Raw genomic sequence first — 57,222 nt, 5'->3', positions numbered from 1 at the left:
TGTCTCCGGTCTGGCGGCCGCGCACCGGCTGCTCGAGGGCGGCGCCCGGGTGACGGTGCTCGAGGGGTCCCCGCGGGTCGGCGGAAAGCTGCTCGCCGGTGAACTCGCGGGCGTCCCCGTGGACTTCGGCGCGGAGTCGATGCTCGCCCGGCGCCCGGAAGCCGTCGACCTGGCCCGCGCCGCGGGCCTGTCCGGCCGGCTCCAGCCGCCCGCCACGGCCTCGGCCACGCTCTGGACGAGGGGCGCGCTGCGCCCCATGCCCAAGGGGCACGTCATGGGCGTGCCGGGTGACGCGGAGGCGCTGGCGGCCTCCGGGGTGATCTCGGAGGAGGGCCTGGCCCGGATCGCGCGCGAGCCGGAACTGCCGCCCGCCGTCATCGGCGAGGGCGAGGACGTGGCCGTCGGCGAGTACCTCGCGGACCGGCTCGGCCGCGAGGTGGTCGACCGGCTGGTCGAACCCCTGCTCGGCGGCGTCTACGCCGGCGACGCCTACCGCATCTCGCTGCGCGCGGCGGTACCGCAGCTGTACCGGCTGGCGCGCGACGGCAGGTCGCTGACCGAGGGGGTGCGGGAGCTCCAGCGGCGCGCTACCGGGCAGCCGGACCCGGGACCGGTCTTCATGGGCATCGACGGCGGCGTCGGCACGCTGCCCCCGGCCGTCGCCGAGGCCTGCCGTGCGGCGGGCGCGGAGGTTGCGACCGGGGCGTCCGTGACGGAGCTGCGGCGCACGGGCGCCGCCTGGCGGCTGGTCGTCGAAGGGCCGGGCGCGGAGAAGGCGGCGGCCGCGGCGGGCCGGTCCGGCGCGAGCGGCGCGTCCGGCGAGCCGCAGCCGTCCACCGGGGGCGGCGGGTCCGGCCCCGGGCGGGCGGTGATCGAGGCCGACGCCGTGGTGCTGGCCGTGCCCGCCCCCGTCGCCGGGCGGCTGCTCGCCGCCGAGGCCCCGGCCGCGGCCGCCGAGCTGGCGACGGTCGAGTACGCGTCCATGGCCCTGGTGAGCATGGTGTTCCGCCGCGCCGACCTGACGCCGGTCCCCGAGGGCAGTGGTTTCCTGGTGCCGCCCGTGGACGGGCGCACCATCAAGGCGGCCACGTTCGCCAGCCGGAAGTGGGGCTGGATCGACGCGGCCGCCCCCGGCCTCTTCGTGATCCGCACCTCCGTCGGCCGCTTCGGCGAGGAGGCGGAGCTGAAACGGGACGACGAGGGCCTGGTCGAGGTGTCGCTCCGGGACCTGGGCGAGGCCGTCGGGCTCCGCGCCCGCCCCGTCGCGACCCGCGTCACCCGCTGGACGGCCGGCCTGCCGCAGTACCCGGTGGGCCATCCGGACCGGGTCGCCCGCGTCCGCGAGGGGCTGGCGGGGATGCCGTCGCTGCGGCTCTGCGGGGCGGCCTACGACGGTGTGGGCATCCCGGCCTGCGTCGCGAGCGCGCACGGCGCGGCCGGCGCCGTACTGGACACCCTGGCGCGGAGCGCCGGGAAAGACGGAGGACAATAAGGGCCATGACTGCTCCTGACAAGACCCCGAACGCCGGCAAGAAGGCCAAGGACCTCAACGAGGTCATCCGCTACACCCTCTGGTCGGTCTTCCGGCTGCGGGACGTGCTCCCGGAGGACCGCGGCGGCTACGCGGAGGAGGTGGACGAGCTCTTCGCCCAACTCGCCGCCAAGGACGTCGTCGTGCGCGGCACCTACGACGTGTCCGGCCTGCGGGCCGACGCCGATCTCATGATCTGGTGGCACTCGGAGACGGCCGACGCCCTCCAGGAGGCGTACAACCTCTTCCGCCGGACGAAGCTCGGCCGCGCGCTGGAGCCCGTGTGGTCGAACATGGCGCTGCACCGCCCCGCCGAGTTCAACAAGTCGCACATCCCGGCGTTCCTGGCCGACGAGGAGCCGCGCCAGTACGTCAGCGTGTACCCCTTCGTGCGCAGCTACGACTGGTACCTGCTGCCGGACGAGGACCGCCGCAGGATGCTCGCCGACCACGGCAAGATGGCGCGCGGCTTCCCGGACGTCCGGGCCAACACCGTGCCCTCGTTCTCGCTCGGCGACTACGAGTGGCTTCTCGCCTTCGAGGCCGACGAGCTGTACCGGATCGTCGACCTCATGCGGCATCTGCGCGGCTCCGAGGCGCGGATGCACGTCCGGGAGGAGGTCCCCTTCTACACCGGGCGGCGGAAGGCGGTCTCCGAACTGGTGGCCGGGCTGGCCTGAGCCCGCCGGGCTCCCGTGAGCCCGGACAGACGGCGGACTCCGGCACGGAGCAGGACGGCGACCCGGTGGCGCAGTGGCGGGGCCGGGCGGGAGCGTTCGCGCCACCAGCGGCCGAGCCGCCGCCGCACCGCCGGTTCCAGGCGGGGCCCGGCCGGGCTCAGGACGTGCGCCGCGAAGTTCAGCGCGTCCTGGCGGTGGCCGCCGGTCATCGGCCGGTTCCGGGCGTAGCCCTCGAACTCGGCGCGGAACCGGGGGCCCAGGATCTCCGGCAGCTCGGGCGCCACCTTGGCGATCACACCGGTCCGCTTCCGGACCAGCGCCCGGCTCTGCACGCCCAGCCGGCCCCGGTCGAAGCCGTCGGGCGCCGGGGTGCCGGCGACCAGGGAGGACAGCAGCGCCGTCTGTGCCACCGCCAGCCGCAGCCGCGCGGCCTCCGTCGCCGGCGGGGCGCTGCTCCGGTCCGGTGAAGCGGCGGTGGCGCCGCCCCTTCCGGTGGTGGTGCTCGTCCCGATGACGCCCGTTCCGGTGGCGGCGGGCTGTCCGGGCGCGGTCGGCGGGGCTCCGCAGGCCGGCCGTTCGCGTGCGTCGGCGGCCGCCGCGCCCGCCGCCACGGACGCGGCCAGGCCCGCCGCCTCCGCCGCCGCCGTGACGGTCTCGGCGGGCACCGCCGGGGCACCCCCGGCCGCGTCCCCGTCCGTGCCCGCGCCCCTGGCCGGGCCCGCCTCCGGCGGGGAGAGCGCACCCCGTCCCGCCGGGGCGGTGCGGGCCGCGCGTGCGGCCGTCACCACGGCCCGGATGGCGCTCAGTTCGGCCGCCAGTCGGTCAGGGCCGGGAAAGTCGTCGTCCCGTTCCAGCAGGACGCCCGGCGGGTCCGCCCGGGCGCACAGCTCGGCCAGGACGTCCAGCACGGGGCCGGTGACGGGGTGGGCGTGGCTGTCGTGCCAGACGCCGTCCCGTTCGACACCGCCCGCCACATGGACGTAGGCCAGCGCGTGGCACGGCAGGGCGTCGAGGACCGCGGACGGGTCCTCACCCCGGTTGACGGCGTTGGTGTGCAGATTGGCGACGTCGATCAGCAGCCCCACCCCCGTGCGCCGGACCAGTTCGGCGAGGAACTGTCCCTCCGTCAGCTCCTCGCCGGGCCAGGAGATCAGCGCGGCAATGTTCTCCAGCGCCAGCGGCACCGGCAGCGCCTCCTGCGCGATCCGGACGTTCGCGCAGAGGACGTCCAGGGCGTCCCGGGTGCGCGGCACCGGCAGCAGGTGGCCGGCCTCCAGCCGGGGCGAGGCGGTGAGCGGGCCGCCCGCGCGGACGAAGGCGATGTGCTCCGTGACGAGCGGGGCGCCCAGAGCCCCGGCGCGCTCGGCGAGTGCGGCGAGCCGGGCCGGGTCGGGCGGTTCGGGACCGCCGAGGCCCAGCGAGACGCCGTGCGGGACGATCGTCGTACCGCGCTCACGCAGCCGGAGCAGCGAGTCGGGGAGATGACCGGGGCAGATGTTCTCCGCCACCACCTCGACCCAGTCCAGGCCCGGCAACTCCTCGACGTGGCGGGCGATTTCGGGCCGCCAGCCGATGCCCGTCCCCAGTCGTGCCATGGTCCGGCGGTCCCCCCTCGTCCGTGTACCGGTTTCTCCGTGTACCGGTCCTCTCCGGGAGACATGGCCTCCGCGAGGGCCGCCGAACCGCGCGAGGGCCGGTTCCAGAGGTTGATTTGAGCTACCGCCGCGGGGTGGGGTGCGGGAGGCGGGGAGTGGGCGGAGGAGTGGTCTGGTGGGGGTGGGACCACCCTCCGCCCCGGCACCGCGGTCGGCCGCCCCGGCGGACCGCGGTGCCCGTCGTGGCCCGTCGGCCCGTTACGGGCGGAGCCGCCGGTGCGCCGGCGCCGGGGGCGGGCTGGTCGGCCGTGGGCGTCGCGGTGGGCCGGCCCGGGTCGTCCGCAGGCGCGGTGGTCTCCGGCACGGCGGACGGCAGGGACGTGGCGCCGGGAGGCGTGACGACCGGCACCGGCGAGCCGATGACCGACGAGGTCGACGGGGGCGGCGGCGGGGGAGCCGGCTTCTCCGTGGCGGCCGCGGCCTCCTCGGCGGCGATGGTGTCGAAGTCGACCATGCCGGTGTTCTCCAGCATGGTGATGTGGTCGAGCACGGTGATGTTGGCGGCGTCCGCCAGGTCGCGGATCAGCTCGTTGCGGGTGGTGTGCCGCACCTGGCCGATGAGCCCGAAGACCTTGCCGTGGGCCGTCCGCAGGATGTTTGCGAACTTCCGCTGGTAGTCCTCGCCCTGGGCGTCGGTCATCTCCCGGAGCCAGCCCTTTTGCTGGTCGGTCGGCTCGTTCGGCAGCTCCACGCCGAGCTTGGCGGCGATGTCCCGGGCCCGCCGGTCCAGGTCCGCGTGGCCGACGACGAGATGGTCGCCGGCGTCGCGGACGGCCTGGTTGGGCGCCCGCTCCATGGCCTGCCGGCCGGCGGGCAGCTCCCACAGACCGGCGAGCCTCACCTTCACCAGGAAGTCCCGGTCGACGGCCGACAGCGGCCCCCACTTGGTGGACACGGTCTGTGACTGAAGGTTCGCGAGGCCGGTGCCGGACCGGTCCTCGTAACTCCAGATCGGATAGATCAGCGCACCGATGGTCGCGGCGATCGCCACGAGGATGGCGGCGGTTCCGTTGATGCGTCGCAAAGTATCTCCTGCCATGGCGGCGCACTCGCAGGGAGCGAGGAGCGGGGCCGGCCCGCCGCGCCGTCATGAGGAGCGGCGTGGCGTGCCGGACCAGCGTGGACTGAGCGGTTGGTCAAGCCGGTTGGTCTGCCGCCGGCCGGGCGGGCCCGGTCCGGTGGCGTCGGGGATCGATACGTACGGGAGGCGGGAGGTGTTCAAAGCGGTGATCGATCCGCTCCGGATGTTCACGACCGGGGCCCTGCCGCTCCGGTTGTCCCGGCCCGGGTGCGCCCGCCCGGAGGTGCTCCCGGACGCGGGGGACGGTCCGGCGTGCCCCCGCCCCGGCCCTCGCTCCGGCCTCCGTACGGGCCCGCGTGCGCTCGGGCGCGCGGGCTCCGCTCAGCGCCCCGTGAGCGCCGGGTGTTCCGCGACGACCGTGCAGGAGCCCGGGGCGATCTCCGTGAAGCCCGCGTCCCGCACCACCGGCAGCCCGCTCCGCGTGAGGTCCGCCCAGCGCGCGGGCTCCGCGGTCCGTACGGCGAGCGGGAAACCGGCCGCGCGCCACGCCGACCGCTCGGCGGGCGGCAGGCGCAGCCAGGCCAGCTGGGCGCCGTGTCCCGCCTGCGCCATCGCCTTGCCCGCCGACATCTCCAGCTCCGGACTGAGCCACAGCACGGGCCGCCCGGGCGGCGGGGCGGCCGGTGGTACCGGGTCGTCCAGCTCCGTGCCGGACACCTGGAGCTTCGCCAGCTCCTTCGGCCAGCCGTCGACCGGGACCGGCGGGTACACCCGCACCTCGGCCGAGCCGCCGGTGACGGTGATGCCCGGCAGGGCCGCCGCGCGCCGCCACTCCGCGCCGCGCGCCCTGCGCACCACCTTGCGGATCCGGGCGTCCTGCCAGTCGCGCACGGCCCGGTACCACGCGCCGTCCGGATCCGCCGCCCGCTCGTCCGACAGCAGCACGAGAACCGCTCGGGCCGCGGTCTCCAGCGCGTCCGTGCGGGACGGCGGGGCGGCCTTCTCGATGCGGGCCACCAGGGGCAGCACGAACTGGGGTGCGGCGTCGCGGTCCGCGGCCCCGGGCCGGAACGCGGCGGTGTCCGGCCGGCTGTGGCCGGCCTCGCTCTCGGTGCGGGTGTCGGCGTCGGCGGAGGTCATCCGGCCAGTCTGCCAGCCCGCGCGGCGCGTGCCCGCGGGCGCCTCCTTGGCGGAATGATGCATTCCGGGACAGCATTGCCCCATGCGCAGCGATCTCTTCGCCTCCGAGAACATGGTTCAGCCACCCACCGCGCCGGGCATGGTGCTCCAGAACCCCAAGGCGGTCAAATATGTGGTGAACGGCGAGTGCTACGCCCGCCAGGGCTCGATGATCGCCTTCCGCGGCAATCTCCGGTTCGAGAAGCAGGGCCAGGGCGTGGGGAACTTCCTCAAACGCGCCGTCACGGGGGAGGGGCTGGCCCTGATGGCCGTCCGCGGCCAGGGCGAGGCGTGGTTCGCCCACGAGGCGGCCAACTGCTTCATCATCGACTTCGTCCCCGGCGACACCCTCACGGTCAACGGCCGCAACGTCCTCTGCTTCGACGCCGGACTGGGCTACGAGATCAAGGTCGTCAAGGGCGCGGGGATGGCCGGGGGCGGGCTGTTCAACAGCGTCTTCAGCGGCCAGGGCCGGCTCGCGGTGGTCTGCGAGGGCGATCCGATCGTCATCCCCGTCTCACCGCAGGCCCCGGTCTTCGTGGACACCGACGCGGTCGTCGGCTGGAGCGCGCACCTCGCGTCCTCCCTGCACCGCTCGCAGAGCGTCGGCTCGATGATCCGGGGCGGCTCGGGCGAGGCGGTGCAACTCCGGCTGGAGGGCGACGGGTTCGTCATCGTCCGGCCGAGCGAGACGAAGCCGGTGCCGGCGTCGAACTGACGCGCGCCGGCCGGGAGGGAGCGGGCCGCGTACGGCCGGATGCCCGTGCGGGCCGCGGCCCGGAGCGGGCAGGCGTCAGGGTCTCCCGGGCGGCGGGGCGGCCGCGGCGGTTCCGGGGCCGGGTCCGTGCCGTCGCCGGCTGCCGTCGGAAGGGGGCTACGCCTCCGCCAGCGGTTCGGCGTCCCGGGCGAGCGCCGTGAGCCGGGAGATCGCCCGGAAGTACTTCTTGCGGTAGCCGCCCTTGAGCATGTCCTCGCCGAACAGCTGGTCGAAGGGCACGCCCGAGGCCAGCACCGGTATCTCGCGGTCGTACAGCCGGTCCGCCAGAACGACCAGGCGCAGGGCCGTGGACTGGTCCGGCACCGGCCGCACCCCGGTCAGGCAGACGGCGCGGAGCCCGTCGGTGAGCGCGCCGTAACGGCTGGGGTGGATCCGGGAGAGGTGTTCCAGGAGAGCGGGGAAGGCGTCGAGCGAGGCGCCCGGGGTGCGGTGGGCGGCCCGCTCGACCACCTCGCCCGCGAAGGGCGGCGGCGCCTCGGGCAGGCCGCGGTGACGGTAGTCCTCGCCGTCGATCCGCAGCGGCCGGAAGTGCGCCGAGAGGCCCTGGATCTCGCGGAGGAAGTCCTGGGCGGCGAACCGGCCCTCGCCGAGCTTGCCCGGCAGGGTGTTCGAGGTGGCGGCGAGCCCGACGCCGGCGTCCACCAGCTTGCCGAGCAGCGTGGACACGAGCACGGTGTCGCCCGGGTCGTCCAGCTCGAACTCGTCGATGCACAGCAGCCGGTGGTCGCCGAGCGTCCGCACGGTCTGCTGGAAGCCCAGCGCGCCGACCAGATGGGTCAGCTCCACGAAGGTGCCGAACGCCTTCAGCTCCGGCGCGGCGGGCGTGGCGTGCCACAGCGCGGCGAGCAGGTGGGTCTTGCCGACGCCGTAGCCGCCGTCGAGATACACCCCGCGCGGGCCCGCCGGCGCGGCCGGCTTCCGGGCGAACCAGCGGCGCTTCCCGCCGCCCGCGGCGGTGCCGGCGCCGAGTCCGGCGGCGAAGCCGCTCAGCACCTCGACGGCCTCCGCCTGGCTGGGCTGCGCCGGGTCCGGGATGTAGGTCTCGAAGCGGGCGTCCCGGAAACGGGGCGGCGGCACCATCTCCGCGACCAGGCGCTCGGCGGGCACCTGCGGCTCACGGGCGCAGAGCGACAGCGGAGTCTCCGTGACGTCGGTCATCGGGCTCGGGGCGGCGGAGGAAGAGTGCACAGCACCCCAGCCTATCCGGACATCCGTCCGGTCGCGGACCGTGATCCCGCGCACACCGGCCGCCGGGGCAGCCGTCCGGCGGGCCGGTCCGGCGCGGCCCCGGGGCGGGGCTTCCGGCGGTGGCGGGCGCGCTTCGCGCGCCCCGGAATGCTCCGCCGGGGCGCGTGACAGACTGCTGACCATGCGACGTCTGTTCCCCCTGACCGCCGAGTCCGCGGCCCCGGACCTGCTCGTCGAGCGCGAGTGGGACCTCGGCGAACTGGCCGACGCCTACGCCTATCCGGAGGACGGCGCGCGGCCCTGGCTGCGGGGCAACATGGTCGCCTCCCTCGACGGCGCCGCGTACCACGACGGACGGTCCCAGCCGCTCTCCTGCCCGGCCGACATGCGCCTCTTCGGAGTGCTGCGCGGCCTGGCGGACGTCGTGATCGCCGGAGCGGAGACCGTGCGCAAGGAGGGGTACCGCCCGGCCCGCGCCCGCCAGGCGTTCGCGGCCCGCCGGGCCGCCCTGGGCCAGCCGCCCGCCCCGGTGATCGCCGTGGTGAGCGCGAGCCTGGACCTGGACTACTCCCTGCCGCTGTTCACGGAGCCGGCCGTCCCCACGCTCGTCCTCACCGGCGAGGCGGCCGTCGCGGAGCGCCCCGAACGGGTCCGGCGCGCCCGTGACGCGGGTGCGGAGGTGCTCACCGCGGGGCCCGGTGAGGGCGTCGAGCCGGCGGCGGTCGTGCGGCTGCTCGCGGAGCGGGGGCTGACCCGCCAGCTCACGGAGGGCGGCCCGCGGCTGCTCGGCCAGTTCGCCGTGACCGGCGTGCTGGACGAGCTGTGCTTCACTCTGGCCCCGGTGGTCACCGCCGGAGCGGCGCCCCGCATCATGGAGGGCCCGGCGATCACCGTGCCGGAACGATTCGCTCTCGCCTCGGTCCTGGAGGAGGACGGGTTCCTCTTCACCCGTTACCGCAGGGACCCGGGGTGAACGCCCGGACGGGGAAGCCGGGAGCCGGTCAACTCCCGGAAGATATCGTTCCGCTTGACCCGTCGGGCGGCAGGCTTGGCTGGACGGACCCCGTGCGAGCGAGCGCGGGGCAGGATGGTTTTCTGTAGGGCTCCCGGGCCCGAGAGGAAGAAGGGCGCTCGCCGTGTTCACCTCCGTACTCATGATCGAGAAGCCGCTGGTGCCCGCCGACGTGGAGCTCGTCACCACGCTCCACGGGGACGAACCCGTCGCGTTCGTCGTGCTGATGCAGCCCCACGGCGATCAGGACCGGCTGCTCAGAGCCCTCGACGACGTGGCCCTCGGCGAACTGGGGGAGGCGATCCGCGAGGCGGACGAGCCCGAGGGCGAGGAGGCGGCCGGCCCGGCGGAGCGCGCCCTCGCCCACTCCCTGGAGTCGCTGCGGGCGGCCGGCGCCGAGGCGGTCGGGCAGATCGTCGAGGAACACCCGCTCGACCTGCTGAAGAGCGTCGTCGAACAGACACACGCCGACGAGGTCATCGTGCTGACGGCACCGCACCTCGTCGAGGAGTTCTTCCACCGCGACTGGACCTCCCGCGCCCGGCACAAGGTCGGCGTCCCGGTGCTCAAGCTCTACGCCCACACCGAATAGGCTGAGGCCGCTCAGCCCTCCGGGCCCGCCGGCCCGCAGCGACCCCAGGAGATACCCGCATGGCACCCGCCGTCCCGTCCGCGATGGACCGCCCGCACCTCATCGGCATCGGCGGTGCGGGCATGTCGGGAATCGCCAAGATCCTCGCCATGCGCGGGGCGCGCGTGGCGGGCAGCGACTCCCGGGACTCGGCGACCGCCGAGGCGCTGCGCGGGCTCGGCGCCACCGTGCACATCGGCCACGCGGCGGAGCATCTGGCCGCCGACGCGAGCTGCGTCATCGTCTCCAGTGCCATCCGCGCCGACAACCCGGAGCTTGCGGCGGCCGCCGAACGCGGCATCCCCGTGATCCACCGCTCCGACGCACTCGCCGCGCTGATGGAGGGGCTGCGGCCGATCGCCGTCGCCGGCACCCACGGCAAGACCACCACCACCTCCATGCTGGCCGTCGCCCTGACCACTCTCGGCCGCGAGCCCTCGTACGCCATCGGCGGCGACCTGGACGCGCCCGGCTCCAACGCGCTGCACGGCAACGGTGAGATCTTCGTGGCCGAGGCGGACGAGAGCGACCGCAGCTTCCACAAGTACGCGCCCGAGGTGGCCGTCGTGCTCAACGTGGAGCTGGACCACCACGCCAACTACGCCTCCATGGAAGAGATCTACGAGTCCTTCCAGACCTTCGCCGACCGCGTCCGCCCCGGCGGCACCCTCGTGATCTCCGCCGACCAGCCGGGCGCCCGGGAGCTCACCGCGCGGGTCACCGCGGGCGGGACCCCGGGCCGGGACCTCCGGATCGTCACCTACGGCGAGGCCGAGGACGCCGACGTCCGCATCGTCACCATCAAACCGCGCGGGCTGACCAGCGAGGTCACCGTGGTCTTCGACGGCCGCGTGATCACCTTCACCGTCTCCGTCCCCGGCCGCCACTACGCGGGCAACGCCGTCGCCGCCCTGGTCGCCGGCACCGCGCTCGGCCTGCCCGTGCACAACCTCGCCTCGGCCCTCGGCTCGTACACCGGCGTCAAGCGCCGCCTCCAGCTCCAGGGCACCGTGAACGGCGTGCAGGTCATCGACTCCTACGCGCACCACCCCACCGAGATCGCCGCCGACCTGGAGGCCATCCGCGGCAGCGCCGGTGACGGCCGGGTCCTCGTCGTCTTCCAGCCGCATCTCTTCAGCCGCACCCAGGAGCTGGGCATCGAGATGGGCGAGGCGCTGACCCTCGCCGACTCCTCCGTCGTCCTGGACATCTACCCCGCCCGCGAGGACCCGGTCCCCGGCGTCACCAGCGCCCTGATCATCGACGCGGCCACCGCGAAGGGCGCCGACGTCCGGGCCGAGCACACCATGGAGGCGGTGCCGGAACTGATCGCGGGAATGGCCCGGCCCGGCGACCTGGTTCTCACCATGGGCGCGGGCGACGTCACCGAGCTGGGCCCGCGGATCCTGGCCCGGCTGGGGAGCTGAGCCGCCGCCCGGCCCGGAGCCGCACACACGCACGGACGCAGGTACGCACGAGGAGAGGACCGCAGATGCCGTACGAGATCGACAAGACGGACGAGCAGTGGCGCGCGGAGCTGTCCCCGGACGAGTACGCCGTGCTCCGCAAGGCGGGCACCGAACCCGCGTACACCGGTGAGTACACCGACACCAAGACCGCCGGTGTCTACTCCTGCCGGGCCTGCGGCGCCGAACTCTTCCGGTCCGACACCAAGTTCGAGTCGCACTGCGGCTGGCCGTCCTTCTACGACCCCAAGGAATCCGACGCCGTCGAACTGGTCGAGGACCGCTCGCACGGCATGGTCCGCACCGAGGTCCGCTGCGCCCGCTGCGGCTCCCACCTCGGCCACGTCTTCGAGGGCGAGGGCTACCCGACGCCCACGGACCAGCGGTACTGCATCAACTCCGTCTCGCTCCGCCTGGCCCCGGACGAGGGCTGACACCGGCCATCGCGGCAGGCTGTGCCGTGGCTGTGCCACCGGCCCCGGGCCCTCGCCCGGCGACCTCACCGGCACGGCCTGCGTCTCCCGCGTCCACACGGACCACGGGATCCTCGCCCCCGGCCCCGACGGGGCCGACAGCCGGCTGAGCCTTTTGCCGGAGTGAGGCCCGCGCGCCCGCGGGGAGCGGCCACGGCTCCCCGGCACTCCGCGCGCCTCACGCGGGAACGGAGACGGGATCGACGGCCCCGTACTGGTACGCCGGGTAGGTGAGGTAGCCCGCGTCGCCGCCCGTGTAGTACGTGGACTCGTCCACGGGGGCCAGAGGCAGGTCCGCGCGGAGGCGTTCGACCAGGTCGGGGTTGGCGATGAAGCCGCGGCCGAAGCTGATGAGGTCGGCACCCGGACCCAGCCAGTGACGGGCCTCGGCGGGGCCGGTCTGCCGGGGGCCCATCGGCAGGGTCGGGTTCATGATCAGGGTGCCGGGCCATGTCTTGCGCAGCTCCCTGAGCACCTCCTCCCCGGCGGTGGCCTCCAGGTGCACGTAGGCCAGGCCGAGGCGGGCCAGTTCGGTCAGCAGTGCGGTGTTGAGCTCGGCGGCGTCGGTCTCCTCGACACCCCAGAAGCCACCGCCCGGTGAGAGGCGGATGCCCGTCCTGGCCGGTCCCACGGCGTCGGCGGTGGCGGCGGCCGCCTCGACGGCGAACCGGATCCGGCCGGCGATGCCGCCGCCGTAGCGGTCGGTGCGCAGATTGGCGTTGGAGGAGAGGAACTGGGAGATCAAGTAGCCGTTGGCGCCGTGCAGTTCGACCCCGTCGAACCCCGCGTCCACGGCGCGGCGGGCCGCGTCGGCGTAGGACCGGGCGTGTTCGGGCACCTCGTCCGCCGTCAGCGCCCGGGGCACCGGAGCGGGCTGCGGTCCGGACGGCGTGAAGACGTTGCCGGTGGCCGGTACGGCCGAGGGACCGACGGGCTGGAGACCGGTGGTCGCCGGGTGCGACACCCGGCCGCCGTGCATGAGCTGGGCGAAGATGCGGCCGCCGCTGACGTGCACGGCGTCGGTCACCTGCCGCCAGGACGCCACCTGTTCATCGGTGTGCAGTCCGGGCGTGCCCGGGTTGGACTGCCCGACGACACTGGGCTGCACGCCCTCCGACACGATCAGCCCGGCCGTGGCCCGCTGCGCGTAGTACGCCGCCATCGAGGGGGTGGCCAGCCCGCCGGCGGCGGCCCGCACCCGGGTCATCGGGGCCATCACGACCCGGTTGGGCAGCGTCAGGCCGCCGAGCCGGTAACTGCTGAACAGGGTGGTCATGGTGCTCTCCTCCGCCATGCGCGTCGCCCGGTACCCGGGCACGGGGCTACGCTAAAACCTGACACCGACGTCAGAGGCAAGTGCTGTGTCGTGGATCACGCCGTGGTCCCGGCCGCGGATCACATCGGGAGGCCGCCGTGCGGATCGGGGAGCTCGCGGCGCGGGCCGGCGTCAGCGTCCGGTCGCTGCGCTACTACGAGGAACAGGGGCTGCTGACGAGCAGCCGCAGCGCCGGCGGGCAGCGGACCTACACGGACGACGACGTCGAACGGGTGCGCTTCCTCCAGCGGCTCTACACGGCGGGTCTGTCCAGCCGCACCATCGCCGAACTGCTGCCGTGCGTCGACGCACCCAGCGAGCGCAACTCCGACGCCGCGCTGGAACGGATGGCACAGGAACGCGCCCGGCTCTCCCGGCACATCGACGATCTCCTGCGGACCCGGGACGCACTCGACGAGCTGATGGCCGTGGCGCGGGACTACCGGGATCGGATGCAGACCGCGGCCGTGAGCTGAGCGCCGGCGCCGGAGCGGACCGCCGCCGGACCGACCGGCTTCCGGTCGCCGGCCGGGCGGCCGTCCGGCAGTGGCGGGCGGACGGCCGCAGCGGCGCGTGCCGGCGTCCCGTCCCGGGGCCGTGGGACCGTGCCGGGCCGCCGCGCGCCGTCACGGCACGGCCAGCACCGCCGCCGACTCCGGGGGGAGCCGGACCACCCCGTCGGCGCCCGGGGCCCCGCAGTCGCCCCACGCCGCCAGCACCCGGGCGTGCGGGGCCTCCGCGGGCACGCGGGCCTCGCGGCCGGCGGACAGGTTCACCACGGTGCGCAGCGCGCCCCGGGCGACGCACAGCCAGCGTTCCCCGCGGTCGTAGGAGACCCGCGTCCCGTCCAGGCCGGGGCCGGCGGCCGGCTCCGGCAGGGCGCGGCGCAGGGCGATCAGCTCGCGGTGCCAGGCGAGCAGCCGGGCGTGCGGGTCGCGATCCGGCTCGCTCCAGTCCAGGCAACTGCGCGCCCGGGTGGCCGGGTCCTGCGGGTCGGGGATGTCCTCCTCCGCCCAGCCGTGCGAGGCGAACTCCCGCCGCCGGCCGCGCCGTACGGCCTCCGCCAGCTCCGGGTCCGGGTGGTCGGTGAAGTACTGCCAGGGTGTGCGGGCGCCCCACTCCTCGCCCATGAACAGCATCGGCGTGTACGGCGAGGTGAGGACGAGCGCGGCCGCGCAGGCCAGCAGACCGGGGGAGAGGCCGGCGGCGAGCCGGTCGCCGAGGGCGCGGTTGCCGATCTGGTCGTGTGTCTGAGCGTAGGCCAGCAGCCGGTGCGCCGGGGTGGTGCGCGGGTCGAGCGCGGCGCCGTGCGAACGCTCCCGGAAGCTGGACCAGCCGCCGTCGTGGAAGAAGCCGCCGGTGAGCGTCTTGGCGACGGCGTGCAGCGGGTCCTCGGCGAAGTCGGCGTAGTAGCCCTGGTGTTCGCCGGTGAGCGCGGTGTGCAGGGCATGGTGGAAGTCGTCGTTCCACTGGGCGTGGACGCCGTGGCCGCCCGCCGCGCGGGGTGTGGTGGTGCGCGGGTCGTTGACGTCGGACTCGGCGATCAGGAAGAGCGGCCGCCCGGTCCGCGCGGCCAGCGCGTCCACGGCCGCGGAGAGCTCGGTGAGGAAGTGGCGGGCCCGGTCGTCGCGCAGGGCGTGCACGGCGTCGAGCCGCAGGCCGTCGGCGCGGTAGTCGCGCAGCCAGGCCAGGGCGCTGCCGGTGAGGTACGCCCGGACCTCGTCGGAGCCGGGGGCGTCCAGATTGACGGCCGCGCCCCAGGGGGTGTGGTGGCGCTCCGTGAAGTACGGGCCGAATTCCGGGAGATGGTTGCCGGAGGGGCCGAGGTGGTTGTGGACCACGTCCAGGACGACGCCGAGCCCGTGCCCGTGCGCCGCGTCGATGAACCGCTTGAGCCCGTCGGGCCCGCCGTACGGTTCGTGCACCGCCCAGGGCGCCACACCGTCGTAGCCCCAGCCGTGCGTACCGGGGAACGGGCAGACGGGCATCAGTTCGACGTGGGTGATGCCCAGATCGGCCAGATGGCCCAGCCGCCGGGCGGCCGCGCCGAAGGTTCCCTCGGGCGTGAACGTGCCGATGTGCAGCTCGTACAGCACGGCTCCGGGCAGCGGCCGCCCGTACCAGGGATGCCGCCAGTCGAACAGCTCGTGGTCCACGACGGCGCCCGTGCCGCCGGGGCCGTCGGGGAGGCGCGGGGCGCGCGGGTCGGGCGGATGGGGCCGCCGTCCAGGGCGAAGCCGTAGCGCGTGCCGTCCGCGGCCGGTGCCTCCGCCCGCCACCAGCCGGGGCGGACGGGATCGTGCTCCATGGCGGTGACCGCACCGTCGCCGTCCTCCACGTGCAGCGCGACGGTACCGGCCCGCGGTGCCCACACCTCGAAGTCCACGGATGTTCCTCCTGCCGGTGCTCGCGTCGGGGCCGCGCGCCGGCGCGCCCCCCGGCCGGGAACGGCCGGGCCTCCATGCTCCGCGATCGGGGGCGGGGGCGCAGCAGGACGCCGCCCCCGGCCTTGCGGGCCGGGGACGGCGTCCGGGGTGACAGCCCCCGGGTCGCGGGGCCGTCCGCCCCGTCAGCCGTCCGCGGGCGGCGGCACGAGGCAGATCCGCTCCTGCGTGATGGGATAGCCCGCCCTGGCGAAGGCCGCGGCCATGGGGAAGTTGCCCTGGTCGGTGGCGGCGGCGATCCAATCCGCGCCCTCGGCGGCCAGCTTGTGCGTGCACTCGGCCAGCAGTTCGTACGCGTAGCCGTTCCCCCGGTGCTCCGGCAGCACCCCGATGAAGCCCACGCAGGGACCGCTCGGGTTGTGGGCGGGGATGTGCACCCCGGCCAGGGTGCCGTCCGGGGCGTGGGCCAGCTGCCACCACTCGCGGGGTGACGGGCACCAGTGGAAGAAGTCCAGATCCTCCCGGGCCGCCGCCTCGGCACCGTGCCGGGCCGCGGTGTTCCGGGTGTGGGCGTCGAGGCTGCCCTCCGCGATCCGGCGCAGGGCGTCCAGGAACACGGCGTCGTCCGGCTCGGCGCGGAAGCGCAGCCGGCCCGGCCGCTCCGGCAGACCGCAGCCGGGCGTCCACGTGTAGCGGAAGCGTTCGACGAGGGGCCGCAGCCCGGCGGCGCGCGCCGCGCCGAGCCGCCGTTCGGCGGCGGCGCGCACCCGCGGCAGCTCGCGCCAGCCGGTGGGGAGCATCAGTTCGTACTCGGTCCGCAGCGGTGAGGTGCGCAGGAGTTCGGCGGCCGCCTCGTCCTCGCCCTCGGCGAAGTCGAACCAGTTGAGCAGCACCGGCTCCGTGTCGCCGGGAGCTCCCCACCAGGCGGCGCGCGCCACGACGCGGCCGTCGCGCAGCGCGACCCGGGTCCAGTCGGGGCGGTACTCGCCGTCCTCGTGGACGGGGCGGTGGGCGTGCCCCAGCAGCGCGCGGCCGACGAGGCCGGTGTCGGGGTGGGAGAGGGAGGTGAACAGATGTGCGTCGCTCTCGGTGAGCGCGCGGAAGACCAGCTCGGTCATGGGGTCCTTCCGGAAAGCGGGGTGCACGCTCCCGGACGGCGGTCGGCTCAGCCGTGGGACGCCCGTCGGACGGGGCGGGAGCGTGGCATGGCGGTGATGTGCACGGCTCTCGCCTCCTCTCCGGCTGGTCGTTGGGCGTCAACGGTGAACATAGCGGCGGTGGTCGGGGTTGTCGAACGCCTTTCCGCGGGAGGCGCGCCGTTCCCGGGCCCGGGCCCGGGGTCCGCTCCGGCCTCCGCCGTCCGTCCTCGTCCGGGTCCGCCACCGGGTCCGTCACCGGATCCGCCACCGGGCGCGCGGCCCCGTGCGGGCCGTCAGCCGGTGAGGCGCCCGGGACGGCGCGGGGCGGTGCCCGGAAGCATGCCCGGTCCCACCGCCGACAGGACGGAGGCCGCTGTGCTGCCCGCGCCCGCGATGTACCGGTCGGGTCGGACGAGTATGACGGGTGCCGCCGTTCCCGGCCGGGAGAGCCCCGCCCACTCCTCCTCGGAGAGGAAGACCACCGGTATCCCCGCCCACGCCCGGTCGTCGCCGGCCGGCCACGTCTCGCCGGGACGCGCCCGGACCACCCAGGTGAAGCCGAGGGGGGCCAGCCGCTGGTGGAGCCGTCCGCCGCCGTCGCGCAGCACGGGGTTGGGCAGCCGGCGGCCCGCCGCGGTGCGGACTCCCCGCCCGGTCCGGCCCGCGGCCGGGCCGCCGTCCGGGTAGCCGATGTCCAGCATGCCGACACCGCGGCCGAGGCGGGCCTGCACGGGGCGGCGGCCGAGCAGGGTGGGCGCGACCGTGCCCAGGAGGGCGCGCGTCATGCCCGTTCGGGTGGTGAGCGCTCTGGTCGCGCGGGCGGTGCCGCGCACCATGGCCCGGGCCACCGGCCGCCGTTCGGCCTCGTAGCTGTCGAGCAGGGCCTCGGCCCGGGCCGGTTCGGTGCGCCGGGCGGCGGCCAGCTTCCACAGCAGGTTGTGGGCGTCCTGCACACCGGTGTTGAGTCCCTGGCCGCCGACCGGGCTGTGGATGTGCGCGGCGTCGCCGGCGAGGAAGACCCGGCCCCGGCGGTAGTGGTCCACCAGGCCGTGGCTGAGGGCGAACCGCGATTGCCAGGTCACCCCGTGGCTGCCGAACGCGATTCCGGCACGGCTGCGGATCAGCTCGTCCAGGAAGGGCGCGTCGAGGGTGAGACGTTCTTCCTCGCGGACCTCCGGAACGTGCGCGATGACGCGCCAGCGGCGGGGCTCCGGCATGGGGACGATCAGCAGCAGCCCCTCGGGGCCGAGGAAGACGTGCCCCTCGTCCTCGGTGAGGTCCGCGGTGGTCAGGACGTCGGCCAGGACGAAGACCGCCCCGGCGTCCGAGCGGTCGAGCCGCAGCCCGGCCGCTTCCCGGACCCGGCTGCGGCCGCCGTCGCAGCCGATCACCCACCGGGCGCGGACCGTCTCGCGGCGGCCGTCCCCGTGCTCCAGCATCGCCTCGGCCGAGCCGCCGCCGCCGTCGTCGTCGTCGCGGAGATCTTTGAGCGCGACGCCCCACTCGACCTCACCGCCCCCGGCGGTGAGGTGCGATTCGAGGATGTGCTCGGTGGCGTACTGGGGGACCGACAGCCAGAAGGGGTAGGCGGTGTCGCCCCACGGGAGACCGAGCAGATCGACGCGGACGGGGGCGCGGTGCCGGGTGTTCACGTTGAGGGCCGCGAACCGGGCGCCCGCGGCCCGGACGCGGTCGGCCACCCCCATGGTCTCGAAGACCTCCATGGTCCGGGCGTGGACGACCAGCGCCTTGGAGAAGCCCGAGCGGCCCGTCGCGCGGTCGACGATCCGTGCCGTGAGGCCGTGGCGCCGGGCCTCGCAGGCGGCGGTCAGTCCCGTGGGGCCGGCACCCACGATGAGGACGTCCACATCGGCGTCGTTCCGCCGCCCCGCCGTTCCGGCGCCGGAGGCGGCGGCAGCGGGGGTGGCAGCGGAGGTGGCGCGGTCGTCGTGCTCAGGGCCGTCGTCGAGGGGCATGGGGTGTCCGGTCACGGGGTTGTCCTGCCTTCCGTCGTGGAGTGTGGACCGGTCCTGCGGACCGGCGGGGCCCCCGGTGCCGTGGCACGGCGAGGGGTGGAGCGGACGGGAAGCGGGCCGGGCGGGGGAGCCCCCGGCCCGCTTCCCGTCCGTCATGAGCGTGTCCCGGGCACCCGTCCGTCCTCGGGGTCGCGCTCGTGGGGCCGCCCGGCCGTGGCCCCGCCGTCGCGCCGCGGCCCGTCGCCCCGTGTGCCGTCACCGGCCGGGCCGCTCCCGGGCACGGCGGCCGTCCGGCCGCCCCCGGCCGCCGCCTCGCCGGGCAGCCGCGGCAGCAGCCGGAGCAGCGGGCGCGGCATCCACCAGGCGGCCCGGCCCAGCACCGCCATCACGGACGGGACGAGAACCAGCCGGACGAGGGTGGCGTCGATCGCGATGGCGACGGCCAGGCCGAAGCCGAAGAGATTGACGACCCGCTGGTCGTTGAGCTGGAAGCTGCCGAAGACCACGACCATGACGGACGCGGCGGCCGTGATGACCCGGGCGGTGGCGGCGATGCCGTCCCGGACGGATCCCCCGGTGTCCCCAGTGCGGAGGTACTCCTCGCGGACCCGGCTGAGCAGGAAGACCTCGTAGTCCATCGAGAGCCCGAAGAGCACCGCGAAGAGCATGATCGGGGCGAAGGACTCCACCGGCCCCGGCTCGGCCCCGAGCAGACCGGCGCCCCAGCCCCACTGGAAGACGGCGACCACGACGCCGTAGGCCGCCCCCACGGAGAGCAGGTTCATCACCGCGGCCTTCAACGGCACGACCAGGGAACGGAATTCGACCATCAGCAGCAGGAAGCTCAGTCCCACGACGAAGGTCATGAACCAGGCCATCTCCCGGCCGAGCCGGTCGGCGAGGTCGATGGCGGTGGCGGTGGAGCCGCCGACGTGCGCCTCGCCGCCCTCCGTGTCCGCCACGGCGCCGGGCAGCACGTCGTCCCGCAGCCGGTGCACCAGCTCCTCGGTGGACTCCTCGTCCGGGGAGCCCTCGGGGACGACGGTGTAGAGGGCGGTCGTCCCGCTCCCGTCGAGCCGCGGCGGGCGCACCTCGTCCACCCCTTCCGTGCCCGCCAGTTCGGTGCGGAGATCCGCGGCCCGCTGCTTCACCTCCGCCCGGGACCCGTCCTCGCCGAAGTCCGCGGTGACGACCAGGGGGCCCGTCCAGCCGGGGCCGAAGTCCTCCGCGACCAGTTCGTAGGCGCGGCGCTCGGTGGTGTCCTCGGGGGCCGATCCGCCGTCGGCCGTGCCGAGGCGCAGCGAGAACAGGGGGAGGGCCAGGGCGACGAGCGTGACGGCCGAGGCCAGCAGGTACGGCCAGGGGTGGCGCTGGACGTGGCCGGTCCAGCGGTGCCAGCCGCTCACCCGGCCGCTGCCGTGGTCGAAGCGGAGCCGCCGGACGCGGAACCGGTCCAGCCGGTGCCCGAAGACCGCCAGCAGCGCCGGCAGCAGCGTGACGGCGGCCAGCAGGGTGGCCGCCACCGTGAGGGCGCTGGCCAGGCCGAGCGCCGACACGAAGGGTATGCCGATCAGATAGAGGCTGAGGATGGCCACGATCACCGTGGCCCCCGCCACCAGCACCGACCGCCCGGCGGTGGCCAGTGCGAGCGGGATCGAGTCCGCGGGGGCGTGCCCGGCGTGCAGGGCCTCCCGGTGGCGGGTCACGACCAGCAGGGCGTAGTCGATGCCCACCCCGAGCCCGATCATGGCCGCGACCACGGGGCCGGAGGTGCCGATGGTGGTGAGACCGGCGGCCAGGTGGACGGCCGACAGCCCCAGGGCGAGCGCGAACAGCGCCGTCACCAGCGGCACGACCATGGCGAAGACCGAGCCGAAGGCCACCAGCAGCACCAGCACCGCCGCGGCCAGGCCGATCGCCTCGCTGCCGGACGGGCCGCTCTCGGCCTGGAGCACGGCACCGCCGAAATCGACCTGTGCGCCCGCGTCCCGTACCGGCGCGAACGCCTCCTGCGCGGCCTCCACCGACTCCTCGGGCACGTCCTTGGCGCGCCCCTCGAACTGCACGGTGGCCATCGCGGTGTGCCCGTCCGCCGAGACCATGGCCGGGCCCGGGCCGTACGGTGACCGCGCCGCCGCCACGTCCTCCGAGCCGCGTACCGCCGTGAGGGCGTCCGCGACGGCGGCCTTCACCTCCGGCGAGGACACGTCCCCGCCGCTGTGGATCACCACCTGCATCCCGTCCCCGGACATGTCCGGGTAGCGCTCGCGGAGGGTGTCGTAGGCGGCCTGGGAGTCGGAGTCGCTGAGCGTGAGGTCGTTGGAGAACTCTCCGCCCGCCGCGCGGGCGGAGAGGCCGGCGCCGGCCACCGCCAGCAGCCAGAGGGCGATCACCAGCCATCGGTGCCGCACCGAGAAACGAGCCAGGGCAGAGAGCAAGACGGCCTCCATGGGTCGGGGCGCGCGGGCCGGGCCCACTCCGGGCTCACTCCGCGACACGTGCCTTGACGCAAGGGTAGACACATGTCTACGCAGATGCCAAACATGCGTCTGAGGAGAGAAGCGGGGACCCGGCCGGGGTGGGGCGCGGCACGGGCCCGCAGGACCGGCGTTGCGCAAGGAGTGGGCCGCCGAGGAAGATCGGGGGCGAGCACGGCCGGCACGGGCCCCCGACCGCACCCGCCCCGGCGGCGCGACCGGCGCGACAGGAGGAACGATGACCGTACGGCCACCCGGATTCGGCAGCCCCAGGGCCGAGCGGCGGGAGAAGGCCCGGGATCTGGTGGTGGAGACGGCGCTGCGGCTGTTCTCCGAGCGCGGATACATCGGGGTCAGGGTCGAGGACATCGCCACCGAGGCGGGAATCTCCCGGGCCACCTTCTACAAGTACTTCTCCGAGCGCGAGGAGATCCTCGCCGAACTGTTCGCCCGGCTCCTCGGCCGCGAGCCCGTCCCCGTACCGCCGGGCGGCGCCGAACGCACGCTGGAGCGGGTGGAGGAACTGCTCGTCGCGACGGCGGAACGGATGCTGGGGGACGAGGTGCTGGCCCGCTTCGTCTACACCCTGCCCATCCGCCACGCCGCGCTGCTCGGCGAGGGCGCGCGGCCGCCGGTGCTCGACACGGTGGAGAGCATGCTCACCGAGGCGGCCGGCGCGGGCGTGCTCCGCGCCGACGTGCCCGCCCCGCTCCTCGCCGCCCATGTGGGACGGGCCTACGAGGCCGCCCTGCGCGACTGGGCGGAGCGGCGCTGCGAGGACGCCCCCGCCCAGGTGCGGCTGCTCCTCTCCCTGGCCTTCCACGGCATCGCCGCCCCGGACCGGGAGTGATCCCGCGGACGGCCGGTACGGTCCTGGTACACAGCGCACTGGACATGTCAGGGCCCGTGACCGGAGAATCGGGCCCGTGACGTCGTCCCACGAGCTCCAGCCCCGGCCGGGCCCGGTCCCGCGCGGTCCCGCCCGGGTGTCGGACGCCGACCGGGACCGGGCGATCAGCCGGCTCCGGGAAGGCGCCGCCGAGGGCCGGCTGTCCCAGGACACCTTCCTGCGCCGCATGGAACTCGCCCTCGCGGCCCGCGCCCAGGACGACCTGCGCGCCCTCACGGCGGACCTCCCCGACGAAAGCCGGTGGTCCCGGGCGGTGTTCGACTCGGTGGCGGCCGTCTCCTCCTTCACCGTGCGGCTGCGCCGGGCCTGGCAGACCGAGCGCCTGCCCCGGCTGCTGCTCCCGGAGCCGGGCCCCCGCCCGCTGCGGATCGGCCGGGAACCGACCAACGGACTGCGGCTCGGCGACGAGACCGTCTCCCGCTTCCACGCCGAACTGGTGTCGCACGGCGGGATCTGGATCCTGCGCGACCTGGGCTCCGCCAACGGCACCTGCGTCAACGGCCGCCGGGTGACGGACACGGCCGTCGTGCACCCCGGCGACCAGGTCGGCTTCGGCCGCCTGAGCTTCCGCCTCGCCTCCCGCTGACGGGCCCCGGCCGCCCCTCAGACGCGGACCAGCAGGGCCACCGGCCACCGTTCCAGCAGCTCGGCCAGGGCCGAGGAGCCCTCCGCCTCGGCCCCGGTCAGCCGGTCCCGCCAGCGTCCCGGGGGCAGCCGCAGCGCGGTGTCCCGCCAGCCGCCGGAGTGGTCCAGCAGCCGGGAGAGCCGGGTCACGACCGTGACCGCCCGGCCGGAGCGGCCGAAGGCCGCACAGTGCTCCGCCGCGGGACCTTCCGCCGCCAGCGGCTGGTACGAGCCCGCACGGCCGAACCAGTCCGGGTGCTCGCGGCGCAGCCGGAGGGCGGCGGCCGTGAGCCGCAGCTTCTCCTCCGACAGGCTCTGCGGCGGCCGCCCCTCGTCGAGTCCCGCGAGTTCCTCCGGGCGGGCCCGGAACGGCGGCCGGTTGTCCGGGTCGACCAGGGCCCTGAACTCCCGTTCGGTGCCCTGATAGATGTCGGGAACCCCCGGCATCGTCAGATGGACGAGAGCCGCGCCGAGGACGTTCGCGCGGGCGTGTGCGCCCAGCGCGCGGGCGAAGGCCACGGCCGCTGGATGCGGCGGCCCGCACGGGCCCGCCTCCGTGAACGCCCGTACGGCGTCCTCGTAGGCCGCGTCCGGCTCGGTCCAGGTGGTCCGCAGCCCCGCTTCCCGCGCGGCCTTGAGGACGGCCGGGACGAGCCGCTCCGCCGGCAGCGGCCCGGACAGGCCGTAGCCGAGCCCGAAAGCCGTCTGCCAGGCGGTCCAGGCCAGATGGGCGTCCGGCACCCCGGCGCCGCTCGCACGCGCCGTCTCCTTGGTCAGCCGCTCCACCAGCTCCGCCCACTCCAGGGGCGACTCCGAGAGCAGCGCGATCCGCGCCCGGACGTCCGCACTGCGCTTGGTGTCGTGCGTGGACAGCACGGTTCCCGTCTCCGGCCAGTCGCGCTGGAGCCGCGCGCAGAACGCGTGGAACTCCTCCGGGGAGACGCCCGGCCGGCCCGGCTCGCCGCCCACCTCCGCGGCCGACAGAAGCGGCGTGTACCGGTAGAAGGCGGTGTCCTCGGCCGACTTGGCGCGCAGCGCGGAGGAGGTCTGGGCGAAGCGCGCACAGAACTCCCGGTGGGCGGGGGAGTCACCGGCGGTGCCGAGCACCAGATCGCGCACCAGGTCCACCGCGCCGGCCTCCTCCGGTACGGCGAAGGCGGCACGCGCCCCCTCGGCGGCCTCGCGCAGCATCGCCGCGTCCCGCTCCGGCACGGCCTTCCCCGGGGCGGTGTAGGGGCGGTAGACCGGGACGCGCAGCAGGAGTTCGCGGATCGCGGTGCGCAGAGCCCAGGGGGCGTGGTCGGGCGGTACGGGCGCCGTCCCGCAGATCCGGACGGCCGTGCGGGTCAGCGCCGACACCTCGGCGGCCAGGTCGTGCTCCACCACCTCGTGCGCGGTCCGCGCGGCCGTCGCCTCCCACGCACCGCCCCGGTCGGCGGGGGCGCCGGTGAACTCCCGGTGCAGCGCGTCGAGTTCGCGGGCGCCCGCGGGGTCGGTGAACAGGCCGTCGGCCCGGCGCAGCGCGTCGTAGCCGGTGGTGCCGGCGACGGGCCAGCTCCCCGGCAGCTCCTCCTCGCCGGTCAGGATCTTCTCCACCACGGTCCAGCAGCCGCCGCCGGCGTCCCGGAGCCGCCGCAGATAGCCCTCCGGATCGGCCAGCCCGTCCGGGTGGTCGACGCGCAGGCCCTGGACGACACCGTCGCGCAGCAGCCGCAGCACCGTCGCATGGGTGGCGTCGAACACGGCCGGGTCCTGGACCCGCAACCCGATCAGTCCCGAAATGGTGAAGAACCGCCGGTAGTTCAGCTCCGTGCGGGCCAGCCGCCACCAGGCCGGCCGGTACCACTGGGCGGCCACCAGTTCGGGCAGCGGCAGCCGCTCCGTACCCGGCCGGACGGGGAACACGTGATCGAAGTAGCGCAGCACATACCCGGTGTCCTCCCCGGCAGCCGCCCCACTGCCCGCTCGGCCCTCCTCCCCGCCCTCCGCCTCGTCCTCCCGTTCGAGACGGAAGTGCCGCAGTTCCCGCTCCAGCCGGCCGCCGAGGACCGGCAGGAGTATCCGCCCCCGGTGCGCGCCGGGGGCGTTCGGGGCCCCGGCCTCCCAGTCGATGTCGAACCAGCGCGCGTACGGTGAGCCGGGGCCGTCCCGCAGCACGCTCCACAGCGCCCGGTTCAGCCGCTCCGGCACGGGGACGGCCATGTGGTTCGGCACGATGTCCAGGACGATGCCCAGTCCGTGGGCCCGCGCGGTGGCCGCCAGCCGCCTCAGCCCCGCCTCGCCGCCCAGCTCGGCCCGCACGGCGGAGTGGTCCACCACGTCGTAGCCGTGACCGGAGCCCGGCACGGCCTCCAGCACGGGCGACAGATGCAGATGGGAGACGCCGAGCGCGGCGAGGTGGGGCACGGCGGCCTCGGCCGCGGAGAAGGGGAAGTCCGGCTGGATCTGCAGCCGGTAGGTCGCGGTCGGTACGGCGCCGGGTATGGCGCCCGGTGTGGCGTTCCCGCCGTCCTGCGCTGCGGCGGACGGTTCCGGGGACGGCGCGAGCGGCTCGGAGGTCATGGGAAGGATGTACCCGGACGGACGCCTCCCGTGCCTGCTGAACGGCGCATCCGGGCCACCCCGGACCACCCCGTCCCGTTGCGCCGTCCGGGTGAGGGGAGGCGGCGGCGCGGATCTTCCGCGGCAGCGGGGCGGCGGGGAGACCGGGTCCGGCGGGTCTCCCGAGGGCGTGACCGGAGAGCCGGAGATCCCGAAGCCGGAGGTTCGGGAGCCGGAGGGCTCAGGCCGGGCGCTGGAGCACGGTCAGGCTGCGGTCGATCAGGGTGAGCCGGTCCCCGGCCTTGACCCTGCGCCCGCTGCCCGGCTCCACCCCGCGCGGGAGCGCCGTGTCGACGATGACCTGCCACTGCCGCCCGTGGTTGACGGGGACGGTGAAGTCGAGGGCCGTGTCCCCGGCGTTGAACAGCAGCAGGAAGGAGTCGTCCCGGATCCGCTCGCCGCGCGGGCCCGGCTCGGAGATCGCGCTGCCGTTGAGGAAGACGGTGAGGGACTTCGCGTGCGCCGCCTGCCAGTCCCGCTGGGTCATCTCCTCGCCGTCCGGGGTGAACCAGGCGATGTCGGAGAGCTCGTCGTGGGTGCCCTCGACCGGCCGGCCGTGGAAGAAGCGGCGCCGCCGGAACACGGGGTGGTCGCGTCGCAGCCACACCATCGAACGGGTGAACTCCAGCAGCTCCCGGTCGGTGCCCTCCTCGACGGGGCGCCGGCGCGGCCGCCGCGTTCCCCGCCCCGGCCGCGCCCGCCGCCGCGCCCGCCGCCCGTCCGGCCGCCGGCGGCCTCGTCCCCGGCCCCGCCCCGTCCCCGCCGTCGTGCGTGGGCCAGTGCACCCAGGCCAGCGCGTTGTCCTGGCAGTAGGCGTTGTTGTTGCCGTGCTGGGTGCGCCCGAACTCGTCACCGTGGCTGAGCATCGGGACGCCCTGGGAGAGCATCAGGGTGGCGATGAAGTTCCGCTGCTGCCGGGAGCGCAGGGCCAGCACCCCCGGGTCGTCGGTCGGCCCCTCCGCCCCGCAGTTCCAGGACCGGTTGTGCGACTCGCCGTCCCGGTTGCCCTCGCCATTGGCCTCGTTGTGCTTGCGGTCGTAACTGACCAGGTCGCGCAGGGTGAAACCGTCGTGGCAGGTGACGAAGTTGACCGAGGCGAGCGGCCGCCGGCCGTCGTCCTGGTAGAGGTCGGAGGAGCCGGTGAGGCGGGAGGCGAACTCCGCCAGGGTGCGCGGCTCGCCCCGCCACATATCGCGGACGGTGTCGCGGTACATGCCGTTCCACTCGGTCCACAGCGGCGGGAAGTTGCCGACCTGGTAGCCGCCCTCGCCGACGTCCCAGGGCTCGGCGATCAGTTTCACCTGGCTGACGACCGGGTCCTGCTGGACCAGGTCGAAGAACGAGGACAGCCGGTCCACCTCGTGGAACTGGCGGGCCAGGGTCGCGGCGAGATCGAAGCGGAAGCCGTCCACCCGCATCTCGGTCACCCAGTAGCGCAGCGAGTCCATGATCAGCTGAAGCACGTGCGGGCTGCGCATCAGCAGGGAGTTGCCGGTGCCCGTGGTGTCCATGTAGTAGGTCGGGTCCTCGGTCAGCCGGTAGTAGGAGGCGTTGTCCAGGCCGCGGAAGGACAGCGTCGGGCCCAGATGGTTGCCCTCGGCCGTGTGGTTGTAGACCACGTCGAGGATCACCTCGATCCCGGCCTGGTGGAGCGCCCGCACCGCCGACTTGAACTCCAGCACCTGCTGGCCCCGGTCGCCCCAGGAGGCGTAGGCGTTGTGCGGGGCGAAGAAACCGATGGTGTTGTAGCCCCAGTAGTTGGCGAGCCCGACATCGACCAGCCGGTGGTCGTGGACGAACTGATGTACGGGCATCAGTTCGAGGGCCGTCACCCCGAGCTCGGTCAGATGCTCGATGATCGCGGGGTGCGCCAGCCCGGCGTAGGTGCCGCGCATCTCCTCCGGCAGCGCCGGGTGCGTCATCGTCAGGCCCTTGACGTGGGCCTCGTAGAGCACGGTGCGGTGGTAGTCCGTGCGCGGCGGCCGGTCGTCGCCCCAGTCGAAGTAGGGGTTGATCACGACCGACGCCATCGTGTGCGGTGCCGAGTCGAGATCGTTCCGCTCGTGCGGCTTGCCGAAGTGGTAGCCGTAGACCGCCTCGTTCCAGTCGATGCTGCCGCTCATCGCCTTGGCATACGGATCGAGCAGAAGTTTGGCCGAGTTGCAGCGGTGGCCGCGGCCGGGATCGTACGGGCCGTGGACCCGGAAGCCGTACCGCTGACCCGGCATGATGCCCGGCAGATAGGCGTGCCGCACGAAGGCGTCGGACTCGCGGAGCTCCACCGCCGTCTCCGAACCGTCGTCGTGCAGCAGGCACAACTCGATTCTCCGTGCGGTTTCCGAGAAGACCGCGAAGTTGGTGCCGGCGCCGTCGTACGTCGCGCCGAGAGGATACGCCTGTCCGGGCCAGACCTGCATGATGTCGACTCTTCCACTCCTGATCCGGGCTCCGCGGGACGGGATGGCCCCGGCAGGACAGGAATCCTCGCCCAACCAGCGGCGCGCCGGGGCGCTTTCGTCAGATCTCTCGTGAAAAGGGAGCATCCTCCTACGGTTTCTCCTCATCCTCCGGCCGGGGCCTTCTGCTCCCTATGCTGTTTTACAGGGGAAAACCAGGACAGCTGGGCAAGTGGGGGCAATGACGCGCCGTTGTCCTCCGGGGATGGCGGTCCGTCATCGATCCCTCACGGTTCCCGCCGGGGTTCCGGGTGCACCGGCTCCCGCGCACGCAGTAGGCTCCGGTGATCGAAGACCCGGGGGCGGAAGGCGGTGCACAGGTGAGCTCGGGCGGGTTGGAGCTGCCACCTGGTGACAGTGGTCAGGACGGCGGCGCCACGGACGTCCCTCCCGGCGCGGTGTCCCTGGCCCGGCCGATGGAGATCGGTGCGGAGCTGGACTGGGGCCCCGACGCCTGGAACGAGGTGCGGACACGCGCCCGCCGGGCCGGACGGGCCTACATATGGCTGAATCTCGTCGAGCAGCGGCTGCGCGCGGTCGTCGCCGCGGTCCTCCGGCCGATCTACGAACCGGTGCACGGCGACGAGTGGGTGGTGGCCGCCGCCGGGCCCGCGGGGCACGAATGGGTGCAGCGCGCCGTCGCCGTCCGCGAGGTCAGCCGGCGGAAGGGCTATCTGCTCGACCCGGCCGACGACAACGTCCTCAGCTTTCTGACCCTGCCGCAGCTGCGCGAGCTGATGGTGCAGCACTGGCCGTGCTTCGAGCCCTATCTCGACGACCGCCGCGATCTCGAACTCGCCCTGGACGAGCTGGAGGTGGCGCGCAACGTCGTCTCCCGCAACCGGGCCCTGTCCGAGGCCGTCCTGGCGCAGGCCGAGCGGGCCTCCGCCCGGCTGCTCCGCATCCTCGGCACCGGGGCCGGCGCGCCGTCCTCCGACCGGCTGCCCGTCGACGCCGTGGAGGACCTGGTCGGCGACCGCTACGCGGACGTCGTCGGCGTCCACCCGGACCGGGTCCGGCTCCAGCGGCAGCTGCCCGCCGAGGACCTCTTCGGCGGTGCCCGCCGGCTCGACGGAATCGGCATCGGCCTCAACCTGCTGGTGCAGAACTACTCCGGGCGGCGGCTCGTCCGGCTCGCCGAGGCCGGATGCCGCACCCGGCTGCTCTTCCTCAACCCGGCCAGCAGCGCCGTGCGCCGCCGCGAGCGCGAACTCGGCCTGAAGAAGAACGAGCTGAGCCGCTCCGTCGAGATGAACATCCTCCACATGCGGCGGGTGCGGGCGAGGCTGCGGGACACCGGGGCCTTCCAGATCAACGTCTTCGACGAGACCCCGCGCTTCACCGCCTACCTCGTCAACGGCGACGGCTCGGACGGCCTGGCGGTGGTGCAGCCCTATCTGCGCCGCGCGCGGGGGATGGAGGCGCCCGTGTTCGTGCTGCGGGGCGGGCGGCGGCAGACGCTGCGGGAGGACGGCGGGAAGGAGCGGGAAGCGGGGCTTTTCGACACCTACCGCGAGGAGTTCGAGAGCGCGTGGGCCGACTCCCGGCCGGTGTCCTGAACTCCGGGCCGGCCGGGCCGGCGGCCGCGTCCCCGGCCGGCCCGCGGCCGGCGGTCCGGCACCCGGCGCCAACCAGCGCGCTGTCAGTGGCCGGTGGGAGAGTGGAGCCCATCGGGGGACGCACAACAGAAGGAGAGCCGTCATGGGGTGGCACCGGGAAGCGCTGATCGGGTTCGACCTGGAGACGACGGGCACCGACATCGAGACGGACCGCATCGTGACGGCCGCGCTCGCGGAGCTGACGCCGGACGGCCGGGCCGGTTCCGTACGGACCTGGCTGCTCGACCCGGGCATCCCGGTGCCCGGGGAGGCCGCCGCGATCCACGGCATCACCACCGAGCGCGCCGTGCGGGACGGCCTTCCGGCGGCCGCCGGCGTGGCGGAGATCGTGACAGCCGTCGCCGAAGTGCTGTGCTCCGGGCGGCCGTTGGCGGTCATGAACGCCCGCTACGACCTCTCCCTGCTGGACCGGGAGTGCCGGCGGCACGGCATCGCCCCGCTCGCGGCCCGGCTCGGCCGGGAACCGGGCCCGGTGATCGACCCTCTCGTCCTGGACAAGCACGTGGACCGCTACCGCAAGGGGAAGCGGACCCTGCAGGCCCTCTGCGAGCACTACGACATCCCGCTGACGGGGGCTCACGACGCCGGGGCGGACGCCTTCGCGGCCGCCGGTGTCGCCGCGTGCATCGGCCGGCGGCACGCCTCGGTCGGCTCACTGGAACCGGCGGCGCTCCACGACCTCCAGATACGGGCGGCGGCGGACCAGGCGGCCTCCTTCCAGCGCTATCTGCGCCGGACGTCCGATCCGCGGGCGTATGTGGAGCGGGCCTGGCCGCTGATCCCCGCCCAGCGGGAGCGCGTGGGCGGCCCGGTGCCGGGAGGCGGCGCCGAGGCCGGGGGCGCGGGGGGCTGACGCACCGGTCCGTCCGGCGCGTCGGGCCCGCCCGGCGTGCGGTGAGTACCGGTCCGGGCGGCCGAGCGGCCGGAGCCGTTCGGCTGTCCGGCGCGGTGATCACTGCCTGTCCGCCCGTCCGCCCGGCCGTCGCGGTCAGAACGGGTGCCAGCGGACCTCGGAGTCGCCGTCGCGCAGTGAGGCAACCCGGCGGCGGAACTCCGCCAGTGCCGCCGGGTTGCCCGGGGCGCTCTGGGCGACCCAGGCGCAGCTGGCCGTCTCCCGGGCGCCGCGCAGCAGGGCGCAGCCGTCCCACTCCCGCACATCCCAGCCGTAGCCGCGGGTGAAGGCCGTGTACTCCTCGGCCGGGAGGCCGTACCGGTCCCGGGAGAGGGCCATCACCACCAGGTCGTGCTCGCGCAGATCGTGGGAGAAGGTCTCCAGATCGACGAGCACGGGGCCGTCCGGGCCGATGTGGACATTGCGGGGGAGCGCGTCGCCGTGGATCGGGCCGGGTGTCAGCCGGGGCACCAGCCCGGCCGCGGTCTCCGCGAACCGGTCGCGGCGCTCCCGCAGATAAGCGGCGTCGGCCGGGTCGATCGCGTCACCGGCGAGACGCAGCCAGCGCTCGACGCCGCCCAGCAGTTCCCGGCGGGGCAGGGCGAAGGGGGGATCCGGCAGGGCGTGCACCATTTTCAGCAGTTCCGCGAGGTCGGCGGCGCGGGCCGGCCGGACGGCCGCCGGCAGCCGGTACCAGTACGTCACCGGGTGCCCGTCCACGAGTCGCGCCTCGGGCTCGGCGGGCCGCACGGAGGGCAGGTTCTGCTCGGCGAGCCAGTGGGCGATGCCCAGCTCGCGGCGGGCGCGGCCGAGCAGTTCGGGGCTGCGGCCGATCTTGACGACCGGGCCCTCGTCGCCGAGCGCCAGGACGGCGTTCTCGCCGAACGCGATCAGTGGCGCGTCGGCCGCCGCTCCGGGGTGCCCGGCGGCCGCCAGCACCTCCCGTGCCCGGTGCTCGCTGAACACGGCCGTCCCGGCTCCCGTTCCCGCTGCTGCCTCCGGCACTGTGGCCTCCGCTGATGGTGTCGTTGTGCGTTGTGCATCCGTGCGCTGTGTGCTGCGCGTTCCGCGGTCGTGCGGTCGTTCGACCGTGCGAGGACATTCTCCCAGCCCTGCCGGAGGGACCGGCTCCGCCGGGCACCGGGAGCGGAGGAAAAGAAGTTGTGGGCGAGCCGTGCCCCTGCCTACCGTTCCCGGTGCAGAAGACAACGGCGGCTTTCCGTGCCCGCGTCCACGCGCTTCCGCGCCTGGCGGCACGTCTCGAGAGGTGGTTCTCATGAGTATGGGTATCGGCGGCCCGACCACCCAGGGCCGCGCTGTTCCCGCCGCCGTCTGTACCGCGTTCCCGATGACGCGTCGGCCGCGACGCGGCCCCGGTGCCCCGACCGGCCCGGCGGCCTCCGTCTGCTGATCTCTTCCCCGGCAGTACCACCGCGGCACTTGCCGCGCGCCTGAACGACGCCCGCACGTCCGGCGTCCGCGCGCGCCGTGCCGCCGTCCTTCGCCGCCTGTTCCCTTTCTCCGGTCGGGGCCCCGTGCCGTCCGTCCCCCGAACCTTCCGGAGAAATGGACACCGGCCGTGGCCCGTGCATCCCGATCGCCCCACCCTGCCCGCTCGCGGGAGACCTCCCGCGCCCGCCCGCCGTACGGCACCCGTGCGGACCGCGACCCCGGCCGTGACCGTGATCGCAGCTCCGGCAGTCCCGGCAGCCCCGGCAGCCCCGACGGCGGCCGCAGTCCCGACCGCGCCCGGCGCGAGCTCTCGCAGAACTTCCTCGCCCGCCGGGCCGTCGCCGAGCGTGTCGCACGCCTGGCCCGGCCGGCCCCCGGCGGCCTGCTGCTGGAGGTCGGCGCCGGGCGCGGCGTCCTGACCGAGGCGCTGGCCCCGTACTGCGGGCGGCTGGTCGCCCACGAGATCGACCCCCGTCTGCTGCCGGCACTGCGCGACCGGTTCGGCGGCCCGCACCACGCCCATGTGCGGATCAGCGGCGGCGACTTCCTGGCAGCTCCCGTCCCCCGGGAGCCGTTCGCCCTCGCGGGGAACATCCCCTACTCCCGCACCGCGGGAATCGTGGACTGGGTGCTGCGAGCGCGCACGCTCACCTCGGCGACCTTCGTCACCCAGCTCGAGTACGCCCGCAAGCGGACGGGTGACTACGGACGCTGGAGCCTGCTGACCGTGCGGACCTGGCCCTGCCACGAGTGGCGGCTGCTCGGACGGATCTCCCGCCGGGAGTTCCGGCCGGTGCCCCGCGTGGATTCGGGCATCCTCCGGATCGAGCGGCGCGAGCGGCCCCTGCTGCCGTCCGCGGCCCTCGGCGACTACCACCGCATGGTGGATCTGGGTTTCTCCGGCGTGGGCGGATCGCTGTACGCGTCGCTGCGCCGGGCCCACCGGGCGGGGCCGCTCGACGCCGCGTTCCGTGCCGCGCGGCTGGACCGTTCCGTTGTCGTCGCGTATGTCACACCGGAGCAGTGGCTCACGGTCTTCCGCACGCTGCGGCCTGTGCGGCCCCGGCCTGCGCGCCCCCGGCCTGCCCGGGGGTGCCGTCCGGACGCTCCTCCTCGTCCGGACGGCCGTAATGATTAACCGATACGTCTCGTCTCGCGTAGTCTGTGCTCCGGGCCGCTCCCGGTCCGCGTGCAACGGCGGCCGCCGTCCCCGGCGTCGGCCCGTCCACCGTTCCTTCCCCCCTGCGGGCCGCCCCCGTACCCACCGATCGAGGAGTGTGCGTCCATGCACCGTGAACCAGCCCATATCGCCATGTTCAGCATCGCGGCCCACGGCCACGTCAACCCCAGCCTGGAGGTCATCCGCGAACTGGCCGCCCGCGGCCACCGGGTCACCTACGCCGTTCCGCCCGCCTTCGCCGACCTCGTCGCCGGGGCCGGAGCCGAGCCGCTTCCCTACACCTCCACCCTCCCCGTCGACGAGGACCCGGACGCCTGGGGTACGTCACTCCTGGACAACGTGGAGCCGTTCCTCGATGACGCGATCCAGGCGCTGCCGCAGCAGCTCGCCGCCTACGAGGGGGACGAACCCGACCTGGTCCTGCACGACATCGGGGCCTACCCGGCGCCGGTCCTCGCCCACCGCTGGGGCGTCCCCGCCGTCCAGCTCTCCCCGTGCATGGTCGCCTGGGAGGGGTATGAGGAGGTGGCCGAGCAGATGTGGGCGCCGGTGCGGGAGACGCCGCGCGGCAGGGCCTACTTCGCGCGGTACCGCGCCTGGCTCGACGAGCACGGCATGACGCACACCGATCCCGACCGGCTCATCGGGCGGCCCCGGCGCTGCATCGCCCTGATCCCGAGCGCGATGCAGCCCGAGGCGCACCGGGTCGACCGCTCCGTGTACACCTTCACCGGCCCCTGCCTGGGGGACCGGTCCCACCAGGGCACCTGGCGGCGCCCGGCGGACGCGGAGAAGGTGCTGCTGATCTCGCTCGGCTCCGCCTTCACCAAGGAGCCCGCCTTCTACCGCCGGTGCGTCGAGGCGTTCGGCGGCCTGGAGGGCCTGCACGTCGTCCTGCAGATCGGCAGATTCACCGACGAGGCCGAGCTGGGCGAGGTGCCGGCCAACATCGAGGTGCACCGCTGGGTCCCGCAGCTCGCCGTTCTCCGGCAGGCCGACGTCTTCGTCACCCACGCCGGGATGGGCAGCTCCCAGGAGGGGCTGGCCTGCGGAGTCCCCATGCTCGCCGTGCCGCAGGCGGCCGACCAGACGATGAACGCCGAGATGCTGCAGGGGCTCGGCGTGGGCCGGCATCTGCCCAAGGAGGAGGTCACGGCGGACCGGCTGCGGGACCTGGTGCTCGCCCTCGCCGATGACCCCGGGGTCAGGGAGCGCTGCGCGACCGTACGGTCCGATGTGGCCGGTGAGGGCGGTACCGCCCGCGCCGCCGACCTCGTCGAGGCGGAACTGCCCATGCCGTCGGGCGCCGGGGGCGTCCGAGCCTGACGCATCCATGGACACGGCCACCCAAGACGACCGTTACCCATGGGTAAAGGTTGTACGGCGTGAATCTTGTCCTTTGGGTGGCGGGGTTCTTAACGTCGGGTGAACAGCCCGACCGGACAAGAGAGTTCACCATGCGCAGAGATATTCCTCCGCTCGCGGAGGTACGCCGCACCACCGAGAAGAAACGCGACGCCTGGTGGACGGTGCTGCTCGTGGACCCGCTGGCCACCCCGCTCGTCCGCTGGACGGCGATGTGGACTCGTATCACCCCCAACCAGATCACCTGGGCCGCGCTCTTCCTCGGCCTCGGCGCGGCCGCCTGCTTCGCGACCGGAAGCTGGGGCTGGCTGCTGGCGGGCGCCGCCCTCTATCACCTCAGCTTCATCCTGGACTGCATGGACGGGAAGCTGGCCCGGCTCACCGGTACCGGCACCGTCTTCGGCGCCTGGCTCGACTACGTCTTCGACCGGGTGCGGGTCCTGGTCTGCGCCATCGCGCTGATGGGCGGCCAGTACTCCCGCACCGGGGACGTCGTCTTCCTGTGGCTGGCCCTCGCCGTGGTCTTCCTCGACATGCTGCGGTACGTCGACGCCCTGCAGATCTTCAAGATCCGGCACGGGATGCGCAAGCAGATCAAGGCCCGTGCCCGGGCTGCCCGGCGGGTGGACGACGAGCGGCGGGTCTCCTTCATGGAGGACCTGCTCCGCGAGAACCCCGAGGCGGACTTCGACCAGGAGGACCGCACCGCCGCCGACGACGGGCCGGAGCCCGCGGACCACGACGCCGGCGGCATGGAAGGCGAGACCGCGGCGGCGGACGCGGCCGTCCCTCCCGGCTCCCGGCCGGCGGGGCCGGTCATCGACCTGCACCAGGAGTTCAAGAGCCGCTTCCCGTGGTACGGGCGGTTCCGGAACCTGCTGCTGCGCCACCGCATCCGCACCCACCTGGTCAGCGGTATCGAGTTCCAGATGGCGGTCTTCATCATCGCCCCGGCGGTGGGTGCCGTCGCCCCGGTGACCATCGGCGCCGCGGCGCTGCTGCTCGTCTTCGAACTGGCGATCATCTACAAGCTGCTGCTCTCCACGCGGGACTTCACCCGCACCCTCGAGTCCTTCGACGCGGCGGGTGCCGAGACCGCCGTGGCCGCCGCCGTCGCGCCGGCTCCGGGGGTTCCGGCGGCACCCCGGGAGACGACGACCGCGGCCTGAGCCCGGGCCGGGTGCCACCCGGTCACGGGGGAGCGGGTGGTAGCGGGGGAGCGGAACGAGAAGGATCACCGCACGCGGCACACGCCGCGGACGGCGGGCACGGGCCCGGGGCACACCGCCCCGGGCCCGTCCGTGTGTACGGCCCTCGCTCGCCCCTGCTCCTCCCGCCCGCCCGTGCTCCCTCGGCTGTCCGGCGGGCTTCCCGTCTCCGCCCGAGTGCTCCGCCTGTCCGCCCCGGCTCTCCGGCCCGCTCCGGGTGCGCCCACGCGGTCGGGGATCCGGCGGCCGGGGTCGGGCTCGTCCGGTCAGCGGACGGCACCGGGCGCCGCGGCCGACCGGAGCGCACTTCCCGCGCTCGGACGGCCGCCAACTCCTCGTACGTCGTCGCATGGTGCCGCTGCCGTTGCCCCAACTGCGCCCGTTCTGCCGGGCTTTGCGATTACCGGACAGTGTTAGCCATGTCACACCGCTCAGCGAACACATTGAAATGCGCGCGTCAATCGGTCAGGGTTTCGGGCACGCGGAGTCCCGCCACCCCCACGGCCCTGAACGCCACGACACCGCGCCGTCCCCACATCCCCCACACACCCCACATCCCCCACTCAGCGCACGAGGAGACCCCCCTTCATGGCTACTCACTCGCGTTCCGGCAAGCGCCGCCTGGTCGTTGCCGTCACCGCCGCCGCGGCGGTCGTGGGCACCACCCTCATGGCCCTCCCGGCCGGAGCGGCCCCCGCCGAGGGCAAGATCTACGGCGCGGACGCCAAGAGCGCCGTCAGCGGCAGCTACGTCGTCCTGCTCAAGGACGCCGCCGCCGCCAAGACCCTGAAGGCCACCGGCAAGAAGGAGCTGGCCAAGACCTACGGCGGCAAGCTGGCCCGCGACTACTCGGCGCTGGAGGGCTTCTCCGCCACCGGCCTCAGCGAGTCCGAGGCCAAGCGCCTGGCCGCCGACCCGGCCGTCGACAAGGTCGTCCGGGACCAGAAGTTCACCATCACCGGCACCCAGAACAACCCGCCGTCCTGGGGCCTGGACCGGATCGACCAGACCGCGACCGCCGGCGACGGCGCGTACACCTACCCGGACAGCGCGGGCCAGGGCGTCACCGCGTACGTCATCGACACCGGCGTCCGCGTCACCCACCAGGACTTCGAGGGCCGCGCCACCCTCGGCTTCGACGCCATCGACGGCGACAACTCGGCCGACGACGGCCACGGCCACGGCACCCACGTGGCCGGCACCATCGCCGGTGCCTCGCACGGTGTCGCCAAGAAGGCGGAGATCGTCGCCGTCCGCGTGCTCGACGACAACGGCTCCGGCACCACCGCCGGTGTCGTCGCCGGCATCGACTGGGTCGCCGAGAACGCCTCCGGCCCCTCCGTCGCCAACATGAGCCTCGGCGGCGGCGCCGACGCGGCCCTGGACGCGGCCGTGCGCACCGCGATCTCCTCGGGCGTCACCTTCGCCGTCGCGGCGGGCAACGAGTCGAGGAACGCCTCGACCGGTTCCCCGGCCCGCGTCACCGAGGCGATCACCGTCGCCTCCAGCACCAGTGGTGACCAGCAGTCGTCCTTCTCCAACTTCGGCAGCGTGGTGGACCTCTACGCGCCGGGCTCCGGCATCACCTCGACCTGGAACAGCGGCGACAGCTCCACCAACACCATCTCCGGCACGTCCATGGCCACCCCGCACGTCGCGGGCGCCGCGGCCGTCTACCTGAGCGGCCACACCACCGCCACCCCGGCGCAGGTCGCCTCCGCCCTGACCGGCGGCGCCACCTCGGGTGCCATCAAGAACGCGACCGGCGGCACCCCGAACAAGCTGCTGAAGATCGTCGAGTAGTCACAGGCTCCGGCCCGGGTCCGCCCCCGGGCCGGACGGCGTGCGCACCGCCGGAGTCCGGCCGCCCTCCCGCCCGCGCGGGGAGGCGGCCGGACTCATGCCGGCGGGGGCTCGTGCGGCCCGCCCGCACCTTCGCGGTGGGCGTACGCGGTTCGGGGGCGACCCCCGGACGCCGTTCGGTGAAGGCGCCCGGCCCCGGCGCACTTCCCGTAGCGTGCCGTCCGTGACGACGACATACGCGGCCCTGCTGCGGGGCATCAATGTGGGCGGCAACAACAAGGTCCCCATGGCCGAACTGCGGTCCGTGCTGACCGGCCTCGGCTACGAGAACGTGCGCACCCTGCTGCAGAGCGGCAACGCCGTCTTCGCCGCGCCCGACCACCGGGATCCCGGCCGTCTGGCCGCCGAGGTCGAGCAGGCACTCGCCGCGTGGTTCGGCTTCCCGGTCGCCGTCGTGGTCCGTACCGCCGGGGAACTGCGCGCCGCCGTGGAGGCCAACCCCTTCCCGGACCCGGCCGCCGAACCCGCGAAACACACGGTCACCTTTCTGGCCGGCCGGGCGGACCCGGAGCAACTGGACGCGGTCGACCCGGCGCTCTACGCCCCGGACGAGTACCGTATGGCCGACGGCGGCCGCGAGCTCTACGCGTACTTCCCGAACGGCCAGGGCCGCAGCAGGCTCGCGCCGTTCCTGGACAAGCGGAAGCTGGGCGTCGAGGCGACGACCAGGAACTGGAGCACCGTCACCAAACTGCTGGCTCTGGCGGAGAGCTGACCGAACCTGCCACCGCCGCCGCACACCCCACGGAGCCGGCCGCGCCCTGAAGGGCTCGGCGCGACGCCCTCCGGCGCGGACGGGGTGGCTTCCCCCGGCGGGTTCCGGCCGACCCCCTGACACCCTGCTGCCCCGGAAACCTCCTCCCCCGCTTCGCCGGGCGCGGGCCACACGCCCACAGCGCCGAGCTCGTCTTATAGAGCGTCACCATCGAAGCCCATGTCTTCCGTCGTCATGGCCGGGGGCGGCCGCAGGCCCCCAGTGACGCCATATCAGCGACGGCCGGTGATGGCCGGATTCCGTCCGCCGCGCAGATATTCGCGATTACCGGACGATGTAACCCATGTCACACCGCTGAGCGAACGTATTGATATGAGCGCGTCAATCAGTCACCGTGCTGACTCATCGGAGCGGGCCTCGACCCCACGGCCCGCCGCGACGTTCCGCCCCCGCACACCCCACCCAGTGCACGAGGAGACCCCTCATGGCAACTCGCTCGCGTTCCGCTCTGCGCCGCCTCACCGTCGCCATAGCCGCCACCGCGGCCGTCGCGGGCACCGGCCTCGCGGCCGTCCCCGCCGGAGCCGCCCCCGCCCCGGCCGAGGGCAAGATCTACGGTGCAGATGCCAAGACCGCCATCGACGGCAGCTACGTCGTCCTGCTCAAGGACGGCGCCGCCGCCAAGACCCTGAAGGCCACCGGCAAGAAGGAGCTGGCCAAGACCTACGGCGGCAAGCTCGACCACAACTACACCGCCCTGGACGGCTTCTCCGCCACCGGCCTCAGCGAGACCGAGGCGAGACGCCTCGCCGCCGACCCGGCCGTCGACAAGGTGGTGCAGAACAAGACCTTCCGCATCACCGGCTCCCAGGTCAACCCGCCGTCCTGGGGTCTGGACCGGATCGACCAGACCTCCCGGTCGCGGGACGGCGTCTACAACTATCCGGACAGCGCCGGCGAGGGCGTGACCGTCTACGTCATCGACACCGGGGTGCGCGTCACCCACCAGGACTTCGGGGGCCGTGCCAGCCTCGGCTACGACGCCATCGACGGCGACAACTCCGCCACCGACGGCCACGGGCATGGGACTCATGTGGCGGGCACCGTCGCCGGCGCGGCGCACGGTGTCGCCAAGAAGGCGAAGATCGTCGCCGTCCGCGTGCTCGACAACAACGGCTCCGGCACCACCGCCGGTGTCGTCGCAGGCATCGACTGGGTCCAGCGGAACGCCACCGGACCGTCCGTGGCCAATATGAGCCTCGGCGGCGGGGCCGACGCGGCCCTGGACGCGGCCGTGCGCTCCGCGATCGCCTCGGGCGTCACCTTCGCCGTGGCGGCGGGCAACTCGGCGGCCAACGCCGCCAACTACTCACCGGCACGGGTCCAGGAGGCGATCACCGTCGCCGCCAGCACCAGCAGCGACTCGGAGCCGTACTACTCCAACTACGGCAGTGTGGTGGACATCTACGCACCCGGCTCCTCCATCACCTCGGCCTGGCGGAGCAGCGACTCCTCCACCAACACCATCTCCGGTACCTCCATGGCCAGCCCGCATGTCGCCGGGGCCGCCGCCATCTACCTGGGCCGCCACACCGGCGCCACCCCGGCCCAGGTCGCGAGTGCCCTGAGCAGCGGTGCCACTGCCGGTGCCATCACCAACGCGACCGGTTCCACCCCGAACCGGCTGCTGAAGGTCGTCGAGTAACAGCTCGTCCACATCCCGCCGGAGCCCGGCCGTCACCTCTTCCCGGGGGTGGCGACCGGGCTCACGCGCGGGGTCTCGGCGCGTCGGCCGCCAAGCGCCCCGCTTCGGTCGCGTCCGGCGGCGCTCGGCCAACCGGGCGGCCTCTGAGCGGGGTTGGCGTATCGGGCCGCAGGGCGGGCTGGTGCGGGAGGGGCCCGGAGCGACTGTCAACGCAAGGTTGACGCCCATGAACTGTCAACCTAGGGTTGCCTCATGACGGAACCCGTACGCATGACGCATCCCGTCCGGCTCGACGACCTCATCGACGCGATCAAGAAGACCCACTCCGACGCGCTGGAACAGCTCACCGACGCGGTCGTCGCGGCGGACCATCTCGGAGACGTGGCCGACCACCTGATCGGCCACTTCGTGGACCAGGCGCGCCGCTCGGGCGCCTCCTGGACGGACATCGGCCGCAGCATGGGCGTGACCCGGCAGGCGGCACAGAAGCGCTTCGTGCCGAAGGGGTCGGGCGAGGCCCAGGACCTCGACCCGAGCCAGGGCTTCAGCCGGTTCACCCCGCGCGCCAAGAACGTGGTGATGGCCGCCCAGAACGAGGCCCGCGCGGCCGGCAGCGACACCATCGGCCCGGCCCATCTGCTCCTGGGCCTGCTGGCGGAACCCGAAGGGCTCGGCGCCAAGGCGATCACCGGCCAGGGCGTACCGCTGGACGCCGTGCGGCAGGCGGCGACGGAGGCGCTGCCGCCCGCGTCCGGCCCGGTGCCCGACCTCATCCCGTACGACGGGGACGCGCGCAAGGCCCTCGAACTGACCTACCGGCAGGCGCTCCGGCTCGGCCACAACTACATCGGCACCGAGCACATCCTGCTGGCCCTGCTGGAGTTCGAGGACGGCGCGGGCCCGCTCACCGGGCTCGGCATCGACAAGGCGGCCGCGGAGGCCTGGACGGCGGAGACGATCGCCGCTCTGACAGCCGTGTGGCGGAGTGACGGGGCGGAGCAGTCCTCCCGATCGGGCGAGTAGGACCGGGGGCCGCTCCGGGCCGGGGCCCCACTGCGCGGCGAGACCGCCAGCTCCGGGGTGTCGCGTGCCGTCGATCGCGGCACGCGTCACCCCGCGTCACTTCCCCGCGCGCATCAGCAGGCGCCCCTGGCGGAATCGTTCCCCCTCCAGCGGTTCCCGCAGCATCCGGCCGACCTCGGTGAAGCCGGCCTCGGCGGCCGGCCCCGCGAGACCGTCGACCGGCCATCGGTAGGCCGTCGTCACCTTGTGGTCGAACGCCGTGACCGGCTCGCCCTCCGACTCGAAGAAGGCGAGCAGCAGCGTCCCTCCGGGCGCGAGGACCCGGCGGAACTCGGCGAAGTACCGGGGCACGTCCCGCGGCGGGGCGTGAATGACCGAGTACCAGGACACGACGCCGTGCAGCCGGCCGTCGGGCAGGTCCAGGGCGTCCATGGAACCGACCTCGAACCGCAGGTCCGGGTATGCCTCGCGGGCGAGGCCGATCATCACCGGCGACAGGTCGACGCCGAAGACGTCCAGTCCCAACTCCTGCAGGTGAGCCGTGAGATGTCCGGGGCCGCATCCCAGCTCGGCGACGGGCCCGGAGCCGGCGGTCCGCACCGTTTCGGCGAACGCGGCGAGCACCGCACGGTCCAGCGGCAGAGCGTCGAGGGCGTCGCGGAAGAGTTCCGCGTAGAGGACGGCAACGGCATCGTAGGCGTCGGCTGTCGCCCGGTGGGATGAGGAGAGTCCGGTCACAGATGGGGACCCTAGAGGGTGCCCGATGCCGACGACTGGTTATCGGACAGGATCAGCCGTTGCCGTGCCGGTGCCCGCCGGGAGAGGGTGGATGGCCGGGGAAAGCCGCTGATGCCGTGACACCCGCTCGGGTGGGAGCGTGCGGCATCGCTCGCGAGCCCGGGGCGTTGTGCGGTGCCCGGGATCCGCTGCGGCCGGTCCGGATACGTGTATGCCCGAGCCGCCGCCTGTCAGGGCCGGAAGACGTACGGGGTGGTCGTGCTCAGGGCGGTGAAGCCGAGACGCCGCAGGATCGGGCGGCTCTCGTCGGAGGCGTCCACCTGGAGATAGCGGTAGCCGCGTTCGGCGGCGATCCGGGCGCGGTGTGCGACCAGGGCCCGGTAGACGCCCCGGCCCCGCCAGGCGGGCAGGGTGCCGCCGCCCCACAGTCCGGCGAAGTCCGTGCCCGGGTACAGTTCCAGCCGGGCCGATGAGACGGGCAGCTCACCGGCCATGACGACGGTCATCACCACGGTCTCCGGCTGTTCCGGGAGCTGTGCGGTCAGATGCTGCCGCAGCGACCGGCCCGGCCCGAACACCTCTTCGTGGACGCGCACCATCAGCTCCACCCCGTCCGAGTCGGTCACCGGCCGCAGGGAAAGCCCGTCGGGCAGCTCGACGGCGGTGCTCAACTCCTGCGTCGGGGCGACCATCAGGGTCTCCTCCGGCTCGGGAATCAACCCCGCCGCGCGCAGCCGCTCGCCGAGATCGGCGGGCCGGTCGTGGCCGTACAGCTTCCACTCGAACTCCTGCCCAAGCGAGGCGAAATGGCGGATCTGGGCGGCGATGGCCGCATCGGCGGAGTCGGCGCCGAGGTCCGACCAGAGCACGCAGTTCCAGTCGCCTTCCGCCCCGAGCTGCCGCACCACGTCACCGACCCGCTCGACCCGGGCCCCGGCGGAGTCGGCGGGCGCACCCCGGCGCATCTGGTCATCGTAGAGGGCGAGTATCGCGGCGGTGTCCATCCGGCCATCCCAGCACCGTGCGGGCGGGGCGGCCAAGTCAATATCGACGTAAGCGGATGCTGGGACCGAACCATCGGGTGAACCGCTCCGGCATCGGGTCACCTCACAGTGCCGGTGGCTGAACCGGGCTCGGAAACCCCGGCGACTCAGCCCATGCGGCGCGCTGCGCTGCTGCTGCCGCCCTGAAGCGCACACCGCGCGGCAAGCCGACACAGAGCCGCAGCAGTCGTCCCAGTCGTCCGCTCACCAGTCGTCGGGCAGCAAGCGGAAGGACGAGTGAGGGGTAAGCGGGCGGACAGCGCGGAAATCGCGGCGGTCGAGCGTCAGGACGGTATCTGTTCGGTACTCGGCCGCCAATGCGGTGTTCACCGCGTCGGCGAGGTCGAGATCAAGACCCTTGTATCGCTGTTGAACGCTGTGGGCCGTGTCCAGAATCTCACCATCGATCTGGGGAACCTGGAAGCGCAGTCGCCGGACCTGCGCAAGAAGGAAACTGATGATCTCGGCACGTGCGGGGGGGCCGAAGCGCACCTTGGCCATGTGGTCGACCTCGGCCAGTACGAGCGGGGAGATGATGACGGTACCCGCCTCCTGCAGGACCGTCCGGCAGCCCAGGGAATCGTCGGACTTCCGGTCGGAGGCCGCGATAATGCCGGAGGTGTCGGCAATCACGATCACCGGTCGGCAGCTCCGTCAGCGACAGCCGACGTCACTTCCGCGCTCGTGACGGGCTCCCCGCTGCCGTCGAAGGTGGGCCACTCCAGAGGCTCGTCCCAGACACGGTTCGCCATGGCCGCCAGGTGGATCCCTTCACGAATGATCTCGGCTTCCGGGATGCCTCGGCGGTTTGCGGCTTCCTTGATCAGAGCCAGGTCTTCCGGGTCTGCGTAGACATTGGTGCGTCTCATGGACATGTACCAACCCTAACACCTGTACTCGTTCCGTGTGTGATCGCTCGCTCCGGCTCAGTCGCCGGGCCCTGCCGCGGCGAGGAGTATCCGGGCCAGTTCGCGCGGCTGGGAGAACATGGGCCAGTGGCCTGTGTCCATCGTGACCAGCTGCCACCGTTCGCTCTTGAGCAGCTCGGCCACGTCGGGGCTCGGCTCGGGCCAGTCGAGCAGGCACTTGATGTACGTCGCGGGGAGTTCGCCGAGCGGGCGCGCCAGCACGGCCGGTTCGGTGAGCGTGGCGCCCGGGTGCGGACTCCCGTCGGCCGTGATCCGGGCGATCTGCCCAGGGCTGAGCCCTTGGCTGGCGAATTCGTCCGCGTCGGGGACCGGCCAGAAGCCCTCGTTCGCGGCGATCGCCGCCTCGACCATCGCCCTGCCGTCCGGCCAGGCGGAGACGAACGACTCGCCGTCGGCCGGGACGTTGGAGTCCACGAAGACCACCCGGGCCAGCCGGTCCCCGATCCGCTCGGCGGCCTGGCCGGCCGGGATGCCCGAGTAGCTGTGCCCGACCAGCACGACATCGCGCAGATCCCATCGTTCGATCTCCCCGACAATGTCCTGGACGTGTGTCTGCTGCCCGGCGGGCACACCCTTCTTGTCGGCCAGTCCGGACAGCGTCAGGGGGTGCACACCGTGCCCGGCCGCCCGCAGTTCCGGGACCACCTCGTCCCACGCCCACGCTCCGAGCCAGGCGCCTGCCGTCAGTACGTATTCGCTCATGGAGGCAACGTAGGGGGAGGGACTGACACCGGCCGTGGCACGCTCCGGTTGCGGGAGAGCGACGAGCCGGAGGTCGTTCTCAGGACCACCCCCGGCGCGCTCAGCGCACTCATACGCGGTGTCACGGCGGGCGAGTTCGCACCGTCGGAAGCGTGAGCGGACGGCGGCGCATGCCTGCGGACCGGAGGACAACGGAGCGGGTGAGGAGCGGCCCGTGATCGTCCCCCGGCGTCTGCCGCGATACGGTCCGGTGGGTGGGCCGGAGCGAGGACGCGGGGACCGCCATCGGGCAGGCCCCTGTGGCCGGCCGCCCGGGAAGTCCGGGCAGTGAAGCAGCGGGAGGGTGGGGCGCGTGGACCGGAGTGAGGACGAGATCCTGGCCGGAGAGCTTGCTGCTCTGGGTGCCGTTGCCGGGGGCGGCGGCCGCTTGACCGGGCGTGCGGCCAAGCCGATGAAGAAGAACGTCCACGAGATCGAGCTGGTCATCCCCGTGCCGTTCGACGACGCCGTCAAGCGTGCCGCCGACGTGCTGGGAGGAGCCGGGCGAGCCGTGGAACCCGCGCAGATCGAGCCCGGCGGGGACCGGAAGACGATCCGCGTCGTCGCTGGCGGTGGCGTCGGCGGCATGAATCCCGTCGTCGTCACCGCGCTGGTGACACGGGACCGGGAGAACAGCACGGCGGTCAGGTTTCGTGCGGCGGCCAAGGAAGGCCTGATCAAGCAACGGGCGGGCGAGAAGACCGCCGTCCGTCTCGCGGCGTTGCTGAGCGGCTGAGGGTTGTCCCGCAACTGATCTCCCGACGTGCCGGGTGAACTGCTCGTCTCCATCACCCGGCGAGGGCGAGGTGGTGCATGCGGGGGATGCCGGGCATGGCATGACGGGCACCGTCGCTTTGGAGACGGCGATCGCGGGGGAGTCCGGCGAGGGCGGTGACGAAGTCGCGTCACCGAACGGCCCGGACGACAGCGCACCTGGACGACAACGCTCCCTGCCCAGCAGCCCTGTTGCCTGCCGGTCAGGGCGTTCAATCGCCGTCCAGTGGGTGTCCAGTCCCGGTTCCTAGGTTGTGCTCGCCGGATCAACGAGTCGGCCAGGCGGAATCGTGCGCGACCCGCGCCACGCCACGCCCACCGGGAGGAAGCACGATGACAGCAGGGATCAGGAAGAAGCTGGCCGCGACCGTGGCGGTCGCGTCCACCGCGGTGGCCCTCACGGTCGCCGCCCCCAGCAGCAGCACGGCCAAGAGCCAGGCCGCCGGCCTGCAGGCGTTCGCGATCACGAGTGACGGCAGCCGGATGGCCATGTTCACCACCGACAGACCCGACGTGCTCGACTGGGTCCGGGTCATCAAGGGGCTCAGCGGTGACACCGTCCTCGTCGGCATCGACTTCCGCGTCCAGAACGGCCTCATGTACGGCGTCGGCGACCAGGGCGGCATCTATACGATCAAGACCCCGCCCCAGACCACCGACGTGGTCGTCACCAAGGTCTCCCAGCTCACCATCCCGCTGTACGGCACGAACTTCGGGGTCGACTTCAACCCGGCCGCCAACCGGCTGCGGGTGATCAGCGACAACGGGCAGAACCTCCGCCACAACATCGACGACAAGACCGCGGGCGCCTCCCCCGCCGCCGGGCACACCGTCGAGGACTCCATCCTGTCCACGCCGGGCAGCGAAAACGTGTCCAGGGGCGTCACGGCCGCCGCCTACACGAACAACGACCTGAACGCGGACACCGCGACCACGTTGTTCGACATCAACACGACCACGGACCAGATCGTCGTCCAGTCGCCGGCCAACAACGGCACGCTGGCCGCCACCGGCAAGCTCGGTGTGAACGCCGGCCCCAACGCGGGCTTCGACATCTACAGCGACCTGGTCAACGGCAAGACCGTCTCGGCCACGGGCTTCGCCGCCATCACGCCGCCCAGCAGCACGCTGACGACCTTCTACACCGTCGACGTGCTCACCGGGGCGGCGACCCCGGCCGGCACCGTGGACCCGTGGTTCCCGCTGACCATCGGCGACGTGGCCGTCGCGCTCGACACCAGCCCCTGAGGCAGGTCAGGTCAGCCGGCCGGTGACGGTGAGCCCGCCCGTACGCGGGCACGCCCTGCTCGGGCGGGCCCACCCCTGCCGGCCGAGCCAAGAAGCGGGCTCACGGGCCCGGCGCGCTGGACGAGGCGGTACCGGCCCGGGGCTCCCGGGCGAGGCGGATCCGCTCGGCGCCCGCGCGGGCGCGGCCCAGCTGGTCCTGCTCGCCGGTGACGGCCGCGACCATCAGGGCGGTGGAATGGTGGGCCAGTGCCTCGTCGTAGTGGCCGATCCCGTACAGCGCCTCGGCGAGGCCGTTGAGCGCGGACGCCTCGCCGTAGCGTTCCCCGTTCTCCCGGAACAGGTCGAGGGCCCGCCGCTGGTGTCCGGCCGCGGTCTCGAACGCGCCCTGCCGCAGCCGGATGTCGCCGAGGCCGGACAGCGCGTACGCCTCGCCGCCGGGGTGCCCGAGTTCTCTGAAGAGGCCGACGGCCTGCTGCTGGTGGATGGCCGCCTGGTCGCAACGGCCCAGCCGCAGGAGGGCGTTGCCGAGGTGGGAGAGGGTGCGGGCGCGGCCGATCCGGTCACCGGTGAGGTCGTGCAGGGCGAGGGCCTGCCGCTGGTGGCCGACCGCCTGATCGTGGTCGCCCAGCCGCAGGAAAACGTTGCCGAGGTTGGTCAGGGTGCGTGCCCGGCCCACCTGGTCCCCGGTGTCCCGGTAGAGGGTGAGGGCCTGCCGGTGGCAGCGGGCGGCCTCGTGCAGGCGGCCCCGGCGCCAGTGGACGTTGCCGAGGTTGGACAGGGTCCTGGCCTGTCCCGCGCGGTCGTCCGTACGCCGGTGCAGGTCCAGGGCCCGTACGAGGTGGTCCGCGGCCGAAGCGGCGTCGGCGATCCGCCAGTACACGCAGCCGAGATTGGTCAGCGCGTGGGCCTGCCCCTTCGTGTCGCCGGTCCGCTCGGCGGCGCGCAGGGCATGGTGGTGGATTTCCAGCGCCTCGGTGTGATGGCCGGCGTCGAGGTGGCGGAAGAGTACGGCCGCCAGCTGTACGGCGTGCCGCGGGCTGCCGCGGCCCGCGGCGACCGCGCAGATCGCGGCCAGCGTGGGGCGTTCGGTGTCCAGCCAGGCCCGTGCCGCGTGCGGGTCGCCCGCGATCGGCGGGGCGTGGACGGGGGAGGGGACCGCGGGCCGGTGATGTCCTTCGGCCGGGTACAGCGCCTCCATGGCGACCGCGGCCGTGCTCAGGTAGTGGTCGAAGAGCCGGGTCAGGGCGGCTTGCCGGTCGGTGCCGGAGTCATGCGCGCGGGTGAGGCGGTAGCCGTAGGCGCGCAGCAGGTCGTGCGTGCCGTACCGGCCGGGCCCGGCCGGCTGGAGGAGGTGGGCGCGGGCGAGCAGGGCCAGCGTTCCGGCGGACCGGGCCGGGCCGTCGGGGGCGGCGGCTCGCGTCTGGTCCGGCCCGTGGTCCCGTTCGCCGTCCGGTGGGTGGGGCATGTCGCCGGTCAGGGCGGCGACGGCGTGGGCGTCGATGTCCGGTCCGGGGTGCAGGCTGAGCAGCCGGAAGGTGCGGGCCACGTGGGCGGGCAGACGCCGGTACGACCAGGAGAACACGGTCTGGACCGCGGCGCGCGGGTCGCCGCCCGTGTCCAGGTGGTCCAGTCGCCGCTGCTCGTCCGTCAGTTCGGTCACCAGGTGCGCCAGGGGCAGTTCCGGGCGTCCGGCGGCGAGCTCGGCCGCGATCCGCAGGGCCAGCGGGAGTCCGACGCACTGCGCGGCCAGGGCCGCCGCCGGGCCCGGCTCGGCGGTGACCCGCGCGCCGATGAGCGTCCGCAGCAGGGTGAGCGCGTCGGGCGTCGGGAGCGGGCGCAGCGCGATCCGGCGGGCGCCGTGCAGGACCACCAGGCCGGCCAGGCTGTCCCGGCTGGTGACCAGGACGGAACAGGACGCCGAGCCCGGGAGCAGGGGGCGGACCTGTTCCTCGGACAGGGCGTTGTCCAGGACCACCAGCATCCGCCGCTCGGCCATTTCGGTCCGGTACCGGCTCGCACGCTCGTCGACGTCGAGCGGGATCGCGTCCGGGGCGACCCCGAGGACGGTGAGGAAGCGGGTGAGGGCATCGCCGGGCCCCAGGGGGTGGTCCGGGTCGTATCCGCGCAGGTTGACGTAGAGCTGGCCGTCGGGGAACCGGGCCCGGGCCCGGTGCGCCCAGCGGACGGCCAGGGCGGTCTTGCCCACTCCGGCGGTGCCCGAGAGCACCGAGACGGCCATCGTCGTCGGGTTCGCCTCCGCCGCGGCCGACAGGCGGTCGAGAGCCGACAGTTCGGCGTCCCGGCCGGAGAAGCCGGGCACGTCGGCGGGTAACTGCGCCGGTGAGCGGGCGGCTGAGCGGGCGGGCGAGCGGGTGGGGACTCCGCCGGTGAGCGGGCGGGTGACCGGGTGGGGGCGCGACTGTCGGGCCACCCGGAGCCGAGCCGCTGTTCCGCGAGCGGCCGGAAGCGGGGGCCCGGGGCGGCGGCGCAGTACGGCGGCGAACGCCTCGGACAGCCCGGGCCCGGGGTCGACGCCGAGTTCGTCGGCCAGCCGGCGGTGGCTCCGCCGGTACACGGCGACCGCCTGGTCGCGCCGGCCGACGGCCTCGTACGCACGGATCAGACGGGTCTGGGCGTCCTCGTCCAGGGGCTGCGCGGCGGCGGCCTCTTCCAGGACGGGGAGCGCCTCGGAGCTCCTGCCCGCAGCGATCATGACGTCGCCGAACCGGGCCACCACGCCGCGGCGCTCCTCGGCCAGCGCGACGACCGCCGGATGCGCGGCGAGGAACGGCAGGTCGGCCAGGGGCGGCTGCTGCCACACGCCGAGCGCCCCGGCCAGCAGCGCGGCGGCCCGCTCCTCGTCACCGTCGCGCCGTGCGGTGTCCGCCGCGGCGACCAGGCCGCGGAAGCGCAGCAGATCGACGACGTCGTCCGGCACGCGCAGCGCGTAGCCGTCACCGAGCCGGGGCAGTACGGCGCTGGGCGCTCTCGGCGGCCGCTCGGGTTCCAGCAGGTGCCGCAAGTGCTTGATGTGGGTCTGCACGACGTTCGCCGCGCTCACCGGGAACCGCTCTCCCCACAGGGCGTCCGCCAGCCCGGAGAAGGGCAGTCGCAGGCCACGGGACACGGCCAGCAGAGCGAGGACGGCGCGGCGCTGGGGCGAGCCGAGAGCCAGCGGCACACCGTCCCGCCACGCCGAGACCGGCCCGAGTACCTGGATCCGCATGAGGCCCTCCGCCCGGCAGGATCACCAGTCCCCCTGCCCCTCCCTCTCCCTACCGCCGTACCGCCCCGTCCGGAAGGCGGATTTCGGCCGGTGACGGGGAGGGGTCTTGCCGCCCGGCCGCTGGGGACAACGGCACGGGGCAGCGTGCGGCGGGCCGGTCAGGCGCTCAGCGCCGTGAGGGCCGGGCGGGCCGCGCGGGACTCGTCGTAGCGGGCGAGGAGCAGCCGCGCCAGCCGCTCGTCCGGGCCGAGGACGTCGGCCAGGACGTCCGCGCCCCCCTCCCGCGCGCCCGCCGCGATGCGGTCCGGGAGGCGGCCCGGGGCGATGACGTACGGGGCCACCGCCACCCGGCGGGCCCCGTCCGCGCGCAGGGCGCGGACGGCGTCCGCCGTACGGGGGAGCTGAGCGGAGGCGAACGCAGGCCGCACGGCGCACCAACCGGTGCGCCGCCACTCCCGCGCGATTGCTGCGATCACTGCGATCGCCTCCGGGTCGGAGGAGCCCGCCGAGGCCAGGACGATTCCGGTCGACGCGCGGTCGTCCGGGGCCAGTCCGGCTTCGTACAGGCGCTGTTCGAGGGCGTTGAGAAGGAGCGGGGACGGGCCGAGGACGTCCGCCTGGGTGATGGTGAGGCGGGGCAGCCGCGCGCGGGCCTCGCCCAGCACCCCGGGGATGTCGGACTTGGCGTGGAAGGCCCGGGTCAGCAGCAGCGGGAGCGCGATGACCTCGCGGACGCCCTCCGCGGCCAGCCGGTCCAGCAGCCGCGGCACGCTCGGGGCGCAGAAGTCCAGGTAGCCCGTCTCGACGCGCAGGCCCGGCCGCAGGGAGCGGACGCGCTCGGCGAGCGCGGTGACGGTCTCGGCGTGGCGCGGGTCGCGGCTGCCGTGGGCGGTGATCACCAGGGTGGGGGCGGCGGAGGTGCCGTGCGGGAGGGGCTGCGGGTTCATGGTGGCGGGTGTCCGTTCAGCGGGCGCCGGCGATCAGGCCGCGGCTGCGCAGCACGCGGCGTTCGACGGGCGCGAAGACGAGCAGTTCGATGCCGATGCCGACGACGAGGATGAGAGTGATGGCGCCGAGCACCAGCGGCATGTCCTGGTAGACCCGGCCCGTTTCCAGGAGCTGTCCCAGGCCGACTCCCAGCTCCGGTGACTTGGCGATCAGTTCGGCGGCCATCAGGGCGCGCCAGGAGAACGCCCAGCCCTGCTTGAGGCCGGAGATGTAGCCGGGCATCGCGGCGGGCAGCAGCACATGCCGTACCCCCCTGAGCCCGGTGGCGCCGATGACCTGCCCGGCGCGCAGATACAGCGGCGGGATCCGGTCCACGCCCGCGACCAGGCCGTTCGCGATCGACGGCACGGCGCCCAGCAGCACCACCGTGTAGATCGTCGCGTCCGAGAGGCCGAACCAGATGATGGCGGCGGGCACCCAGGCGACCGACGGCAGCGACTGCAGCCCGGACAGGATCGGCCCGATCGCCGCCCGCACCGGCTTCACCCGGGCCACGATCAGGCCCAGCGGGGTGCCGATGGCCAGCGAGGCGGCGAAGCCCAGCGCGCCCCGGGAGACGCTGTTCCAGACCACGCCGAGGATCGTGCCCTTGTACCACTCGTCGGCCAGGGCGTTCCAGACGTCCAGCGGCCCGGGCAGCTGGTAGTGCGGCTTGATCTCCAGGACGTACGCGAGCTGCCACAGCGCCAGCACGATGACGATCGCGACGACCGGCGGCAGCACCTTGTCGAGCAGGAGCCGGCCGAACGGCACCCGGGACGCGGTGTGCGTCTCCAGGGCGTCGAGACCGGCCTCCAGCCCCTCCAGGTCGTTCGGGGAACCGTTCGGGGAGCCGTTCGCGGAGGCGGCCGCGGACGACTGGGAGGGGGAGGCGCCCCCGGTGCCGTCCGCACCGCCCCGGGTGTCAGTGCTGGCCATGCCGGCGGATCTCCCCCCGCAGTTGTTCGGTGATCTCCACGGAGAGCCGGGCCACCCCCGCGTCCTCGATCCGGCGCGGCTGCGGGATGTCCACCTGCCACTCCCGGGCGATCCGGCCGGGGCGGGAGGACAGCAGCACCACGCGCTGCGCGAGCCGGACCGCCTCGCGCACGTTGTGGGTGACGAAGAGGACGGAGAGGTTCGTCTCGGTCCAGATCCGGGTCAGCTCCTCGTGCAGCACGTCGCGCGTGATGGCGTCGAGGGCCGCGAACGGCTCGTCCATCAGCAGCAGGTTGCTGTCCTGGGCCAGCGCCCGGGCCAGCGCCACCCGCTGCCGCATCCCGCCGGACAGTTCGTGCACCCGCTTGCCGTACGCGCCCTTCAGCCGGACCAGCTCCAGCAGCCGCTCGGCCTCCGGGCGCCGGTCCGCCTTCGGCACGCCCCGCAGGCGCAGGGCCAGTTCGATGTTGCGTCCCGCGGTGAGCCACGGGAACAGGGCGTGCTCCTGGAACATCAGGGCGGGCCGGCCGTGGGGGACGCCGATCTCCCCGGAGGTGGGCCGGTCGAGCCCCGCCACCAGGTTGAGCAGCGTGGACTTCCCGCAGCCCGACGCGCCCAGCAGACAGACGAACTCGCCGTTCGCCACATCGAGGCTGATGTCGTCCAGGACGAGCTGGCGGCCGCCGCCGCGGCCGAACGACTTGGACACGTGATCGAGCCGTACGGCGTGGTCGGCCGGGGCCTCGGTGTGCGGCGCGAGGAGCGTGGTGGCCATCGGTGTCACCTCCGGGGGACGGGTTCGGCGCTGCGGTGGACGGTGCCGGTGCGGGCGGTGCTGATACGGCGGTGCCGGTCAGCCGGAGCCCAGGCCGGCGGCGGAGACCTTCCGCGCGCCCCGCTCCGCCAGCACCTTGTTGAGGAGCCTCAGGTCGTAGATGCCGCGCAGATCGGGCTTCTCCAGCAGCCCGGCCCGCTCGGCGTGTTCGGCCTGGCGGGCGAGGGTGGCGGCGAGCGGGTCGTCGAGCACCTCGATGTGCTCGAACGCGGGGTCGAGCACCTCGGGCGCCAGGGCCTTGCCGCCCTGCCGCTCCAGCGCGGTGTTGAGCGAGGTCCTGGCCTCCTCCGGGTGGCTCCCGATCCAGGCGTTGGCCTTCACGGAGCCGCGCAGCACGGCCTCCACCGCCTCCGGGTGCCGGGCGAGGAACCGCTGCGAGACGACCATGGTGGTGATGACGTGCCGGCCGTCCTCCCACAGGTCCCGCTCGTCCAGCAGGACCCTGCCGCCCTGGGCGGTGAGCTGCGAGGCGGTGGGCTCCGGCACCCAGGCGGCGTCGATGTCTCCGCGCCGGAAGAAGGCCGGGGTCTCCTTGTTGTCGATGCGCAGCACGGTCGCCTCGCCCTCGCCGCTGTCCGGATCGACCCGCAGGCCCTTCCCCGCGAGGTAGTGGAGCAGCGCCACGTCCTGGGTGTTGCCGAGCTGGGGTGTGGCGATCCGCTTGCCGCGCAGGTCGTCCAGGCCGCTCACCCGGTCGGGGTGTGCGACGAGGGAGACCCCGCCGGAGGCCGAGCCGGAGATGATCCGGAGGTTCCGGCCGCCGGCCTTGGTGTAGCCGTTGACGGAGGGGGAGGGGCCGAGCCAGGCGATGTCCACGGATCCCGCGTTCAGCGCCTCGACGGCGGACGGGCCGGCGCCGAACACCTGCGCGGTCACCTCGGTCCCGCCCAGCTCCTTCTGGAAGAAGCCCTCCCGGTCGCCGACGAGCGCGGTGGCGTGGGTGACGTTGGCGAAGTAGCCCAGCCGTACCTCGTCCAGCCCGCCCGTGCGTTCACCGCGCGGCTGCACCTTCGCGACGCCGCCGGCCTCGGCCCGGGAGCCGTAGCCGCAGGCGCCGAGCGTGACGGCCAGCAGCGCGGCGAGCGCAGCGGCGACGGCCGCGGTGGCGTACCGGTGCCGGGGCGGTGCCCCGGCGGGTGCGGCGCGGCCCCCGGGCGGGCGGGTGGTCGGCAGGCACGGGAGGGGTGTCCTCTCGGGGGCGGCCGGGCTCGGTGCGGGTGGCGGCGCGCCCGGCGGGGCGGCGGGGTCGGGGACGGTGCGGGTGCGGTGCGCGGGGTCAGCCGCGGGCACATCGCCCGACGCCGCCCTCGCCACTGCCGAGGGCGCCGCTGCCGACCCGGCCGCCCTCCTTGGCGAAGGTCGACCAGCTCTCGGTGGCGGGACGGGCCGTGGTGGTCACGGTCAGAAGTCCCAGCCGTCGTCGGCCGCGCCGTCCGCGGCCCGCGCGGTGCCGTTCGCGGACTCGGTGAACGCGTCGCCGGCCATGCCCGCCGTGAGGGTCGTACCGTCCGCCGGGTCGATCAGCAGGAACGATCCGGTGCGGCGCGAGTCGGCGTAGGCGTCGAGGGCGAGCGGCTCGGAGGTGCGCAGCACGATCCGGCCGATGTCGTTGGCCGCCAGCTCGCCCGGCGCCGGGTGGCGCGCGAGACCGCCGTGCTCGTCGGGCTCGCTGAGCGCCAGCCGGGACGGGATGTCCTTGACGATCGCCTTGACCGTGCGGGTGGTGTGCTTGAGCAGCACCCGGTCGCCGACGGCCAGCGGCCGGTCGTGCAGATGGCAGACGGTCGCCTCGACGTCCTGGGTGACGGCCGGGGCGGTCGCGGTGGTGACGATGATGTCGCCGCGCGAGATGTCGAGGTCGTCGTCGAGGAGGACGGTGACGGACTGCGGCGACCAGGCCGCGTCCACGTTCTCCCCGAGGGCGTCGATGGCCGTGACGGTGCTGGTGCGGCCGGACGGCAGCACGGTCACCGGGTCTCCCACCCGCAGCACCCCGGAGGCCAGCTGGCCGGCGTAACCCCGGTAGTCGGGGTGTTCGGGGGTCTGCGGGCGGATGACGTACTGGACGGGGAAGCGCACCGGGTCACCCGACGGGTCGTCGGTGACGGGCACCGTCTCCAGGTGCTCCAGGACGGTCGGGCCGCCGTACCAGTCCATGGTGGCGGACGGGGTGACCACGTTGTCCCCGGCCAGCGCGGAGATCGGGATGGCGGTGATCTCCGGGACGCCGAGCGCGGCCGCGTAGGCCGTGAACTCCCCGGCGATCCGGGCGAAGACGGACTCCTCGTAGCCGACGAGGTCCATCTTGTTGACGGCGAGGACGACATGCGGCACCCGGAGCAGCGCGGCGACGGCGGCGTGCCGGCGGGTCTGCTCCACGACGCCGTTGCGGGCGTCGACGAGGACGACGGCCAGTTCGGCCGTCGACGCCCCGGTGACCATGTTCCGGGTGTACTGCACATGGCCGGGGGTGTCGGCGAGGATGAACCGGCGGCGCGGGGTGGCGAAGTAGCGGTAGGCCACGTCGATGGTGATGCCCTGCTCGCGCTCCGCCCGCAGCCCGTCCGTGAGCAGCGCGAGGTCGGGGGCTTCCTGGCCGCGGTTGCGGGAGGCGTGCTCGACGGCCTCCAGCTGGTCCGCCAGGACGGACTTGGAGTCGTGCAGGAGCCGGCCCACCAGGGTGGACTTGCCGTCGTCGACGCTGCCGGCGGTGGCGAACCGCAGCAGCGTGGCGGCCTCGCCGGCGGCGGTCAGGCTCTCGGCGGCGGCCGCCGCGGCCGCGGCGGCGGGTGTGTCGGTGCTGCTCATGGTTAGAAGTACCCCTCGCGCTTGCGGTCCTCCATGGCGGCCTCGGACAGCTTGTCGTCGGCGCGGGTGGCGCCCCGCTCGGTGAGCCGGGAGGCGGCGATCTCGGTGATGACGGCCTCGATGGTGTCGGCATCGGAGTCCACGGCCCCGGTGCAGGACATGTCGCCGACCGTGCGGTAGCGCACCCTTCGGGTCTCGGTCCGCTCGCCGTCCTTGGGGCCGCCCCACTCGCCGGGGGCGAGCCACATGCCGTCGCGGGCGAAGACCTCCCGCTCGTGGGCGTAGTAGATGGCGGGGAGCTCGATCTTCTCCCGGGCGATGTACTGCCACACGTCCAGCTCGGTCCAGTTGGAGAGCGGGAAGACGCGGACGTGCTCGCCGGGGGAGTGGCGGCCGTTGTAGAGCTGCCACAGCTCGGGGCGCTGGCGGCGCGGGTTCCAGCCGCCGAACTCGTCGCGCAGGGAGAACACCCGCTCCTTGGCGCGGGCCTTCTCCTCGTCGCGCCGGCCGCCGCCGAAGACGGCGTCGAAGCGTTTCCGTTCGATGGCGTCCAGCAGCGGGACGGTCTGCAGCGGGTTGCGGGTGCCGTCCGGGCGCTCGCGGAGCTTCCCCGCGTCGATGAACTCCTGGACGGACGCCACATGGAGGCGCAGACCGTGCTCGGCGACGGTGCGGTCGCGGAAGTCCAGCACCTCGGGGAAGTTGTGCCCGGTGTCCACATGGAGCAGGGAGAACGGGACGGCGGCGGGGGCGAAGGCCTTCAGCGCCAGGTGGAGCATGACGATGGAGTCCTTGCCGCCGGAGAAGAGGATCACCGGCCGCTCGAACTCGCCCGCCACCTCGCGGAAGATGTGCACGGCCTCGGACTCCAGCGCGTCCAGGTGCGACAGGGCGTACGGGCTGCCGGCGGCTCCGGCGGTGTCCGTGCCCTCCGTGCTCGCGGCGGGTGCGGTCCGTCCGTCCGGCCCGGCGGTCCCGTCCGCCTCGGTCGTGGTGGTCATGATCGGCCCTCCTCCTCGGCGCCCGTCTCCCCGGTTCACCCCGGGTCCTTCTTCGTCTGCGGCCCCAGCCGGGCGATCGCTCATCAGGTGTGCAGTCCGCACTCGGTCTTGCCGCGGCCCGCCCAGCGGCCGGCCCGGACGTCCTCGCCCGGCTTGACGCGCCGGGTGCAGGGGGCGCAGCCGATCGAGGGGTAGCCGTCCGTCAGCAGCGGGTTGGTGAGCACGCCGTGCTCGGCGACGTAGGCGTCCAGGTCGTCCTGCGTCCAGGTCGCGATCGGCGAGATCTTGACCTTCCGGCGCTTGGCGTCCCAGTCGACGACCGGGGTGGCGGCCCGGGTGGGGCCGTTGTCGCGGCGCAGCCCGGTCGCCCAGGCGTCGTAGCCCGCCAGTCCTTCTTCGAGGGGGGCCACCTTGCGCAGGGCGCAGCACAGGTCGGGGTCGCGGTCGTGCAGCTTCGGCCCGTACTCGGCGTCCTGCTCGGCGACGGTCTGCCGCGGCGTCACGCTGATCACGTTGACGTCCATGACGGCGGCCACGGCGTCGCGGGTGCCGATGGTCTCGGGGAAGTGGTAGCCGGTGTCGAGGAACACCACGTCCACGCCCGGCTGGACGCGGGACGCCAGGTGGGCGACGACCGCGTCCTCCATCGAGGAGGTGACGCAGAAGCGGCTGCCGAAGGTGTCGGCGGCCCAGCGCAGGACCTCCTCGGGGCCGGCGTCGCCGAACTCGGCGGCGCCCTTCTCGGCGAGGGCGCGGAGTTCGGTGGTGGTGTAGCGGGGTGAGGGTGCGGTGGTCATGCGGTGGTTCCCCCTTCGTGGTGGCCGGTGCGCGGGCCGGAGAGCAGCCCGAGGAAGGAGAGCCGGAAGGCGCGGGCGCAGGACCCGCACTCCCAGGCGCCGTGGCCCTCCTCGGAGGGCCGCAGGTCCTCGTCCCCGCAGTACGGGCAGTGGAACGGCGCGGCGCGGTCACTCATGACAGGTCCTCCGCGGAGGCGCGTGCCGCCCAGGTGGCGAACCGCTCGCCGTCCTCGCGCTGCTTCTCGAAGCGGCGCAGTACCCGCTCGACGTAGTCGGGGAGTTCGGCGGAGGTGACCTTGAGACCGCGGACCTTGCGGCCGAAGGCGGCGTCGAAGCCGAGGGAGCCTCCGAGGTGCACCTGGTAGCCCTCGACCTGGCTGCCGTCGGCGTCCAGCATCAGCTGGCCCTTGAGGCCGATGTCGGCGGTCTGGATGCGGGCGCAGGCGTTGGGGCAGCCGTTGATGTTGATGGTCACCGGCTCCTCGAAGTCCGGCATCCGGGCCTCGAGTTCCTCGATGAGGGAGATACCGCGCGCCTTGGTCTCGACGATGGCGAGCTTGCAGAACTCGATGCCGGTGCAGGCGATGACACCGCGCCGGAACGGCGAGGGGCTGACCTGGAAGCCGAGCTCCTCCAGA

The 57,222-nt window shown here is 74.0% G+C and carries 45 protein-coding genes and 4 pseudogenes (2 of these 49 cut by a window edge); 21 read left to right on the top strand and 28 right to left on the bottom strand.

The genetic code is table 11. The annotated features are described in order from the left end of the window. Together hemG and hemQ are read left to right on the top strand one after the other, a co-directional pair. A protein-coding gene (hemG, locus tag E4N63_RS07045) for a protoporphyrinogen oxidase (protein ID WP_230240238.1) crosses the window boundary here: on the top strand, positions 1–1,492 show its 3' portion. The gene continues 50 nt to the left of window position 1, outside the view; 1,492 of the gene's 1,542 nt are visible here — the last part of the coding sequence; the start codon falls outside the window, past its left edge; the stop codon is at positions 1,490–1,492. Positions 1,493–1,497: 5 nt separating this feature from the next. Then, on the top strand, positions 1,498–2,211 hold the full coding sequence (gene hemQ, locus E4N63_RS07040; RefSeq protein WP_019706350.1) for a hydrogen peroxide-dependent heme synthase: 714 nt from the start codon (positions 1,498–1,500) through the stop codon (positions 2,209–2,211). Here the strand turns inward: hemQ and E4N63_RS07035 are convergent. The 3 genes and pseudogenes from E4N63_RS07035 to E4N63_RS07025 form a co-directional block, all read right to left on the bottom strand. After that, positions 2,160–3,806: a DUF692 domain-containing protein gene (locus tag E4N63_RS07035; protein WP_230240237.1), complete on the bottom strand. Its 1,647-nt coding sequence runs from the start codon at positions 3,804–3,806 to the stop codon at positions 2,160–2,162. The genes hemQ and E4N63_RS07035 overlap by 52 nt on opposite strands. Before the next feature lie 343 nt (positions 3,807–4,149). Next, positions 4,150–4,890 (bottom strand): annotated as a pseudogene (locus E4N63_RS07030) (DUF4142 domain-containing protein); the annotation flags it as partial. A gap of 378 nt (positions 4,891–5,268) precedes the next feature. Further along, on the bottom strand, positions 5,269–6,027 hold the full coding sequence (locus tag E4N63_RS07025) for a peptidyl-tRNA hydrolase (protein WP_125622511.1): 759 nt from the start codon (positions 6,025–6,027) through the stop codon (positions 5,269–5,271). Between the two features lie 82 nt (positions 6,028–6,109). Here E4N63_RS07025 and E4N63_RS07020 point away from each other — a divergent pair, with 82 nt between their 5' ends. After that, entirely contained in the window at positions 6,110–6,784 is a 675-nt protein-coding gene (locus E4N63_RS07020) for an AIM24 family protein (protein ID WP_125622513.1), read from the top strand. Between the two features lie 156 nt (positions 6,785–6,940). On the opposite strand, the gene zapE is transcribed toward E4N63_RS07020, so the two are convergent. Further along, positions 6,941–8,002 carry a cell division protein ZapE gene (gene zapE, locus E4N63_RS07015; protein ID WP_230240236.1) on the bottom strand — a complete coding sequence of 354 codons (1,062 nt, stop codon included), beginning with the start codon at positions 8,000–8,002 and terminating at the stop codon, positions 6,941–6,943. A 211-nt stretch (positions 8,003–8,213) separates the two neighbouring features. Here zapE and E4N63_RS07010 point away from each other — a divergent pair, with 211 nt between their 5' ends. The 4 genes from E4N63_RS07010 (at position 8,214) to msrB (ending at position 11,575) form a co-directional block, all read left to right on the top strand. Further along, on the top strand, positions 8,214–9,005 hold the full coding sequence (locus E4N63_RS07010; RefSeq protein ID WP_230240235.1) for a pyrimidine reductase family protein: 792 nt from the start codon (positions 8,214–8,216) through the stop codon (positions 9,003–9,005). A 163-nt stretch (positions 9,006–9,168) separates the two neighbouring features. Continuing rightward, positions 9,169–9,636 (top strand): hypothetical protein, encoded by a 468-nt coding sequence (locus E4N63_RS07005; protein WP_030544360.1) that lies wholly within the window; start codon positions 9,169–9,171, stop codon positions 9,634–9,636. A gap of 59 nt (positions 9,637–9,695) precedes the next feature. Next, positions 9,696–11,102, top strand: coding sequence for a UDP-N-acetylmuramate--L-alanine ligase (murC, locus tag E4N63_RS07000; RefSeq protein WP_125622519.1), 1,407 nt, complete (start codon positions 9,696–9,698; stop codon positions 11,100–11,102). A 65-nt stretch (positions 11,103–11,167) separates the two neighbouring features. Next, positions 11,168–11,575, top strand: coding sequence for a peptide-methionine (R)-S-oxide reductase MsrB (msrB, locus tag E4N63_RS06995; protein WP_125622521.1), 408 nt, complete (start codon positions 11,168–11,170; stop codon positions 11,573–11,575). 217 nt (positions 11,576–11,792) lie between these two features. Here the strand turns inward: msrB and E4N63_RS06990 are convergent, their stop codons facing one another. Further along, on the bottom strand, positions 11,793–12,890 hold the full coding sequence (locus tag E4N63_RS06990) for an alkene reductase (RefSeq protein WP_125622523.1): 1,098 nt from the start codon (positions 12,888–12,890) through the stop codon (positions 11,793–11,795). Between the two features lie 137 nt (positions 12,891–13,027). Here E4N63_RS06990 and E4N63_RS06985 point away from each other — a divergent pair, with 137 nt between their 5' ends. Continuing rightward, positions 13,028–13,405 (top strand): MerR family transcriptional regulator, encoded by a 378-nt coding sequence (locus E4N63_RS06985; protein ID WP_125622525.1) that lies wholly within the window; start codon positions 13,028–13,030, stop codon positions 13,403–13,405. A 150-nt stretch (positions 13,406–13,555) separates the two neighbouring features. On the opposite strand, the pseudogene treZ reads toward E4N63_RS06985, so the two are convergent. The 4 genes and pseudogenes from treZ to E4N63_RS06965 form a co-directional block, all read right to left on the bottom strand. Further along, positions 13,556–15,315 (bottom strand): annotated as a pseudogene (gene treZ / locus E4N63_RS06980) (malto-oligosyltrehalose trehalohydrolase). A gap of 183 nt (positions 15,316–15,498) precedes the next feature. Further along, positions 15,499–16,431, bottom strand: a complete 933-nt coding sequence (locus tag E4N63_RS06975; RefSeq protein WP_230240234.1) for a GNAT family N-acetyltransferase — start codon at positions 16,429–16,431, stop codon at positions 15,499–15,501. Positions 16,432–16,745: 314 nt separating this feature from the next. Beyond that, positions 16,746–18,443, bottom strand: a complete 1,698-nt coding sequence (locus tag E4N63_RS06970; protein WP_230240233.1) for an FAD-dependent monooxygenase — start codon at positions 18,441–18,443, stop codon at positions 16,746–16,748. Positions 18,444–18,580: 137 nt separating this feature from the next. Then, positions 18,581–20,866, bottom strand: coding sequence for an MMPL family transporter (locus E4N63_RS06965; RefSeq protein ID WP_230240232.1), 2,286 nt, complete (start codon positions 20,864–20,866; stop codon positions 18,581–18,583). 277 nt (positions 20,867–21,143) lie between these two features. Between E4N63_RS06965 and E4N63_RS06960 the strand changes: the two genes are divergently transcribed. Together E4N63_RS06960 and E4N63_RS06955 are read left to right on the top strand one after the other, a co-directional pair. Then, positions 21,144–21,755, top strand: coding sequence for a TetR/AcrR family transcriptional regulator (locus E4N63_RS06960; RefSeq protein ID WP_125622535.1), 612 nt, complete (start codon positions 21,144–21,146; stop codon positions 21,753–21,755). 76 nt (positions 21,756–21,831) lie between these two features. After that, positions 21,832–22,401: a DUF1707 and FHA domain-containing protein gene (locus tag E4N63_RS06955; protein WP_230240231.1), complete on the top strand. Its 570-nt coding sequence runs from the start codon at positions 21,832–21,834 to the stop codon at positions 22,399–22,401. 17 nt (positions 22,402–22,418) lie between these two features. On the opposite strand, the gene treY is transcribed toward E4N63_RS06955, so the two are convergent. Both treY and glgX read right to left on the bottom strand, forming a co-directional pair. Then, the gene (treY, locus tag E4N63_RS06950) at positions 22,419–25,001 is read right to left on the bottom strand and encodes a malto-oligosyltrehalose synthase (RefSeq protein WP_230240230.1); all 2,583 of its coding nucleotides are present in this window, start codon (positions 24,999–25,001) and stop codon (positions 22,419–22,421) included. Positions 25,002–25,221: 220 nt separating this feature from the next. Then, positions 25,222–27,457: pseudogene (glgX, locus tag E4N63_RS06945) on the bottom strand (glycogen debranching protein GlgX). A 359-nt stretch (positions 27,458–27,816) separates the two neighbouring features. Between glgX and E4N63_RS06940 the strand changes: the two are divergent. Together E4N63_RS06940 and E4N63_RS06935 are read left to right on the top strand one after the other, a co-directional pair. Next, the gene (locus tag E4N63_RS06940; protein WP_039823468.1) at positions 27,817–29,055 is read left to right on the top strand and encodes an SAV2148 family HEPN domain-containing protein; all 1,239 of its coding nucleotides are present in this window, start codon (positions 27,817–27,819) and stop codon (positions 29,053–29,055) included. A gap of 142 nt (positions 29,056–29,197) precedes the next feature. Then, complete coding sequence (locus E4N63_RS06935; RefSeq protein WP_230240229.1) at positions 29,198–29,968, top strand: exonuclease domain-containing protein; 771 nt, start codon at positions 29,198–29,200, stop codon at positions 29,966–29,968. A 135-nt stretch (positions 29,969–30,103) separates the two neighbouring features. Here the strand turns inward: E4N63_RS06935 and E4N63_RS06930 are convergent, their stop codons facing one another. Continuing rightward, entirely contained in the window at positions 30,104–31,012 is a 909-nt protein-coding gene (locus E4N63_RS06930) for an aminoglycoside phosphotransferase family protein (RefSeq protein WP_228430182.1), read from the bottom strand. A gap of 574 nt (positions 31,013–31,586) precedes the next feature. Here E4N63_RS06930 and erm point away from each other — a divergent pair. The 7 genes and pseudogenes from erm to E4N63_RS06895 form a co-directional block, all read left to right on the top strand. Then, a pseudogene (gene erm, locus E4N63_RS06925) lies at positions 31,587–32,507 on the top strand (ErmE/ErmH/ErmO/ErmR family 23S rRNA (adenine(2058)-N(6))-methyltransferase); the annotation flags it as partial. A gap of 237 nt (positions 32,508–32,744) precedes the next feature. Beyond that, positions 32,745–33,965, top strand: coding sequence for a macrolide family glycosyltransferase (locus tag E4N63_RS06920; protein WP_230240227.1), 1,221 nt, complete (start codon positions 32,745–32,747; stop codon positions 33,963–33,965). A gap of 131 nt (positions 33,966–34,096) precedes the next feature. Then, on the top strand, positions 34,097–35,173 hold the full coding sequence (locus E4N63_RS06915; protein ID WP_230240226.1) for a CDP-alcohol phosphatidyltransferase family protein: 1,077 nt from the start codon (positions 34,097–34,099) through the stop codon (positions 35,171–35,173). Between the two features lie 627 nt (positions 35,174–35,800). After that, on the top strand, positions 35,801–37,015 hold the full coding sequence (locus E4N63_RS06910) for a S8 family peptidase (RefSeq protein ID WP_230240225.1): 1,215 nt from the start codon (positions 35,801–35,803) through the stop codon (positions 37,013–37,015). A 223-nt stretch (positions 37,016–37,238) separates the two neighbouring features. Further along, positions 37,239–37,790: a DUF1697 domain-containing protein gene (locus tag E4N63_RS06905; RefSeq protein WP_125625738.1), complete on the top strand. Its 552-nt coding sequence runs from the start codon at positions 37,239–37,241 to the stop codon at positions 37,788–37,790. Between the two features lie 484 nt (positions 37,791–38,274). Then, the gene (locus E4N63_RS06900) at positions 38,275–39,495 is read left to right on the top strand and encodes a S8 family peptidase (protein ID WP_125625737.1); all 1,221 of its coding nucleotides are present in this window, start codon (positions 38,275–38,277) and stop codon (positions 39,493–39,495) included. 252 nt (positions 39,496–39,747) lie between these two features. Next, on the top strand, positions 39,748–40,518 hold the full coding sequence (locus tag E4N63_RS06895) for a Clp protease N-terminal domain-containing protein (RefSeq protein WP_125625736.1): 771 nt from the start codon (positions 39,748–39,750) through the stop codon (positions 40,516–40,518). 96 nt (positions 40,519–40,614) lie between these two features. On the opposite strand, the gene E4N63_RS06890 is transcribed toward E4N63_RS06895, so the two are convergent. The 5 genes from E4N63_RS06890 to E4N63_RS06870 all read right to left on the bottom strand — a co-directional run bounded on the left by E4N63_RS06890 (position 40,615) and on the right by E4N63_RS06870 (position 43,930). Beyond that, complete coding sequence (locus E4N63_RS06890; RefSeq protein WP_230240224.1) at positions 40,615–41,256, bottom strand: class I SAM-dependent methyltransferase; 642 nt, start codon at positions 41,254–41,256, stop codon at positions 40,615–40,617. A gap of 230 nt (positions 41,257–41,486) precedes the next feature. Next, positions 41,487–42,260, bottom strand: a complete 774-nt coding sequence (locus E4N63_RS06885; protein ID WP_230240223.1) for a GNAT family N-acetyltransferase — start codon at positions 42,258–42,260, stop codon at positions 41,487–41,489. 243 nt (positions 42,261–42,503) lie between these two features. Continuing rightward, the gene (locus E4N63_RS06880) at positions 42,504–42,938 is read right to left on the bottom strand and encodes a PIN domain-containing protein (RefSeq protein ID WP_125625733.1); all 435 of its coding nucleotides are present in this window, start codon (positions 42,936–42,938) and stop codon (positions 42,504–42,506) included. Further along, complete coding sequence (locus tag E4N63_RS06875; RefSeq protein ID WP_230240222.1) at positions 42,935–43,174, bottom strand: ribbon-helix-helix protein, CopG family; 240 nt, start codon at positions 43,172–43,174, stop codon at positions 42,935–42,937. The genes E4N63_RS06880 and E4N63_RS06875 overlap by 4 nt, the downstream gene beginning before the upstream one ends. A gap of 51 nt (positions 43,175–43,225) precedes the next feature. Beyond that, the gene (locus tag E4N63_RS06870; protein WP_230240221.1) at positions 43,226–43,930 is read right to left on the bottom strand and encodes an alpha/beta fold hydrolase; all 705 of its coding nucleotides are present in this window, start codon (positions 43,928–43,930) and stop codon (positions 43,226–43,228) included. 352 nt (positions 43,931–44,282) lie between these two features. Between E4N63_RS06870 and E4N63_RS06865 the strand changes: the two genes are divergently transcribed. Further along, on the top strand, positions 44,283–44,705 hold the full coding sequence (locus E4N63_RS06865) for a hypothetical protein (protein ID WP_230240220.1): 423 nt from the start codon (positions 44,283–44,285) through the stop codon (positions 44,703–44,705). A gap of 371 nt (positions 44,706–45,076) precedes the next feature. Continuing rightward, positions 45,077–45,991, top strand: coding sequence for a DUF4394 domain-containing protein (locus E4N63_RS06860; protein ID WP_230240219.1), 915 nt, complete (start codon positions 45,077–45,079; stop codon positions 45,989–45,991). 100 nt (positions 45,992–46,091) lie between these two features. Here the strand turns inward: E4N63_RS06860 and E4N63_RS06855 are convergent, their stop codons facing one another. From E4N63_RS06855 to E4N63_RS06810, 11 genes are all read right to left on the bottom strand, one after another. Continuing rightward, the gene (locus E4N63_RS06855) at positions 46,092–49,217 is read right to left on the bottom strand and encodes a tetratricopeptide repeat protein (protein WP_230240218.1); all 3,126 of its coding nucleotides are present in this window, start codon (positions 49,215–49,217) and stop codon (positions 46,092–46,094) included. A 158-nt stretch (positions 49,218–49,375) separates the two neighbouring features. Beyond that, positions 49,376–50,164: a sirohydrochlorin chelatase gene (locus E4N63_RS06850; RefSeq protein WP_228430187.1), complete on the bottom strand. Its 789-nt coding sequence runs from the start codon at positions 50,162–50,164 to the stop codon at positions 49,376–49,378. 16 nt (positions 50,165–50,180) lie between these two features. Next, positions 50,181–51,143, bottom strand: a complete 963-nt coding sequence (locus E4N63_RS06845) for an ABC transporter permease (protein WP_230240217.1) — start codon at positions 51,141–51,143, stop codon at positions 50,181–50,183. After that, positions 51,130–51,918 (bottom strand): ABC transporter ATP-binding protein, encoded by a 789-nt coding sequence (locus E4N63_RS06840; RefSeq protein ID WP_228430189.1) that lies wholly within the window; start codon positions 51,916–51,918, stop codon positions 51,130–51,132. Before E4N63_RS06840 ends, E4N63_RS06845 begins: the two co-directional genes overlap by 14 nt. 78 nt (positions 51,919–51,996) lie before the next feature. Continuing rightward, entirely contained in the window at positions 51,997–53,052 is a 1,056-nt protein-coding gene (locus E4N63_RS06835; protein WP_230242389.1) for an ABC transporter substrate-binding protein, read from the bottom strand. A 202-nt stretch (positions 53,053–53,254) separates the two neighbouring features. Further along, positions 53,255–53,377 (bottom strand): hypothetical protein, encoded by a 123-nt coding sequence (locus tag E4N63_RS30510; protein ID WP_265585947.1) that lies wholly within the window; start codon positions 53,375–53,377, stop codon positions 53,255–53,257. A gap of 2 nt (positions 53,378–53,379) precedes the next feature. After that, a complete protein-coding gene (locus E4N63_RS06830; protein ID WP_230240216.1) occupies positions 53,380–54,786 on the bottom strand; it encodes a sulfate adenylyltransferase subunit 1 in 1,407 nt (468 codons plus the stop codon). A 2-nt stretch (positions 54,787–54,788) separates the two neighbouring features. Next, entirely contained in the window at positions 54,789–55,787 is a 999-nt protein-coding gene (gene cysD / locus E4N63_RS06825; RefSeq protein ID WP_230240215.1) for a sulfate adenylyltransferase subunit CysD, read from the bottom strand. Positions 55,788–55,870: 83 nt separating this feature from the next. Continuing rightward, positions 55,871–56,584 carry a phosphoadenylyl-sulfate reductase gene (locus tag E4N63_RS06820; protein ID WP_230240214.1) on the bottom strand — a complete coding sequence of 238 codons (714 nt, stop codon included), beginning with the start codon at positions 56,582–56,584 and terminating at the stop codon, positions 55,871–55,873. Beyond that, positions 56,581–56,760, bottom strand: a complete 180-nt coding sequence (locus E4N63_RS06815; protein ID WP_019711014.1) for a hypothetical protein — start codon at positions 56,758–56,760, stop codon at positions 56,581–56,583. The genes E4N63_RS06820 and E4N63_RS06815 overlap by 4 nt, the downstream gene beginning before the upstream one ends. Beyond that, a protein-coding gene (locus E4N63_RS06810) for a nitrite/sulfite reductase (protein ID WP_125626510.1) crosses the window boundary here: on the bottom strand, positions 56,757–57,222 show its 3' end. It continues 1,232 nt past the right edge of the window; only the last 466 of its 1,698 coding nucleotides appear in the window; its start codon lies off the right edge, out of view; the stop codon is at positions 56,757–56,759. The genes E4N63_RS06815 and E4N63_RS06810 overlap by 4 nt, the downstream gene beginning before the upstream one ends.

Origin of the sequence: Streptomyces sp. MNU89 (genome assembly GCF_020982505.1) — a bacterium.
GTDB classification, from domain to species: Bacteria; Actinomycetota; Actinomycetes; order Streptomycetales; family Streptomycetaceae; genus Streptomyces; species Streptomyces xinghaiensis.
The sequence above is the reverse complement of the archived record's forward strand: the minus strand, read 5'-3'. Positions and strand labels throughout refer to the sequence as shown.

Coding starts and splice junctions, on each gene's coding strand:
- cysD (WP_230240215.1), bottom strand. CDS start 55,787: ATGACCACCACGACCGAGGCGGACGGGACCGCCGGGCCGGACGGACGG.
- E4N63_RS06845 (WP_230240217.1), bottom strand. CDS start 51,143: ATGGCCAGCACTGACACCCGGGGCGGTGCGGACGGCACCGGGGGCGCC.
- E4N63_RS06830 (WP_230240216.1), bottom strand. CDS start 54,786: ATGAGCAGCACCGACACACCCGCCGCCGCGGCCGCGGCGGCCGCCGCC.
- E4N63_RS06960 (WP_125622535.1), top strand. CDS start 21,144: ATGACCGTACGGCCACCCGGATTCGGCAGCCCCAGGGCCGAGCGGCGG.
- E4N63_RS06900 (WP_125625737.1), top strand. CDS start 38,275: ATGGCAACTCGCTCGCGTTCCGCTCTGCGCCGCCTCACCGTCGCCATA.
- E4N63_RS06895 (WP_125625736.1), top strand. CDS start 39,748: ATGACGGAACCCGTACGCATGACGCATCCCGTCCGGCTCGACGACCTC.
- E4N63_RS06850 (WP_228430187.1), bottom strand. CDS start 50,164: ATGAACCCGCAGCCCCTCCCGCACGGCACCTCCGCCGCCCCCACCCTG.
- murC (WP_125622519.1), top strand. CDS start 9,696: ATGGCACCCGCCGTCCCGTCCGCGATGGACCGCCCGCACCTCATCGGC.
- E4N63_RS06920 (WP_230240227.1), top strand. CDS start 32,745: ATGCACCGTGAACCAGCCCATATCGCCATGTTCAGCATCGCGGCCCAC.
- E4N63_RS06915 (WP_230240226.1), top strand. CDS start 34,097: ATGCGCAGAGATATTCCTCCGCTCGCGGAGGTACGCCGCACCACCGAG.
- E4N63_RS06975 (WP_230240234.1), bottom strand. CDS start 16,431: ATGACCGAGCTGGTCTTCCGCGCGCTCACCGAGAGCGACGCACATCTG.
- E4N63_RS06870 (WP_230240221.1), bottom strand. CDS start 43,930: ATGAGCGAATACGTACTGACGGCAGGCGCCTGGCTCGGAGCGTGGGCG.
- E4N63_RS06860 (WP_230240219.1), top strand. CDS start 45,077: ATGACAGCAGGGATCAGGAAGAAGCTGGCCGCGACCGTGGCGGTCGCG.
- hemQ (WP_019706350.1), top strand. CDS start 1,498: ATGACTGCTCCTGACAAGACCCCGAACGCCGGCAAGAAGGCCAAGGAC.
- E4N63_RS07020 (WP_125622513.1), top strand. CDS start 6,110: ATGCGCAGCGATCTCTTCGCCTCCGAGAACATGGTTCAGCCACCCACC.
- zapE (WP_230240236.1), bottom strand. CDS start 8,002: ATGACCGACGTCACGGAGACTCCGCTGTCGCTCTGCGCCCGTGAGCCG.
- msrB (WP_125622521.1), top strand. CDS start 11,168: ATGCCGTACGAGATCGACAAGACGGACGAGCAGTGGCGCGCGGAGCTG.
- E4N63_RS06935 (WP_230240229.1), top strand. CDS start 29,198: ATGGGGTGGCACCGGGAAGCGCTGATCGGGTTCGACCTGGAGACGACG.
- E4N63_RS07010 (WP_230240235.1), top strand. CDS start 8,214: ATGCGACGTCTGTTCCCCCTGACCGCCGAGTCCGCGGCCCCGGACCTG.
- E4N63_RS07035 (WP_230240237.1), bottom strand. CDS start 3,806: ATGGCACGACTGGGGACGGGCATCGGCTGGCGGCCCGAAATCGCCCGC.
- E4N63_RS06875 (WP_230240222.1), bottom strand. CDS start 43,174: ATGTCCATGAGACGCACCAATGTCTACGCAGACCCGGAAGACCTGGCT.
- E4N63_RS06885 (WP_230240223.1), bottom strand. CDS start 42,260: ATGGACACCGCCGCGATACTCGCCCTCTACGATGACCAGATGCGCCGG.
- E4N63_RS06910 (WP_230240225.1), top strand. CDS start 35,801: ATGGCTACTCACTCGCGTTCCGGCAAGCGCCGCCTGGTCGTTGCCGTC.
- E4N63_RS06820 (WP_230240214.1), bottom strand. CDS start 56,584: ATGACCACCGCACCCTCACCCCGCTACACCACCACCGAACTCCGCGCC.
- treY (WP_230240230.1), bottom strand. CDS start 25,001: ATGACCTCCGAGCCGCTCGCGCCGTCCCCGGAACCGTCCGCCGCAGCG.
- E4N63_RS06815 (WP_019711014.1), bottom strand. CDS start 56,760: ATGAGTGACCGCGCCGCGCCGTTCCACTGCCCGTACTGCGGGGACGAG.
- E4N63_RS06840 (WP_228430189.1), bottom strand. CDS start 51,918: ATGGCCACCACGCTCCTCGCGCCGCACACCGAGGCCCCGGCCGACCAC.
- E4N63_RS06990 (WP_125622523.1), bottom strand. CDS start 12,890: ATGACCACCCTGTTCAGCAGTTACCGGCTCGGCGGCCTGACGCTGCCC.
- E4N63_RS06855 (WP_230240218.1), bottom strand. CDS start 49,217: ATGCGGATCCAGGTACTCGGGCCGGTCTCGGCGTGGCGGGACGGTGTG.
- E4N63_RS07025 (WP_125622511.1), bottom strand. CDS start 6,027: ATGACCTCCGCCGACGCCGACACCCGCACCGAGAGCGAGGCCGGCCAC.